The 56,713-nt window shown below is 63.8% G+C and carries 55 protein-coding genes and 1 other RNA gene (2 of these 56 cut by a window edge); 35 read left to right on the top strand and 21 right to left on the bottom strand.

Annotated features, from left to right (window positions below):
• On the top strand, window positions 1-23 hold the 3' end of the coding sequence (locus SB751_RS04015) for an amino acid ABC transporter permease (RefSeq protein WP_144197420.1). It extends 637 nt beyond the left edge of the window; only the last 23 of its 660 coding nucleotides appear in the window; the start codon falls outside the window, past its left edge; it ends in the stop codon at window positions 21-23.
• A gap of 12 nt (window positions 24-35) precedes the next feature.
• Here the strand turns inward: SB751_RS04015 and SB751_RS04010 are convergent, their stop codons facing one another.
• The 3 genes from SB751_RS04010 to cphA (SB751_RS04000) all read right to left on the bottom strand — a co-directional run bounded on the left by SB751_RS04010 (window position 36) and on the right by cphA (SB751_RS04000) (window position 5,945).
• Entirely contained in the window at window positions 36-515 is a 480-nt protein-coding gene (locus SB751_RS04010) for an SRPBCC family protein (RefSeq protein WP_144197421.1), read from the bottom strand.
• A gap of 183 nt (window positions 516-698) precedes the next feature.
• On the bottom strand, window positions 699-3,269 hold the full coding sequence (gene cphA, locus SB751_RS04005; protein WP_144197422.1) for a cyanophycin synthetase: 2,571 nt from the start codon (window positions 3,267-3,269) through the stop codon (window positions 699-701).
• 30 nt (window positions 3,270-3,299) lie between these two features.
• A complete protein-coding gene (gene cphA, locus SB751_RS04000; RefSeq protein ID WP_144197423.1) occupies window positions 3,300-5,945 on the bottom strand; it encodes a cyanophycin synthetase in 2,646 nt (881 codons plus the stop codon).
• A gap of 254 nt (window positions 5,946-6,199) precedes the next feature.
• Between cphA (SB751_RS04000) and SB751_RS03995 the strand changes: the two genes are divergently transcribed.
• A complete protein-coding gene (locus SB751_RS03995; protein WP_144197424.1) occupies window positions 6,200-8,500 on the top strand; it encodes an ABC transporter ATP-binding protein in 2,301 nt (766 codons plus the stop codon).
• A 34-nt stretch (window positions 8,501-8,534) separates the two neighbouring features.
• Complete coding sequence (locus SB751_RS03990) at window positions 8,535-9,005, top strand: DUF1854 domain-containing protein (RefSeq protein WP_144197528.1); 471 nt, start codon at window positions 8,535-8,537, stop codon at window positions 9,003-9,005.
• A 70-nt stretch (window positions 9,006-9,075) separates the two neighbouring features.
• Here the strand turns inward: SB751_RS03990 and SB751_RS03985 are convergent, their stop codons facing one another.
• Window positions 9,076-9,480, bottom strand: coding sequence for a hypothetical protein (locus tag SB751_RS03985; RefSeq protein WP_144197529.1), 405 nt, complete (start codon window positions 9,478-9,480; stop codon window positions 9,076-9,078).
• Between the two features lie 141 nt (window positions 9,481-9,621).
• On the opposite strand from SB751_RS03985, the gene SB751_RS03980 reads away from it, so the two are divergent.
• Window positions 9,622-9,990, top strand: coding sequence for a hypothetical protein (locus SB751_RS03980; protein ID WP_144197425.1), 369 nt, complete (start codon window positions 9,622-9,624; stop codon window positions 9,988-9,990).
• A 256-nt stretch (window positions 9,991-10,246) separates the two neighbouring features.
• Here SB751_RS03980 and SB751_RS03975 read toward each other — a convergent pair whose 3' ends face one another.
• From SB751_RS03975 to SB751_RS03940, 8 genes are read right to left on the bottom strand one after another with little or no spacing between them, the layout of a single operon-like run.
• Window positions 10,247-10,672 carry a hypothetical protein gene (locus tag SB751_RS03975; RefSeq protein WP_410747814.1) on the bottom strand — a complete coding sequence of 142 codons (426 nt, stop codon included), beginning with the start codon at window positions 10,670-10,672 and terminating at the stop codon, window positions 10,247-10,249.
• On the bottom strand, window positions 10,669-11,376 hold the full coding sequence (locus SB751_RS03970) for a M48 family metallopeptidase (protein ID WP_410747813.1): 708 nt from the start codon (window positions 11,374-11,376) through the stop codon (window positions 10,669-10,671). The genes SB751_RS03975 and SB751_RS03970 overlap by 4 nt, the downstream gene beginning before the upstream one ends.
• Window positions 11,376-14,639, bottom strand: a complete 3,264-nt coding sequence (locus SB751_RS03965; protein ID WP_410747812.1) for a type I restriction endonuclease subunit R — start codon at window positions 14,637-14,639, stop codon at window positions 11,376-11,378. The genes SB751_RS03970 and SB751_RS03965 overlap by 1 nt, the downstream gene beginning before the upstream one ends.
• 9 nt (window positions 14,640-14,648) lie before the next feature.
• Complete coding sequence (locus SB751_RS03960) at window positions 14,649-15,725, bottom strand: macro domain-containing protein (RefSeq protein ID WP_410747811.1); 1,077 nt, start codon at window positions 15,723-15,725, stop codon at window positions 14,649-14,651.
• A complete protein-coding gene (locus tag SB751_RS03955) occupies window positions 15,725-16,375 on the bottom strand; it encodes a DUF4433 domain-containing protein (RefSeq protein ID WP_410747810.1) in 651 nt (216 codons plus the stop codon). Before SB751_RS03955 ends, SB751_RS03960 begins: the two co-directional genes overlap by 1 nt.
• Window positions 16,368-17,639 (bottom strand): restriction endonuclease subunit S, encoded by a 1,272-nt coding sequence (locus SB751_RS03950; protein ID WP_410747809.1) that lies wholly within the window; start codon window positions 17,637-17,639, stop codon window positions 16,368-16,370. Before SB751_RS03950 ends, SB751_RS03955 begins: the two co-directional genes overlap by 8 nt.
• A complete protein-coding gene (locus tag SB751_RS03945; protein WP_410747808.1) occupies window positions 17,632-20,403 on the bottom strand; it encodes an N-6 DNA methylase in 2,772 nt (923 codons plus the stop codon). Before SB751_RS03945 ends, SB751_RS03950 begins: the two co-directional genes overlap by 8 nt.
• Window positions 20,404-20,441: 38 nt before the next feature.
• Complete coding sequence (locus tag SB751_RS03940) at window positions 20,442-20,675, bottom strand: MarR family transcriptional regulator (RefSeq protein ID WP_162524625.1); 234 nt, start codon at window positions 20,673-20,675, stop codon at window positions 20,442-20,444.
• Between the two features lie 249 nt (window positions 20,676-20,924).
• On the opposite strand from SB751_RS03940, the gene SB751_RS03935 reads away from it, so the two are divergent.
• From SB751_RS03935 to SB751_RS03880, 12 genes are all read left to right on the top strand, one after another.
• On the top strand, window positions 20,925-21,128 hold the full coding sequence (locus SB751_RS03935; RefSeq protein WP_410747807.1) for a hypothetical protein: 204 nt from the start codon (window positions 20,925-20,927) through the stop codon (window positions 21,126-21,128).
• Window positions 21,129-21,136: 8 nt separating this feature from the next.
• Window positions 21,137-21,625: a DUF3489 domain-containing protein gene (locus SB751_RS03930; RefSeq protein WP_410747806.1), complete on the top strand. Its 489-nt coding sequence runs from the start codon at window positions 21,137-21,139 to the stop codon at window positions 21,623-21,625.
• Between the two features lie 635 nt (window positions 21,626-22,260).
• The gene (locus tag SB751_RS03925) at window positions 22,261-22,998 is read left to right on the top strand and encodes a hypothetical protein (RefSeq protein ID WP_410747805.1); all 738 of its coding nucleotides are present in this window, start codon (window positions 22,261-22,263) and stop codon (window positions 22,996-22,998) included.
• Between the two features lie 119 nt (window positions 22,999-23,117).
• Complete coding sequence (locus SB751_RS03920; RefSeq protein ID WP_410747804.1) at window positions 23,118-23,315, top strand: helix-turn-helix transcriptional regulator; 198 nt, start codon at window positions 23,118-23,120, stop codon at window positions 23,313-23,315.
• Between the two features lie 14 nt (window positions 23,316-23,329).
• A complete protein-coding gene (locus tag SB751_RS03915; RefSeq protein ID WP_410747803.1) occupies window positions 23,330-25,141 on the top strand; it encodes a hypothetical protein in 1,812 nt (603 codons plus the stop codon).
• The gene (locus SB751_RS03910) at window positions 25,134-25,409 is read left to right on the top strand and encodes a hypothetical protein (RefSeq protein ID WP_410747802.1); all 276 of its coding nucleotides are present in this window, start codon (window positions 25,134-25,136) and stop codon (window positions 25,407-25,409) included. The genes SB751_RS03915 and SB751_RS03910 overlap by 8 nt, the downstream gene beginning before the upstream one ends.
• 21 nt (window positions 25,410-25,430) lie before the next feature.
• Entirely contained in the window at window positions 25,431-26,276 is an 846-nt protein-coding gene (locus SB751_RS03905) for a hypothetical protein (RefSeq protein WP_410747801.1), read from the top strand.
• Window positions 26,277-26,443: 167 nt separating this feature from the next.
• A complete protein-coding gene (locus SB751_RS03900; protein WP_410747800.1) occupies window positions 26,444-26,887 on the top strand; it encodes a hypothetical protein in 444 nt (147 codons plus the stop codon).
• Between the two features lie 67 nt (window positions 26,888-26,954).
• Entirely contained in the window at window positions 26,955-27,200 is a 246-nt protein-coding gene (locus SB751_RS03895) for a hypothetical protein (protein WP_410747799.1), read from the top strand.
• Window positions 27,201-27,202: 2 nt separating this feature from the next.
• Complete coding sequence (locus tag SB751_RS03890) at window positions 27,203-27,664, top strand: DUF2924 domain-containing protein (RefSeq protein ID WP_410747798.1); 462 nt, start codon at window positions 27,203-27,205, stop codon at window positions 27,662-27,664.
• A complete protein-coding gene (locus tag SB751_RS03885) occupies window positions 27,661-29,010 on the top strand; it encodes a recombinase family protein (protein ID WP_410747821.1) in 1,350 nt (449 codons plus the stop codon). Before SB751_RS03890 ends, SB751_RS03885 begins: the two co-directional genes overlap by 4 nt.
• Complete coding sequence (locus tag SB751_RS03880; RefSeq protein ID WP_410747797.1) at window positions 29,007-29,459, top strand: hypothetical protein; 453 nt, start codon at window positions 29,007-29,009, stop codon at window positions 29,457-29,459. Before SB751_RS03885 ends, SB751_RS03880 begins: the two co-directional genes overlap by 4 nt.
• Before the next feature lie 26 nt (window positions 29,460-29,485).
• Here the strand turns inward: SB751_RS03880 and SB751_RS03875 are convergent, their stop codons facing one another.
• From SB751_RS03875 to ompA, 5 genes are all read right to left on the bottom strand, one after another.
• Window positions 29,486-29,860, bottom strand: a complete 375-nt coding sequence (locus SB751_RS03875; RefSeq protein WP_410747796.1) for a hypothetical protein — start codon at window positions 29,858-29,860, stop codon at window positions 29,486-29,488.
• A 310-nt stretch (window positions 29,861-30,170) separates the two neighbouring features.
• Window positions 30,171-30,531: a transfer-messenger RNA gene (ssrA, locus tag SB751_RS03870) on the bottom strand.
• 54 nt (window positions 30,532-30,585) lie between these two features.
• Window positions 30,586-31,245, bottom strand: a complete 660-nt coding sequence (gph, locus tag SB751_RS03865; RefSeq protein WP_144197426.1) for a phosphoglycolate phosphatase — start codon at window positions 31,243-31,245, stop codon at window positions 30,586-30,588.
• 3 nt (window positions 31,246-31,248) lie between these two features.
• Window positions 31,249-32,004: a bifunctional 2-polyprenyl-6-hydroxyphenol methylase/3-demethylubiquinol 3-O-methyltransferase UbiG gene (gene ubiG / locus SB751_RS03860; RefSeq protein ID WP_144197427.1), complete on the bottom strand. Its 756-nt coding sequence runs from the start codon at window positions 32,002-32,004 to the stop codon at window positions 31,249-31,251.
• A 135-nt stretch (window positions 32,005-32,139) separates the two neighbouring features.
• Window positions 32,140-32,796: an outer membrane protein OmpA gene (ompA, locus tag SB751_RS03855; protein ID WP_144197428.1), complete on the bottom strand. Its 657-nt coding sequence runs from the start codon at window positions 32,794-32,796 to the stop codon at window positions 32,140-32,142.
• A 447-nt stretch (window positions 32,797-33,243) separates the two neighbouring features.
• Between ompA and gyrA the strand changes: the two genes are divergently transcribed.
• From gyrA to aroA, 7 genes are all read left to right on the top strand, one after another.
• Complete coding sequence (gyrA, locus tag SB751_RS03850) at window positions 33,244-35,994, top strand: DNA gyrase subunit A (RefSeq protein WP_144197429.1); 2,751 nt, start codon at window positions 33,244-33,246, stop codon at window positions 35,992-35,994.
• Window positions 35,995-36,075: 81 nt separating this feature from the next.
• Window positions 36,076-36,645, top strand: a complete 570-nt coding sequence (locus SB751_RS03845; RefSeq protein WP_144197430.1) for a DUF2059 domain-containing protein — start codon at window positions 36,076-36,078, stop codon at window positions 36,643-36,645.
• A gap of 116 nt (window positions 36,646-36,761) precedes the next feature.
• Complete coding sequence (gene serC, locus SB751_RS03840; RefSeq protein ID WP_144197431.1) at window positions 36,762-37,925, top strand: 3-phosphoserine/phosphohydroxythreonine transaminase; 1,164 nt, start codon at window positions 36,762-36,764, stop codon at window positions 37,923-37,925.
• A gap of 57 nt (window positions 37,926-37,982) precedes the next feature.
• Window positions 37,983-39,131: a prephenate dehydratase gene (gene pheA, locus SB751_RS03835; RefSeq protein WP_144197432.1), complete on the top strand. Its 1,149-nt coding sequence runs from the start codon at window positions 37,983-37,985 to the stop codon at window positions 39,129-39,131.
• 16 nt (window positions 39,132-39,147) lie between these two features.
• Window positions 39,148-40,293: a histidinol-phosphate transaminase gene (gene hisC / locus SB751_RS03830; RefSeq protein ID WP_144197433.1), complete on the top strand. Its 1,146-nt coding sequence runs from the start codon at window positions 39,148-39,150 to the stop codon at window positions 40,291-40,293.
• Window positions 40,294-40,341: 48 nt separating this feature from the next.
• Entirely contained in the window at window positions 40,342-41,238 is an 897-nt protein-coding gene (locus tag SB751_RS03825) for a prephenate dehydrogenase (RefSeq protein WP_144197434.1), read from the top strand.
• Window positions 41,239-41,259: 21 nt separating this feature from the next.
• Window positions 41,260-42,573, top strand: a complete 1,314-nt coding sequence (aroA, locus tag SB751_RS03820; RefSeq protein ID WP_410747795.1) for a 3-phosphoshikimate 1-carboxyvinyltransferase — start codon at window positions 41,260-41,262, stop codon at window positions 42,571-42,573.
• A 13-nt stretch (window positions 42,574-42,586) separates the two neighbouring features.
• Here aroA and SB751_RS03815 read toward each other — a convergent pair whose 3' ends face one another.
• On the bottom strand, window positions 42,587-42,817 hold the full coding sequence (locus SB751_RS03815) for a DUF2061 domain-containing protein (protein WP_250025098.1): 231 nt from the start codon (window positions 42,815-42,817) through the stop codon (window positions 42,587-42,589).
• Between the two features lie 168 nt (window positions 42,818-42,985).
• Between SB751_RS03815 and cmk the strand changes: the two genes are divergently transcribed.
• The 11 genes from cmk (at window position 42,986) to cysM (ending at window position 54,141) form a co-directional block, all read left to right on the top strand.
• Window positions 42,986-43,648: a (d)CMP kinase gene (gene cmk / locus SB751_RS03810; RefSeq protein WP_092298419.1), complete on the top strand. Its 663-nt coding sequence runs from the start codon at window positions 42,986-42,988 to the stop codon at window positions 43,646-43,648.
• A gap of 40 nt (window positions 43,649-43,688) precedes the next feature.
• The gene (gene rpsA / locus SB751_RS03805) at window positions 43,689-45,476 is read left to right on the top strand and encodes a 30S ribosomal protein S1 (RefSeq protein ID WP_410747794.1); all 1,788 of its coding nucleotides are present in this window, start codon (window positions 43,689-43,691) and stop codon (window positions 45,474-45,476) included.
• A 30-nt stretch (window positions 45,477-45,506) separates the two neighbouring features.
• Complete coding sequence (locus tag SB751_RS03800; protein WP_144197439.1) at window positions 45,507-45,914, top strand: integration host factor subunit beta; 408 nt, start codon at window positions 45,507-45,509, stop codon at window positions 45,912-45,914.
• A gap of 211 nt (window positions 45,915-46,125) precedes the next feature.
• Window positions 46,126-46,449 carry a lipopolysaccharide assembly protein LapA domain-containing protein gene (locus tag SB751_RS03795; RefSeq protein ID WP_092298428.1) on the top strand — a complete coding sequence of 108 codons (324 nt, stop codon included), beginning with the start codon at window positions 46,126-46,128 and terminating at the stop codon, window positions 46,447-46,449.
• Between the two features lie 3 nt (window positions 46,450-46,452).
• Window positions 46,453-47,682, top strand: a complete 1,230-nt coding sequence (lapB, locus tag SB751_RS03790; protein WP_144197440.1) for a lipopolysaccharide assembly protein LapB — start codon at window positions 46,453-46,455, stop codon at window positions 47,680-47,682.
• Between the two features lie 44 nt (window positions 47,683-47,726).
• Window positions 47,727-49,100 carry a UDP-glucose dehydrogenase family protein gene (locus tag SB751_RS03785; protein WP_144197441.1) on the top strand — a complete coding sequence of 458 codons (1,374 nt, stop codon included), beginning with the start codon at window positions 47,727-47,729 and terminating at the stop codon, window positions 49,098-49,100.
• 6 nt (window positions 49,101-49,106) lie between these two features.
• Window positions 49,107-50,048: a D-glycero-beta-D-manno-heptose-7-phosphate kinase gene (rfaE1, locus tag SB751_RS03780; RefSeq protein ID WP_144197442.1), complete on the top strand. Its 942-nt coding sequence runs from the start codon at window positions 49,107-49,109 to the stop codon at window positions 50,046-50,048.
• Window positions 50,049-50,090: 42 nt separating this feature from the next.
• A complete protein-coding gene (rfaD, locus tag SB751_RS03775) occupies window positions 50,091-51,086 on the top strand; it encodes an ADP-glyceromanno-heptose 6-epimerase (protein WP_144197443.1) in 996 nt (331 codons plus the stop codon).
• Window positions 51,087-51,269: 183 nt separating this feature from the next.
• Entirely contained in the window at window positions 51,270-51,644 is a 375-nt protein-coding gene (locus SB751_RS03770; RefSeq protein ID WP_410747793.1) for a ComEA family DNA-binding protein, read from the top strand.
• Window positions 51,645-51,791: 147 nt separating this feature from the next.
• On the top strand, window positions 51,792-53,105 hold the full coding sequence (locus SB751_RS03765; protein WP_144197445.1) for a solute carrier family 23 protein: 1,314 nt from the start codon (window positions 51,792-51,794) through the stop codon (window positions 53,103-53,105).
• Between the two features lie 133 nt (window positions 53,106-53,238).
• The gene (gene cysM, locus SB751_RS03760; protein WP_144197446.1) at window positions 53,239-54,141 is read left to right on the top strand and encodes a cysteine synthase CysM; all 903 of its coding nucleotides are present in this window, start codon (window positions 53,239-53,241) and stop codon (window positions 54,139-54,141) included.
• 70 nt (window positions 54,142-54,211) lie between these two features.
• Here the strand turns inward: cysM and SB751_RS03755 are convergent, their stop codons facing one another.
• The 3 genes from SB751_RS03755 to mltB all read right to left on the bottom strand — a co-directional run bounded on the left by SB751_RS03755 (window position 54,212) and on the right by mltB (window position 56,232).
• A complete protein-coding gene (locus SB751_RS03755; protein WP_144197447.1) occupies window positions 54,212-54,697 on the bottom strand; it encodes an SRPBCC family protein in 486 nt (161 codons plus the stop codon).
• Entirely contained in the window at window positions 54,669-55,037 is a 369-nt protein-coding gene (locus SB751_RS03750) for an ArsR/SmtB family transcription factor (RefSeq protein ID WP_144197448.1), read from the bottom strand. The genes SB751_RS03755 and SB751_RS03750 overlap by 29 nt, the downstream gene beginning before the upstream one ends.
• Before the next feature lie 88 nt (window positions 55,038-55,125).
• Complete coding sequence (gene mltB / locus SB751_RS03745; protein ID WP_144197449.1) at window positions 55,126-56,232, bottom strand: lytic murein transglycosylase B; 1,107 nt, start codon at window positions 56,230-56,232, stop codon at window positions 55,126-55,128.
• Window positions 56,233-56,362: 130 nt separating this feature from the next.
• Between mltB and SB751_RS03740 the strand changes: the two genes are divergently transcribed.
• Window positions 56,363-56,713: the 5' portion of a histone deacetylase family protein gene (locus SB751_RS03740; RefSeq protein WP_410747792.1), read on the top strand. Its footprint extends 573 nt past the window's final position; the window shows 351 of its 924 coding nt (coding positions 1-351); it begins with the start codon at window positions 56,363-56,365; its stop codon lies off the right edge, out of view.

The raw sequence follows: 56,713 nt of genomic DNA, 5'->3' as shown, positions 1-56,713 counted from the left end.
TCTCGCTGCCGGGGCGGCACTGAAGGCGAGAGGGGCTAGGCGCCGGAAGAGGGCGCCGGCGGTGGCTTGGGGGCCTCGACATTGAGGGGCTTTCCGGTTTCCAGCAGCGTCTTGAGTCCGGCCAGGATCATCGGCCAGCCGTTGCGGCCGCCTTGCAGCATCTGTTCGTCCACCGGCTCGCGATGGGTCTCGCTCACGGTCAGCCGCACCGCCTGCCCCAGCGCGTCCACCTGCCACGTGACTACCACCTCGGGCAGTTCGCGGAACGCCTCGAGCCATTCCACGCGCCACGTCACCGAGAGCCGGTAGGGCGGCTCGGCCAGCAGCACCACGCCCTGGGAATCCACGCGCCCGTCGTCCATGCGCAGCACGAACGGGCTGCCGACCTGCCAGTCAGACTCCACGCGCCGCCCGAAGAAATACTGTTCGCTCTGCACGGGGTCGGTCAGCGCGGACCAGACCTGCTCGGGTGTGGCAGCGATGTAGGTGACCACTACGGTCTGCGGCGATTGCATGGCGAGCCTCCTCTGGCTGAGACCGGCGGGGCAGGGGCGGTCACATCGGATCGATGGTGACAGTAATGTGGCACCTGCAACCGTTTCGATGCAAGGGGGCGGACAAGAAAAAAGGCCGGCTCCTGGGAGCCGGCCTTCATACGGATGCAGCTGCGGTGCAACGACGGATGCAGCGGGTGCCTGTTACTGTTCCGCGATGCGCTGGGCGATGTGCCCAAGTGCCTCTTCCACCTGATCGACCAGAATCAGACACAGGTCGCCCGGCTTCAGGTGCCCCAGCGCGGTGTCGATCGCCAGGAACTCGCCGCGGATTTCCTCCACGTGCTGCGTGCGCTGTGCGCCTTCCAGCCCTTCGCGCAGCAGCGCCAGCACCTCGCCGTCCTCACGGCCGCGCTGGCACTGGTCCTGATACAGCACCACCTCATCGAACACGCCGCCCAGAATCTGGGTTTGCCGGCGGATGTCCACGTCGCGACGGTCGCCCGCGCCGCTGATCACCACCACGCGGCGATCGCCCTTCATGGTTTCCACCGCATTGCACAATGCCTGGATGGCGTCCGGATTGTGGCCGTAGTCCGCGATCAGGGTGGCGCCCCGGTAGTCGAACACGTTGAAGCGGCCCGGCGCGGTGGCGGCGTCGTTGACGAAGGTGGCCAGCCCGCGACGGATCACGGCCCAGTCCACGCCCAGCGCCCACGCAGCCGCGACCGACGACATCGCGTTCTCCACCTGGAAGCCGATGCTGCCGTTGCGCGTCAGCGGGATGTCCGCCAGCGCAATGCGCACCTGGGTTTCGCCCTCGCACGCCACGATCTCGCCGCCTTCCGCGAACACCACGCGCTTGCCCTGCGCGCGATGCAGCGCCATGGTCGGCAGCCCGGCATCGTGCGCGAAGAACGTCACCGTGCCGGGGCAGGCGTCGGCCATGCGCGCGACCATCGGGTCCGCGGCGTTCAGCACGGCCATGCCGTGCGGCGCCACGTTCTGGACGATCACGCTCTTGAGCACGGCCAGGTCTTCCACGGTGCTGATGTAGGACAGCCCCAGGTGGTCGCCTTCGCCCACGTTGGTCACCACGGCCACGTCGCAGCGGTCGAAGGCCAGGCCCTCGCGCAGCAGGCCGCCGCGCGCGGTTTCGAACACGGCCGCGTCGACGTCGGGGTGCAGCAGCACGTTGCGCGCGCTGCGCGGGCCGCTGCAGTCGCCGGTGTCGATGCGCTCGCCCTGGATATACACGCCATCGGTGCCGGTCATGCCCATGCGCAGGCCGCTCGTGGCCAGCAGGTGGGTGATCAGGCGCACGGTGGTGGTCTTGCCGTTGGTGCCGGACACCGCCACCACGGGAATACGGCCATCGTCGCCATCGGCGAACATGGTCGAGACGATGGCCTCGCCCACGGCCCGGCCCTTGCCGAACGACGGCTGCAGGTGCATGCGCAGGCCCGGCGCGGCGTTGACTTCCACGATGCCGCCCGCCTGTTCCTCGAACGGCTTGAGCATGGTCTCGCACACGGCGTCCACGCCGCAGATGTCGAGGCCCACCATCTGGGCCGCGGCCACGGCGCGCGCGGCGATGTCCGGGTGGACGTCGTCGGTCACGTCGGTGGCGCTGCCGCCGGTCGACAGATTGGCGTTATTACGAAGCACCACGCGCGTACCGTTGGCCGGCACCGAGTCGGCGGTCAGGTGCTGCTTGGCCAGCGTGGCCAGCGCGATGTCGTCGAAGCGGATCTTGGTCAGCGACGTGGCATGGCCCTCGCCCCGGCGCGGGTCGCGGTTCACTTCCTCCACGAGCTGGCGCACGGTGTGCACGCCATCGCCAATCACCTGCGGCGGATCGCGGCGCGCGGCCGCCACCAGGTGCTTGCCCACCACCAGCAGGCGGAAATCGTGACCGGGGATGTAACGTTCCACGAGCACGTCCGAGGAGATATCGGCCGCCACTTCGTAGGCCGTCATCACTTCCTCGCGCGTGCGGATGCGTACCGCCACGCCCTTGCCCTGGTTGCCGTCGCGCGGCTTGACCACCACCGGCCCGTTGATGGCCTGCGCGGCGGCCCAGGCTTCTTCGGCGCTGCGCACCGAGCGGCCCAGCGGCACCGGCACGCCGGCGGCGTGCAGCAGGCTCTTGGTCAGGTCCTTGTCCTGCGCAATGGACTCCGCCACGGCGCTGGTCATATCGGTCTCGGCGGCCTGGATGCGGCGCTGCTTGCTGCCCCAGCCGAACTGCACCATCGAGCCCTGCGTGAGGCGGCGGTACGGAATGCCACGCGCCACGGCGGCGTAGACGATGGAGCCGGTACTCGGCCCCAGGCGCACGTCCTCGTCAAGTTCGCGCAGGCGGTGCAGCCCGTCGTCGAGGTCGAAGGGCTTGTCGTCCCGGGCAGCCAGGCATAGCTGTTCGGCGAGTTCGAAGGCGAGCCGGCCGACTTCTTCCTCGCTGTACTGCACCACCACCTGATACGTGCCGGGCTCCACGGTGGGCGCGGTGTGGCTGAAGGTGACCGGGCAGCCGGCAGAGGCCTGCAGGCCCAGCGCGGCGGCTTCCAGCGCGTGGGCCATCGACGGCGTACCAGCCTCGTCGTCAGGGCGCAGCGGGCCGATGGCCGGGAAGCGCGCACGCAGGCGGTCTTCGAAGCCTGGCAGGTCGGCCAGCAGGTGCGACTTGTCCGAGCAGGCCACGATGGCCTCGATGGCCGTGTGGCGGCACCAGAGATTCGGGCCGCGCAGGGCCCGGATACGGGAGACTTCCATAGTATTTCCGTTATTTTTCTGGCCGAGCCATCAGGCGCGGCGGCCGCTGCGGCCGACCCACTGGTGTACCTGCTCGACAGTGCCCTCGGGCGAGCCCTCGTCGCACTGGATGACCAGCAGGTCGCCGGCCACCAGTTGCGAGAGCGCGGTCTCGATGGCGGTGCGGCGGGCGCCTTCGTCGATGATCTTGGTCACGCGGCGGCCTTCGTACAGCCCCTTCCTGACCAGCGCGCGGGCCTCGGCATCGGGCAGGTCGCGCTTCACGCTCTGGTCCTCGCAGAGGAACACGCGGTCGAACGCGGCGCCGATGATCTTGCCGTGGTGGACGAGGTCTTCGTCCCGACGCTGCACGCCGGCGCCGAATACCAGCATGCGGCGCTCGGCGGGGAAGCGGTCCAGCGCGGCGGCCAGCGCGGCGAGCGCGGGCGCGTTGTGCGCGTCATCGACGATCACCGTGGCGCCCTGGCGCTCGAACAGCGTGAAGCGGCCCGGCACGTCCACCTGGCCCACGTCGAAGGTCACCACGCCGGCGCGGATCAGGTCGTTGGAGATGCCCAGCGCCCAGCCCGTGGCCACGGCCGCCAGCACGTTCTCGATCTGGAACGCCACGCGGCCCGCGTAGGTCAGCGGAATGGCCGACACATCGGTCAGCGGCAGCTCGCTCTGGCCGGTGGCCATCACGACCTTGCCGTCGCGCACGAACACCGCGCGCTTGCCCGCCGCCCGGTGCGCGGCAATCGCCGGCAGGTCGGCGGTGAGGCCGAAGAAGACCACGTCGCCATCGCACAGCTCGGCCATTTCCACCAGCCGCGCGTCGCCGGCGTTGAGCACGGCCACGCCGTTGTCGAGCACCACGTCCACCTGGGTGCGCAGCACGTTGTACATGCGGTCCTCGTCCTCGACGTAGTAGTCGCCGAGGTGGTCTGGCTGGGCGAAGTTGGTCACCACGCCAACCTGGCAACGGTCGTACGGCAGGCCCTGCGACAGGATCATGCCGCTGTCGTTCTCGAACACGGCCGCTTCCACGGCGCGGTTCATCAGGATGCGGTGGCCGGCTTCCCAGTTGGCCTGGTCGCCGGTTTCCACCTGGCGGCGGTCGAGGAACAGGCCGTCGCTGCACGCCAGCCCGGTGTGCTTGCCCGAGAGTTGCAGCAGACGCGCCACCAGCTTGGCCACCACGGTCTTGCCGTTGTTGCCGGTGATGCCGACCACGGGAATGCGGCCGTCATCGGCGCTGCCATCCTTCGCGGCGGGGAACAGATGGTCGACGATCGCGGGGCCCACCGGGCGCGGCGTGCCGTCGGCCGGCTTGATATGCATCAGCAGGCCCGGCCCGGCGTTTACCTCGACGATGGCGCCGCGCTGGTCGGCCAGCGGGCGCGAGATGTCCTCGGCCACGAGATCCACCCCGGCGATATCCAGCCCCACCACGCGCGCGGCCAGCGCCGCATGCGCGGCCACGCTCGGGTGCACGCGGTCGGTCACGTCGAAGGCGACGTTGCCGTTGCGCTGGATCAGGATGGTCTTGCCGGCGGGTGCCACGGAATCGCCATCCTCCAGCCCCTGGCGCTTCAGTTCCAGCCGTGCGGCGGAATCGAGCCGCACGCGGTTCAGCGGATGGTCCTCGGTGCTGCCCCGGCGCGGATCGGAGTTGATCTGCGACTCGATCAGGTCGTCGATGGTCGAGGTACCGTCGCCCACGACGCTGGCCGTCTCGCCCATCGCCGCCGCCACGAGCCGGCCGCCCACCACCAGCAGGCGGTGTTCGTTGCCCGGCACGAAGCGCTCGACGATCACGCCGTTGCCTTCGTCGATGGCTACGGAGTAGGCAGTTTCCACTTCCTCGCGCGTCATCAGGTTGGTGAATACGCCGCGGCCGTGGTTGCCGTCGTACGGCTTGACCACCACCGGCACGCCGATCCGCTCGGCGGCGTCCCAGGCATCCTCGGGGCTCTCCACCATGCGGCCTTCCGGCACCGGCACGCCGCAGGATTCCAGCAGCGTCTTGGTCAGGTCCTTGTCGCGCGAGATCGATTCGCCGATGGCGCTGGTCCGGTCGGTCTCGGCGGTCCAGATGCGGCGCTGGCGCGCCCCGTAGCCGAGTTGAACCAGATTGCCGTCGGAGAGTCGGATGGAGGGGATGTCGCGGTCATCGGCAGCATCGACGATGCAGGCCGTGCTCGGGCCGAGGCAGTGTTCGTCGACCAGGCGGCGCAGGTTGTCCACGGCCTCGGGTACGTCGAACGGGCGGTCCTCGATCGCGGCCATGACCAGGTCGCGGGCGGTGAACAGCGCGGCGCGCGTCACCTCCTCGTGCCAGGCCCGGACGATCACCTTGTAGACGCCCCGTACGGGGGTCTCGCGGGCCTTGCCGAAGCCGCCCGGCATGCCGGCCAGGTTCTGCAGCTCAAGCGTCACGTGCTCGAGGATGTGGCCGGGCCACGTACCTTCCTTGAGCCGCTGCAGGAAGCCGCCGCGCTCGCCAATGCTGCAGCGATGCTCGATCAGCGACGGGAGCCAGGCCGACAGGCGTTCGTAGAACCCCGGGATCTTGTTGGAGGGGAAATCCTCCAGTTCGCCGATATCAACCCATGCCTCCAGCACCGGCCGATATGTCCACATATTCGGGCCGCGCAGCGACATGACATCGAAAATCTCAATGTCCTTCTTTTTCATTGATTTAGCTTGAGGCAGTGGGCGAATGCCCGAGAAATGGGAGCCTAACCTTTCAGTAACGTTTCAACGGCATCGGGGTTGACCCCTGAAGTCCGGAAGACGTTGTGCAGCGCACCAGGCGCCCCGTTTGTTTGCGTTATGTATACTTGCGGGCAAAATCGCGGGCCGCCAGCCGGCTTCCCGCCTAAATTGTTTCAAGTTATGTCCGTGTCTACCCTGTTGTGGACGCATTGCGGACGCATTTCGCGCCAATAATGACCCAATCCTCCCCGTCCGTCCCAATCCCCTCCGGCCCGCAAGGTCGTTGGGGCGCCGAGATCGGCACGAGCCTGCAGCCCGGTGAAACCGTGCTGGCCGGCCTTGACCTGGACCTGGACGCAAGGCTGCATTTTACCCAAGGGTGGCTGGTTGTGACCGATCGCCGGCTCATTGCCCGGGCGCCCGGTGAAAAAAACACCGTCGACTGGGAGATCACACCGGCGCTGACGCTGGCCCATAGCGACCATGCCGGGGTCGGCTCGCTGGAGCTGGCCGACGGCCGCGCCCGGCTGGGAAGCTGGCGCTACACGCTTGGTTACAATCCCGATGCCTTGCGGCTGGCCGACCAGTTCGAGGCGCGTCGCGCGCTGCTGGCAACCGGCCAGGCCGCGGAGCCGGCCGATGACGACGTCTGCCCCACCTGCAAGGCCCCACTGCCCCCCGGCGAGGACGTCTGCCCCCAGTGCAGCCGCGATCTTGAGACGCCGCCGTCCACCTGGGCGCTGCTGCGCCTGTGGCGCTTCGCGCGGCCCTACCAGTGGGAACTGCTGGCCGGCTTCCTGCTGACCCTGCTCGGCACCGCTGCCACGCTGGTGCCGCCGTACCTGACCATGCCATTGATGGACAAGGTGCTGATTCCGTACCAGAACGGCGTGCCGATCGATTATGACCGGGTCAAGATGTACCTGGCAGGGCTGCTCGGTGCCGCGCTGGTGGCGTGGAGCCTGGGCTGGGCGCGGACGTATCTGCTGGCGCGCGTATCCGAGCGCATCGGCGCCGATCTGCGAACAACCACATACGAACACCTGTTAAAACTGTCGCTCGAATACTTCGGCGGCAAGCGTACGGGCGACCTGATGGCCCGCATCGGCTCGGAAAGCGATCGGATCTGCGTCTTCCTGTCGCTCCACCTGCTCGATTTCGCGACCGATGTGCTGATGATTGCCATGACGGCCATCATCCTGATCTCGATCAATCCGTGGCTGGCGCTGGTGACGCTGGTGCCGCTGCCGTTCATCGCGTGGATGATCCACCTGGTGCGGGACCGCCTGCGCCACGGATTCGAGAAGATCGACCGTATCTGGTCCGAGATCACCAACGTGCTGGCGGATACCATTCCCGGCATCCGCGTGGTCAAGGCCTTCGCCCAGGAAAAGCGCGAGGTCGAGCGCTTCCGTGAGGCGAACAAGCACAATCTGGCCGTCAACGACCGCGTCAATGCCGTCTGGTCGCTGTTCACGCCCACGGTGACGCTGCTGACCGAAGTGGGCCTGCTGGTGGTCTGGATCTTTGGCATCTGGCAGGTCAGCCACGATGCCATCACGGTGGGTGTGCTGGTCGCCTTCCTGACCTATATCAGCCGCTTCTACACGCGTCTGGATTCGATGAGCCGGATTGTGTCGGTCACGCAGAAGGCCGCCGCCGGCGCCAAGCGGATCTTCGACATCCTCGACCATGTGTCGAGCGTGCCGGAGCCGCAGCGCCCGGTGCACCTCGAGAAGGTGGAGGGCGCCATCGAACTGCGCGACCTCGGCTTCCGCTACGGCAACCGTGCTGTGATCCGTGGCCTGAACCTGTCGATCCGGCCGGGCGAGATGATCGGGCTGGTCGGCCACAGCGGCTCGGGCAAGAGCACGCTGGTCAACCTGATCTGCCGTTTCTACGATGTGTCCGAGGGCGCGATTCGCGTGGACGGCATCGACATCCGCTCGCTGCCGGTATCCGAATTCCGCCGCCATATCGGACTGGTACTACAGGAGCCGTTCCTGTTCTTCGGCACGATTGCCGACAACATCGCCTACGGCAAGCCCAGCGCCACGCGCGAGGAAATCGTCGCCGCAGCGCGCGCCGCGCATGCGCACGAGTTCATCCTGCGCCTGCCGCACGGCTATGACTCGCTGGTGGGCGAGCGGGGGCAGGCGCTCTCGGGTGGCGAGCGCCAGCGCATCTCCATCGCGCGTGCGCTGCTGATCAATCCGCGCATCCTGATCATGGATGAGGCCACGTCGTCGGTGGACACCACCACGGAGAAGGAAATCCAGAAGGCGCTGGACAACCTCGTGCAGGGCCGTACGACGATTGCCATCGCGCACCGGCTTTCCACGCTGCGCAAGGCCGATCGGCTGGTGGTGATGGATCGCGGGCAGATCGTCGAAGTCGGCAATCACGACGAACTGCTCGCACGCGAAGGGGCCTACTACAAGCTCTACCAGGCGCAGGCGCGCAACGTCGATACCGAAGCGGAGTTGCCCAGCGCGGGCGAACGCCTCGATACGGAGGCCGTCAATGCGCAGTGATACCCCTGGTGATTCGATTTCTCGGCAAACGGCTATGCAGACGCCCGACTACACGTTGTCCCGCAACCCGTTCGGCAAGCTCGTCCTGACGATGGCGGACGGCATGGCGCACGAGGGCGTGGTGCCCGTGCGCGCCTTCCCGATTGCCGCGCCGGACGACGGTGTCGGCATGATCAGCACCGATGGCCGCGAGTTGGCGTGGATTCCGCGCCTCGATGTCCTGCCGCCGCCAATGCGCGCCCTGATCGAGGCCGAGCTGGCCGCGCGCGAATTCATGCCGGAAATTCGTAGCATTGTGGGAGTGTCCACCTATGCCACGCCGAGCGTGTGGACGGTGCGGACCGATCGCGGGCAGACCGATCTCGTCCTGCGTGGCGAAGAGGACATCCGGCGACTGACCGGCAGCACGCTGCTGATCTCCGACAGCCACGGCATTCATTACCTGATTCGCGACCTGTTCGCGCTCGACAAGCCGAGCCGCAAAATACTCGATCGCTTTCTTTGATTTATAGTCTTGTTCGCGCAAGCAAAACGGCACGCCCCAGGGCGTGCCGTTTCAATTTCCGGTGGTGGATTTAGTGCAGCATGGACGGCATATCGTCGTCTTCGTCATCCCAGTCTTCATGCGTGATGGGAGACTCCGGCGCCATATCCCACACCATGGAATGGAAACGCGGCGTGAACCATTCGCGGAACATGGCCAGGGACATATTCTCGGGCCACATGGAATCATCAAACCATTCGCCCAACATGAATTCGAAGAACGCCTGCCAGCGCTTTTCCACCCAGCGCATAGCAGTCTCCGGGGAATCCGCCACTTCCGACGGCAACAGGAAGACGCTGGCGTCGTCGCGGACGTCCTCGAGCGACAGGCCTGGCACGGGCTCCGGGTCGACGGCCTTGATCCAGTCCAGGAACGGCTGCTCGGGCAGCAGCATGACCATGGAGCGGTTGAGGGTGAAGCGGGGATGGTCGGTCATGGGGTTGGGCAGGAAGAGGCGGGCGTCCATTGTAGCCCCGCGCGGCCAAGGGACCCATGCGTTATCTCGTGTCTTTGCGGAAGGGTTCAGGAAAATGGCAAATCTGCCGATATCCATGGGATCTGGCATTGGAGATTGGCAATGAGCCTGACATTCCAAGCGCCCGGAGAAGCGGTCGCCCAGACGGCGACGGAGCGCTTTGCCGAGGCGGAGAAACACGAAGACCGGCAAGTGCGCTGGGCTGCCCAAGCGGCCATTGCGCTGGATTCCGGCGATATGTACCTGGTGGGCCTGGTGCTGTTCAAGGCCATCCAGGAGCACGGCATGGAAGCGTTTGCCGAACTCAGCGGGCAGACCCCCGGCCGCCTGCAGCGGCTGTGGATGCCGGGTGTGCTGGTATCGGTGAACGAGGCTGCACATCTCTTCGGCCTGCTCGGCGTGCACGTGGTGCTGGACCGATTCTATGCCGCACGCCTGGCAGCGAGCCAGCCGGCGGAATCGGTGCATTGAGGGTGCACTGAGCGGCACACGGATTTTGGGTCGGCAGAAAAGAAAAAACCCCGTCATCGATTGACGGGGTTTTCGCTTGTCCGGCGTTTCCTGAAGAAAAAGGAATGTCGGACGGTAATACTGGTGGCGGACGGTTGACCCGGTGCCGACTGGCCTCCCGAGATTATGAGCACATGTGCGGGTTGCTGCGGGCTTGCTTGCAGTTATTCGAAATTTTCGAATAACTGCTGATTGATGTTCGCCGAGTGGCTGCACGTTACGTTCGTTGGGGCCGCCGCTCAACAACCTCAACGATCGGCGTGACCTTGCCTTCGGCGACCTGTTCTTCACCTTTCAGGATCAGCGCGCCCAGTGCTTCAATTTCAGACGCCACGACGTCGGCACCGCATCGCGGGCAAGAGAAACGCCCGTCTTGCCTCTCGGTGAAGCGCTGCCCGCTGTCACTGACGTCAAGAGATTCGAAGTCGTGCGTGATCAACACCCCCTCAATCGTAACGTCCTCCTGCAATCCGCAGCTTAGGCAGACCAAGAGCTCGCGGTCATCCGTAAAAAGGCCGAGAGTGGTGGCGTGTGCGCGTAGTTCGTGTAGCTTTGCAAACACTTCCGCCAGATCTGCATCTACCGCTCCCTCGGCATCTGAACCATTCGAGTTTGCAGGCCCTATTCCCGGCTGACGCGTCACAGGTCCAACTCCGCGCCCCGAATCCTGAGCCATTCTTTTCTTTCCCGGTAATCCGGCAGCACCTTGTCTACCTCGTTCCAGAACGCGTCTGAGTGGTCGCGATGGTGCATATGGCAAAGCTCGTGGACGATGATGTAGTCGATGATGGTCAGCGGGGCCATGAGGCATTTCCAGTGGAAATGCAGGTCACCGCGCTTGGTGCAGGACGCCCATCGGTAGCCAAGATCCTTGATCTGGATGACGCCTGCCGTCACGCCCACCTTGGCCGCGAAGTACGCCACGCGCTTCTGAATCCGGGGCATGCCTTTGGTCTTGTAGAAAGCCTCGAACGCTTGATGGGCGGCGTCCTGGCCGCCGCACTCGACAATGTCGCGCAGCAGGCAGAACCGGCCATCTTTCAGCTTGAGCGGTTCGTCTTGCTCGGCCACCAGTTGCAATCGGTAGCAACTGCCCAAATAAAGGAAGGTTTCGCCGCTGACCCACTCGCGCGTGACGCGAGTGGCATTGAGGTCACGCCATTCCGCCACATTGCGGTAGATCCACATCCGCTTGGCTAAAACGGTTTCATCTACTTGCTCGGGCGTCATCAGTTTTGGCGGACGAACGGTGATGATGCCATCGCGCTCGATCACGATATCTGTCGTCTGGCGGTCTGAGCCAGGCAGCAGCTGGTATTCAATATCACGCACTTGACGGAGCTGCATTAGACGCTCCCTGCTCGTGCCATGTTGACCAGTTCATCGTGCCGGTTCTTGGCAAGCTTCATGATTTCCACGGCCACGCGCTCACGATTGAGCTTTAGTTCCTCGATGCCCGTCTTGGCGATTTCGGTTTTGATCAAACCGCGCACGCGCTTCTGTTTATCGGGGTTCTGCCAGAAATCGATGCTGGCAATGGTTTCTTGCAGTATTTCCACGGTGGTCTCCATCAATGCCTTGAATGCAGGCTTGTCTGCATCATTGACAGAACCACTCGCGAAGCCAAGCTGCACGATGTATTCGTAGAAGGTCGTCACCTCCTTGCTCATGCCGTCCTCACCCCGCTGACGGCCCGAAATGGCTTCCTTGCGCAGCTCGGCCAATTTTTCGGCAAGCAGATCCCATTCGTCGTGGTGTTTCTCGATCAGCGCATCGACCTTTTCCGACAGGCTCTTGTAGAAGGCCGGATCTTCATCGTGGTGAACCGTGCAGTGCTTGCGGATGGCGTGCTCCATCTCGCTGGCCTTGGCCTCGTTGTTCTGACCCGCGTGCGCGGCCAGTTTGTCGAGGAAGTCTTCTGCCAGCAACTCGACCGGTGGCACCTTGGGGTTGATGCCCAGACTGATCAGGTGCTCGTTGATCAGCGCCTTCACCTTTTCGCCAGCGCTGCCGAGGTCCAGGCTAGTGTCCTTGTAACGCTCCTTGGTCACCTGCAGGATGTAGCCGAAGCGCTTCGCGGGTACGCGGTAGGGCTGCGCAGATGCGTTGGGCAGGATGATGTCCAGGCTCATCAAAAACTTCTTGAAGTACACCTCAAAATCAGCGCGCTTCTTGTCATCCTTGAGCGCCTTCACTGCTTCGTGCACCACGGCAGCCTCGGCATCCAAATTGGGCAACTCGCCATTAACGAAGGCTTTGATCTGTTTGATGCCCAACGCTGTGAAGTGCTGAAGCAGTCGCTGGTAACGCTCTTCCAATACAGGCAGTTCCGACGCGATATTCTTCATCCCGTCGTGCAGTTCCTGCAACTCGTCGCTGGCCGCGTACAGGGTCAGGGCATCGGTCAGGTGGTTGGCCAGGCCGATGTAATCGACGATGTAACCGCGCTGTTTGCCCTTCTTCACGCGGTTGGTTCGGGCAATGGCTTGCAGCAGAGTGTGCTCGCGCAGCTTTTTGTCGATGTACATCACCTGCTCGATGGGCGCATCAAAGCCCGTGAGCAGCATGTCGCACACGATCAGAAAAGCGATGCCGGTGTATTCCTTATCCGGGTCTTCAAAATCTAAGTTGCGGCAGAAGTTCTCTACCGCGTTCATGCGCTGGGCTTCCTTGCGCGCTTGGGTGATGTAAGCCGCCTCATTGGTGCCATCCGACGACACCACCACGGCCGTTTTCAGAAAGCGCAAGCGCTTGATCAGATCGCTATCCGGCGAGGCCTTGGCCTCCTCACGGGCCAAGCGCTCGGCCAATGCTGCTTTGATGCCGTTCTGGTAACGAATACACGCCAGCTTCGAATGGCACACCACCTGAGCTTTGAAGCCGTTGGGCAGGATGTTGTCGACGTAGTGCGCCACCATGTCACGCGCAATCGCGTTGATGCGGTTTTCGGCCTCCAAGATGTCGCCGGTCGCGCCGTACTTCTTCTTGATCGCCAGCAGTTCTTCTTCGCTGCGGTCGCGGAACAGGTCTTCAAAGGCTTCGTCAAAAGCGTGCTTTTCGTTCAGCGCGCTGTCGGCGGTTTTGCCTTCGTAGAGGATCTGCAGCGTGGCCCCGTCGTTCACCGCGTCCATCAGACGGTAGGTGTCGATGTACTCGCCAAAGCGCTTGTGGGTTTTCTTTTCGCCGTGGCGCTCCGTGATCAACGGTGTGCCGGTGAAGGCAATGCGCGTGGCGTTGGGGAATGCCTCGAACAGGTTGTCGCCCAGGTCTGAGCTTTGTGTGCGGTGCGCCTCGTCGATCATCAGGATGATGCGGTCCGACGTGTTGACCACGCCGAAAGTCCTGCCCGCTGGCATAGCCAAGTAAGTGCCCAACGCTTCCGCCACGGTGTTAGTTAGCGTCTGCTTGTGCTCCTGGAACTTGTGGATCATCACCATGCTGATGTCCGAACTGTCTGTCGACAGATGCTGGCGCAGGCCCGCCCGGGTTTCGATCACATTCACCCGCCCGCCAATCAGCGTGGCGGTGTCGCCCAGTTGTTCTTCCAGGTCTTGCCGGTCATTGACAAGCACGATCTTGTAGTCGGACAGATAGCGGCTGGCGCGCATCATTCGCGCCAGAAACACCATGGTCAGTGATTTGCCCGAGCCTTGCGTGTGCCACACCACGCCGCTGCGCTCGGTGGCAGTTTCGCCGGTGCGCAGGCGTTCGATGATCTTGTTGGCGGCACGGAATTGCTGATAGCGGCACACCACCTTCACCCGTGGCCCGCCGTCGGTATCCATGAAAACCGAACTGGTGCGCAGGATCTGCAGCAGATTGGCCTTGTTCAGCATCCCGGTGATCAACTGCTGTTGTGCATTCATTCCGGTTAGCGCGGAATCGTCGGCGGGGTGGAGTGTCTTCCAGGCATAGAAATGCTCTTCGCCCGAGGTGATGGTGCCGTAGTCGGCCTCCAGCCCGCAACTGCGCACCAGCATCAGGCTGCTATAGAACAGTCGGGGCTCGCCTTCTTTCAGGCCAGAGGCTTCCGTCTCCTTGCGGCGGCGCATGTAGCGCTGCAGTTGCACAAAAGCTTCCTGCATCGGATTGGCACAGGTTTCCGAGCCTTTCTTGCACTCCACGACCACCAGCGGAATGCCGTTCACGAACAGCACGATGTCCGGGATGATGAAGGCCTTCACGCAGCCCGGCGTGTCGATGCGGAACTGGTTGATGGCGTGGAACTGGTTATTCGCCGGGTTGTGGAAGTCGATCAGCCGTACTACCGGGTCAGCTTCGCCCGTCAGCTCATTCAAATCGGCCTGCGCCTTGAACAGCATCGCCTGCACGGCCTCATTGGCCTCCAGCAAGGTTCGGTTCGGGTGGCGCAGCAATTGGCTGCGCAAGTCTTCCAACTGACGGTCGGTCAGCCATTCACGCCCATCGTCGGTGCGGTTGATGGCACGCACGGCACGGTCGAACACCTCCGGCAACAAGCATTGGCGGAAGTTGGCGCGCAGGCTGGGGGTTGCATCCTGGGGTACGCCCGTGCCCTGGTCGATGATCGTCCAGCCCAGCTCTGCCAGTTGTTGTAGGAATGGGCGTTCGACCTCCGTGTATTCGCTCACGCCGCCCCCTCAAGCCAGCGCGGTGGCGGGCTGTGTCAGGCGCTCCAGGGCAATGCCCAGCGCCCGGTCGTCAAACAGGCGATCCTTGCGGGCAGCGGCATCCGGGCCGCCACGCCAGTGGCGCAGCCCTTCACGCAAGGCGGGCACATTGGGCGCAACACCTTCACGAGCCAACAGCCAATCCACGGTTGCCAGCAGTTCCATGCCGAAGGGCGATTCAAAGCCATCAATGAGCGCGGCGGTGGACTCCAACGCTTGCGTGTAGGCCTTGGCCTCGCTCTTGAGATAAGTCTGGACGAAAGCCTTACGCTCGTCGTCGAACCAGATCACATCCAGTGGGTCCGCGTCGCTGATGCGCTTTTCGGAGTGCAGGTAGCTGCCATCCAGATTGTTCAGCAGATGATCGAGCCGGTTGGCGTATGGGCCGTACTTATGCGGCGCAAACTGCAGATTCAACGGGTTGTCGCCCGGGTTGCAGCGCTCGATGGCCCGCTCCAGAAACCACGCCAGCTTCTGGATCTCCAGCAGACTGCACTCCATGCCCAACACCCAGTAGCGGCGCACCAGTTCGGCAATCAGCGCACGGGCGGGTGTCAGCTTCTCGACACCAGCGCGCTTGGCCACGTTCTGGTACTGCTTGGTGGGCTCGAACACCAGAATATCGACATCCAGATCACCCAGCGCCCGCTCAATCTGTTCGCGCACCTCGGCCCATTCCAGCCCCCCATTGCCCGCGCCCAGCGGCGGGATGGCGATCGACTTGACCTGCTGCTCGATCAGGAAGCGCCGCAAGTCCTGCAGGCCCTCGACCACCCATTCCATGCGCGACGGCGCACGCCAGTGCTGCTTGGTGGGGAAGTTGATGATCCAGCGCGGGCCGTCGAGTTCGTGCACCGGCGTGACGAACATCTTGCCGGTCTGAACTTCCTTGGCCTTGCAGGCGGTGGCGTAACGTCGGAAGTTCTCGTCGAAACGCTCCTTGAACATCAACGCGATGCCCTTGCCCATCACCCCGACGGTGTTAACGGTGTTGACCAGCGCCTCGGCTCGGGCCTCCAGCAAATTGCCTTGAGTGAATGTAATCATCAGAAGTACCACTGTGGCATAACCCGAACATCCATTTTCAAGCCTCTGGCCTGAATGTGTTGGTCGAGTGTGTTTTTAACTGCATCCGTGTAGCAAATGATGCCAACCAGCCCGGCCACCGGTAAATGGTTGTGAACCAAGGCTTCCGCTTGGTAACGTTCAATCTGCTCCGGATCATCCGGATTCCGCTTGAAATTGCGGGCCTGCAACAACGGCCAATCAATCTCATTCAAACTATCGACACTATTGAAGTACCTTGCAAGCGGCGGGTATGCGTGCCGATCTGTAAACACAAAAGGCAAACCCATCTGGTGCACCTTGTGGAGCGTGGAGACGAGGATGCAGATTTCCTCATTGCGCCGCTTTGTCACTTCCCCGCGCCCGGTATAGATGTTGTACATCATGGGCGAAAACGGCGTGAAGTAAAACGGCACGTAATTCGAAAGCACCCCACCAGGTGCTACCGGCACCACCCGATGAGTACGCCGATCAATCAAATCTGCATTGCCGATGGGCACGAAGTTCGGGTCCTGCACGGCCGCGCTTTTGCAATGCACGCCGTTATCGAGAATCCACGGTAGATTGTCGCGATGGACAATGCGCCAGATCAGCGCCTTTTCCGGGTTGAGGTTGGGATAGTGGTTAACCATCGACCACCTCGGGTTCTTCGATCTTGACGGGCACTTTGCTGGTTAGCAGATCGTGCATCAATCCTTGCTTCTGCTGCTTCAATTTTGAAAGCTCATCCTGCAATGAAAATATGCGGGTATCAGAAGCTTTAATCTTGGCGGCAATATTCCTCTGCTCCTCCATCTCAATTGGGCACGCGATCTTCATCTTTTTGAAGTATGGCAACCCAATCGTAAGAATGGTGCTGCCCATCGCGATATTTTCAAATGTCCGTTTATTAAATTGAAGCCAGTAATACAGGAAGTGGTTATCCATTTTTTGGTCGCACTTCCAGCACATGAAGTGCTGGCTGACGGCCATAGGCTCCGTGGTGATCGCGCTTTTGCCGACACCAGCATCACGAGACAAGACAACGATGCCCGCCGGATGCAAAACAGCGGAGGAATTCTGGATTCCTTTATGGCTGATCTGAAGTTCAGTGTCCGAGATGTAAAGCTGATCAAGGCGATGGGAGTCAGCCAGAGAAACCCATTTAATTCCGCCGTTCCAATACTCGGGGAAATTCTTGTTAGGCGTGTGTCCGCTGCCACGAAGCGCAAGCTTATCGAGCAGCTCGTACTGCCACTCTTTGGGAATCCACCCAATCGCCGTTTCCTGATAAAGCTCCGGGGCCTGTTCGCGCGGCGGGCGCAGTTGGCCGTTGGGCAGCACGCCACGGGTGAACAGGTCGCGCATCAGGCCAGCCTTGATCTGCTGGCATTTGGCGATCAGGGCTTCGGTTTTTTCGATGGCGGTGTCGATGCTGGAGAGGATGGTGGCAATTTTTCGCTGTACGGGCAAAGCCGGAGCGTAGACCTTATAGCGACTAAAGAAGTCTGATTGAACACGCTGCTGGCCCGCTGAGCCGGACATGAATATTTCGGCTGTCTGCCGTGTCTGCTTCCATTGCATCAACTGGTACAGATATCCGGGAACACTGGCTTGCGTGGCCCTTAGTACATGAAACTCAGTGCTGCCGCAGCCAACCCCACCTGTTAGACTTTCCGCCAAAGCGCCCTTACCGTTCTCCATGCACGGGGTGATCTTGGCGAATAGGACATCGCCGTTCTGGAAACGGGTGAAGCCAGAGTTGACGGTGTCGAAGGGCAATTCGCTTGACTCAGTTATGCCACCACCTTCACTGACCCCACTCATTGAAACAAAACTGACCAACTCACCAAGCTTTGGCGTTCTCGTCAGCGGTGGATTGATGGTCGCAATGTCGGTGAGGGTACGTTCACTCATACCCCAACTCCACCAGGAATTCCTGCAGCGCCTTGACCGCTTCATCCCGCTCGGACTCGATCTGCTTCGCCGTGACGGCGTACTTGCTCCACAGGTTTTCGACCGCCGCGATGCAGGCGCGTTGATCCGCCCGCAGGTATTGCCGGTAGCTTTCGAACAGCAGCTTGCCCAGACGTTCAACGATGACCTGCCGTGCCTCGTCCTTGCTGATCTTCAGGCGCGCCTGCTCCACCAGTTCGTCCTTCTTGGCCTCGGTGGACTTGATGGCGGCCTTCAGGGATTTGGCTTCGTCTTCCAGTGCCTTATGCGTGGTCAGCTTGGCTTCGATGCGTCCGGCAGTGGCCTTGGCCTGCTGGCCAGCAGCCATGGCGGCTTGGATCACTGACGTGAAAGTGGAGGCGTGGCCCACGGAGGCGGCGAGATCGAGCACGCGCTGGCCGTTGGCGAACTGCACTTCCTTGGCGGTGAAGCCATCGCTGCAATGGTGACCTTTGTCCGTGCCCTTGGGCAAACGCCCGGCCACCTTGATTTCGGTGAACAGATCGCCCACGGCGCCCTTGAGCGTCTTGAGCTGGGCTTTCCACTCGGCGTTGGCTTCCTTGAGTTCATCCTTGAGGGTTTTCACCTCATCGGCAGGCAGCACCCCGGTGTCTTCAGTATCTTCAAAATCCTCTTCACTGGCAGCGGCAAACAGGGCTTGCAACTCGGCGAGGCGGGCGTGCTGTTGTTCCAGTTCTGCCAATACCTCGGGGAACTGGCTTTGCAGGATGTCTTCATCCGGAATCAGCTCCGGCCCCCAGCCGCTGGCGGCGATGGATTTGAAATCGGACACCAGCCCTTTGTAGTAGTTGGCAAAAGCGCCGCGTACCTGATAGCGGTTGAGCAGGTGCTGCCCTGCAAAGGTGCGCTCAATGCTGTCGAGCAGCGTGGCGCGCACGGCGTAGACGTTGCGCCCGGTGGCGTGCTGGTTGTCCGCATCCGGGGCCAGCGCCTCGATGACGGGCAGGTGCTGTTGCCACCAGTCGGCCAGATCGGTCATGAACTGGGCATGGCGCTGGGTGACGCTGGCGTGGCTGTTGATGTGCGGGGCGATGTCGCGCTTGTCGGCCAGGGGGGCGGCAAAGTCGGCATACCAGATGCCATGGGTTGCCGTGGCACGGGGCACAAAGATGCTTTCGCGCAGGCCCGCGTAGTTCTGCCAAAAGTGGCCCAGGGCATCGACTTCGCTGACTGGCACGCCGCCGTGCAGATGGGCGCGCACGTCGTGCGGCTCTGGTGGCGGGGCGTTGTCCACATAGCGGCGGATGTTGCAGTTGTAGTCTTCCGCCTTGATATCGGCCACCGGGACGCGCTTGGCGTAGCCGTCAATGTTCTGCCCAGCGCGGTAGGCGTGAACAATTTTGTCGATGTCTTCCGGACGCAGGTGGTTTTGCGCCTTGCCCTCGCGGTATTCGCGGTCGGCATTGATGAAGAGCACGTGATCGCGCTGCTGCGCACCTTCCTTGTTCAGCACCAGGATGCAGGCCGGGATGCCGGTGCCGTAGAACAGGTTGCTGGGCAGGCCAATGACGGCCTCGAGATAACCCCGGTCGATGAAGTACTGGCGCGCCTCGCGCTCCTCACCGCCACGGAACAGCACGCCGTGCGGCATGACAGTGGCCATGCGGCCATTGCTCTTGAGTACCGCCAGCATGTGCTGCACGAACATCAGGTCGGCTTTTTTCCCCTTTTCCGGCATCCAGACGTGAAAGCGGCCGGGGTAGGCGATGGGTTCTTTTTTCTTGGCACCGCTGCCGTCGTCCTTGGATTTGGTCTTGGCGTAGTTCTGGCTGAAGGGCGGATTGGCAAGCACACGGTCAAAGCGGCGCAGCTCGTTGTTTTCGTCTTTGTGCTGCGGGTCAGCCAAGGTATCGGCATTACGGATGTCCGCGTGCGAGATGCCGTGCAGCAGCATGTTCATCTTGCAGATGGACCAGGTGGTGCCCATCTTTTCCTGCCCGTTGAGCGACAACTCGGCGGCATCAGCCCCACATTCGCGCAGGTAGTCACGTGCCTGGATCAACATGCCTCCCGAGCCAACGGTTGGGTCGTACACGCTCATGTTTTCTTTGGGGTCGCAGATTTCGACGCAGATGCGCACTACCTCGGCCGGGGTGTAGAACTCGCCTGCTTTCTTACCTGCCGAATCGGCAAAGTGCTTGATCAGCCATTCATAGGCGGCACCGAGCAGATCGGGGAATTCGAAATCATCATCCCGCAGCGGGATCTTTTCGAAGTTCTGGATGAAGTCGACCAGGGTGTCGTCATCCAGCGTGTTCTGGCCGATCTTGCGGTTGAAGTTGATGGTGCCCTTGAGCACATCCTGCAAGGCATCGGCGTTTTCTTCCTCAAGCGCTTCCAGTGCTTTGTTGAGCGTGGAGCCGACGTTTTCCTTGACGTGCTTGAGCGCAGGCTGCTGGTTGCCTGCATCGTCTACCCACGGATCGTTCCAGCGGGCTCGTGGCGGCACGTAGAAGTATTTGCCCGAGTATTGATCCGGGTCTTCGAGGTTGAGGGCGATGTCGGCCTCAGACAGACCCGCCGCCTTGCCTTCCCTCTTGATCTCTTCCCGACGCTGATCGAACAGATCGCTGGCGCGCTTGAGGAACAGCATGCCAAAAATGTATTCCTTGTACTCGCTGGCATCCATGTTGCCGCGCAGATCATCGCATGCCGTGAGCAGCAAACTTTCCAGGCGGGCGAGTGTGAGTTTGGCGGATGGCATCGTTCAGTCTGTTCCTCGGTTCTTGTTGTCTCTGCAACTCAATCCAGCACCACCAGGAATTCGGTGGCCAGCGCAGTGGGACGGGTTTGGCGGGCATTTTTGGTCAAAGCCACCAGTCCGTACCCTTCCATCATCCGCAGCGTGCGCGACAGGTTGGGGACCTGCCGCCCCGACAGTGCCGCCAGCTCGGTCATGGTCTTGGGCTTGGCCTGCCGGATCAGCCGCAGCAAGGCGCGGTTGTCCTCCGACAAGACCGCCGCCAGCGTGGCCATCGACGGAAACCAGACCGTAGGCATCTGCTTGCCTGAAACCGTGGCCTCAGGCGCATCAGTGGGTCGAATTCCGACTACACAACGTTTCATGGCGAATGGTTCTGGATCAACAGAAAATTACCCTCCATTGTATCAGTCCGACACAACTATTACGAGGGGCTGGAGAGCCAGGTTTCTAATCATCTTTGCTTGGCTTCTTGATCGTTCAGCGCGTGAATGGTGGTGTTATCCATCAACCCGGAGCCAGCCATGACCACCCAGTCCACCGCCCTCGACACCTACCTTCAACGCCTGCCGATGATCCTCGCCAAGATCGAAGCCCTGCGCCAACTGGCCGATAACCACTTCGGCCACGACCCGGACGCCATCCACTGGGGCCACGTCGGTGACCTCGGGCGGGTGGATCAGGCGCTGGATAACCTGCTGGCGATCTTCGACGGCCAGGTCAAGTGACGGAGGCCATGATGGAGACCCTGCTCAAACTCTCCCCAGCGCAAAGCCTGCTACTGCGCACTGCCGCCCGCCGTCCTGATGGGCGAGTCATCCCGCCTGACACACTGCGCGGCGGCGCACGGGTCAAGGTGCTGACCTCACTGCTGCAGCGCGGGTGGATCGATCCTACCGACGACGGCCACGTTATGACCGACGCGGGCTATGCGGCCATCGGCCAGAAACGACCCATGCTGCCGGATGACGTCCAGCCGATGGACACCATCGGCGATCTCCAGCTTCTGGAGGGCATCCCGATCCGCCCCGGCACCAAGCTCGCCTCGCTGGTGATGGCACTGCGCCGCCCGCAGGGAGCAACCAGCCTGCAATTAATGCTGGCCACCGGCTGGCAGCCGCACACGGTGCGCGGCGCGATCTCCGGGATGCTGCGCAAGAAGCTGGGCTTGAACGTGGTGCTGGCGCACAACGAATCCGGCGAGCGGGTGTATCGGGTGGTCTGATCATCACGGACAGGGAGTGAATTCAGCTCACGCCCTTGTCGTAAGGGGCTCCAAATCCTGGACACCCTCGGTGGCCGATTTCGCAACATTCGACATAAAACCACCAGCAAACCCGCACCAGCATTGAGTTTTCGTCCCAGGCCGTTTTCCGCGCGGCCGGTGTGCAAACCTGCGAACTCGGTACGCACCCTGGTTCGCACCTTCCGTATTCCCCTCCATCCTGCGAACGCCAGTGCTGACGTGGGATCTGGCCCGCTGGCCAACGCCGCCGGGTGCGAACCGCAAACCCTGCAAACCTTGTTTTCTGGTCTGACGGTGGCGCAATGCTGCGCTGTCGCCCCCCGTATTGGAATATCGCCAGGAAGGACCCCTTTTGCCTGGGGCATGTATGCGTGCGCGGGCCATAACAATAGACGCTGACCATCACCATCGTCACCACCATCACAGGCGCTGGCCCGATGTGACAGTGGTGATGGTCGTGACGGTCGCCGCTTATTGTTTACACCGGCGAAAGCACAGATACGCCCTCGGCACGATCATCACGCAGGGAGCGTGGCGGTGGATCGTACTGGGCGATGTCCCCAGCATGGATGAACGTGGACGGTGCTGGACCACCCTCGGTAGACTGATGGGCAATGAATCCCCATCTGCTCACCCTGGCCCTGACCACACCGCTCGAACAACTTCTGGAGTTGCCGAACGCGGTGCGGATTGCTGCCTGCGCCCGAGAAGATTTGCAGCGCTTTAGCACAGAGCAGTTGGCGCAGATGTTGGCCAGCATGGATGCCGCCATCACCGATACCGTGACATTGGCGCAAATCAAGCACGGCGGCGAGCTGGTCAACCGACGCGAGCAGCGCGACTTGGACTGGTTCATCGAGGTCACCAATCAAGCCGAGTGGCCGCGCCTGAGGTCAGCACCGGCAACGGATCGGGATTACCTCCGGCTCTTGGCGCTCTACAAGTTGGGCGCGGTGATTGAGGCCACAACAGATACCCCGCCCGGGATCATCATCAGGCCGGCGGTTGAAGCGTTGATGGAGTCGCTGGAATCCTTGGTGCTGGCCGATCTATTGCCGGAGTCACCGTCAGCTGAGCAGATCATCGAAGAGGCGTGGAAGGCAGGGCTCACACCAGAGCCCGTTGCCGCCGACGAAGTGCGCAAGGCGCAAAGCCAGGCTGTCAGACGGGCGGCCGATGCTCGACACGCCAGCAACCGGGCCGCAAGGCAAAAGGCCCTGCAACTGTTCGCATCGAATACGTACCGCACCAAGGAAGAGGCCTACCGCATCATCGGCGCGCAGGTCTGCAAGGCACCGGGCACGATCAAGAATTGGATCGCGGGGATTCCAAAGGACTCGCCGCCCAAGTAATTTCACTGCGAACCTTCACGCTGCGCGCAGCGTGATCATCGTGCGCGCACCGTGTCTATGAATGCCGATTCTTGTGGCATTCAATACAGAGCATCCCCAAACGACCACGGATGCTCGCCATGTACCAACCCCGTCCTGCACTGCCCGAAACCGGCTTCGTTCGGTTGCCGCAGATTCTGTCCCTGATCCCCATCAGCCGTTCGGCCTGGTGGGCTGGTATCCGGGAAGGCAAATTCCCCCAAGGCATCAAACTCGGCAGCAAGACCACGGTCTGGCGCGCTGAGGACATTCGCCATCTCATCGAACGCTCGCGCTGATTCGGGCGGTGATGATGAGCGCGCCCATCCCTTCGCCGGACGGAGTAGTAGAGAACGACCGTCACCACCATCACGACCATCACACGGTCGAGATGGATGCTGTGGCCACTCCAGGGCCAACACCTGACACCGATCCCGTTGATGTGATCGAGGCGGCACTGGTCCGTCTGGTGGATGACGTGGGCGTGCTGGCCGAGGAAGACGTGGTGCGCGCCTTCTCGATCCTCAAGGCCACGGACCTGCCCAGCTACTTGCGCCTGCGCCACGCCGCCAAGAAGGCGAACCGTGATTGCTCGGTGACGGTCCTCGACAAGCTGGTGCGCGATGAACTGCCCGGCAGCGATGACGACGCGAGCGCGCTCGATGAACTGGTGGCGCTGGCCCGGGCGCAGTGCCAGTTGCACCACGACGCGGATCGCAATGCGGTCGCCGTGATTCCCATGCCCAGTCGGCGCGAAGTGTGGCGGGTGTATTCGTCAGGCTTCGAGGACTGGCTGCGGGCGGCGTACTGGCGTGCCAAGGAAATGGGCGTGTCGGAGACCACGATGAAGTCGGCGCTGGCCACGCTCGCCGCTGCGGGCATCAACGATGGCGACGAGATCGAAGTCCACGTCCGCGCCGCCCGGAGTGACGATGGCTACCTGATCGATCTGGCCGATGAGCAGTGGCAGGCCATTCACGTCACCCCCCAGGGCTGGCGGGTGGTGAACGAGTCGCCGGTGTATTTCACCCGCACGCCCTCCATGCGCCCGCTGCCGATGCCGGTCGCGCAGGGTGATGTCGGATTGCTCTGGCAGCACACCAACATTCCGGCGTACAGCCGCGTGATGGTGCTGGCGTGGCTGCTGGACTGCTTTCGCCCGGACACGCCTTTCCCAGTGCTGGAACTGGTGGGCGAACAAGGCTCGGCGAAATCCACCACGCAATCCGTGCTGCGCAGTCTGGTCGATCCCAACAAGGTGATGCTGCGCGGGCGGCCCAAGACGGTGGAGGACGTGTTCGTCGCCGCAGCCAACAACTGGCTGGTCAGCTACGAGAACCTCTCCGGCCTCACGCCCGAGCAACAGGATGCCTTTTGCACCCTGGCCACCGGCGGCGGCTTTGCCTCGCGCCAGCTCTACACCAATGGCGAAGAGCACGTGATGGAGACCAAGCGGCCGGTGGTGCTCAACGGCATCGCCGTGGTTGCCACGCGACCGGACCTGATCGACCGGGTGATTCACGTCGATCTGCCGACCATCCCCGCAGATGCCCGGCGTGACGATGCCGACACCCAAGCAGGCTGGGAACGTGATCAACCCAAGGTGTTCGCTGGCTTGCTCGATCTGTTCTCGGCGGCGCTGGCCATTCTGCCGACGGTCAAGCTCACCCAGAAGCAGCGCATGGCTGATTACGAGCGCCTGGGCGAGGCAGTAGCCCGCGCCCTGGGCTTCGCCGCTGGTGAATTCCAGCAGCAGTACGCCGAACTCGTGCGCGCGGGCATCGACCGGGCCTTGGAAAGCAACGCCGTCGCGCAGGCACTGGACAAGTACCTCGCGGACCGTGTGCTTCCCTTGAACTGGCAGGGCACCGCCGGCCAGCTCTACGACCTGCTGAACACCCACAGCATCCCCGACCGCAGCAGTTGGCCGCGATCACCCAAAGGTCTGTCGGATCAGTTGCGCCGCATCGCCCCGGCCTACCGCGCCAAGGGCATCGACATCACGCATCTCGGCCACAGCCGTGAGGGCGCGCGCTGGCGCATTGCCCAGACCCGTTCCCAAACCAATCCTGCCACGCCACCCGGCATCGAGGGTGGCACTCGATATGGAGCTCACCGTGAGTAATCCCAACTTGCATCCCATCTGGGCCAAGGTTCTCGGCATCACGCCGCAGACCACCAGCCCATCCACCTCTGCCGAAACGCAGCTGTCCCCGCTGGCTGCCGCGATTGCGGCGATAACCGGGCAAACCAACTCCCACCGGGGTTGGCTGGCCACCAGCCATCCCCGCCGCCCCGGTGCGCCGGTCGGCATCAAGAAGCAGGTGGGCCCCGGCCTGTGGGTCAGCACCGTCGCGCGGCCCGGCGATACCCACTACCCCATCCATCCCTGATCAAACCTGGAGACCATCACCATGAAACTGAACCCGTTCGGCAAGAAGTCCAACCCCTACCTCGACAAAGTCAAGGCTGAGCGCGACGCGCTCAACCTGGAACTCGCGCCCCTCAAGGCCGAATTGGCAGAGGCTGAAGCCGAGCACGCTGCGGCACGCGAGAAGCAAACCCGGCTGCGTGATGCCGCCGGCTCTCTGTCGATGAACACGCCACCGGCCGCCAAAGCCCACTGGCCCATCCTGTGCGAGGCAAATCAGCGGATGGAAAGGCTCAAGTCGAAGGTGTCCAACCTGGAGGGCCAACTGCGACCGCTGCAGCAGGCCCTGGCCACGCCCGAGCGCTTCGCACTGGCCCGCAAGCAGCTTGACGATCTGATGGCACAACGCAAGGCGCTCAGCGCTGAGGTGCAGACGGTCGATGGCCAACTGACCAAGATTGCCAAGCGGCTGGCGGACCTCGAAACGCGCATTGCTGTCGAGACGAAGTCGGCATCCCGGACGCTGCTGGACACCGAAGCCGAATTCGTCGTGCCTGAAACCTTGACCAAGCTGGAGGTGGAGCTGCGCATCACCCGGGCATCGCAGGCTGAACTTGAGCGTCAGCGTGATGCGATTCAAGGTCAACTGGCTGGCATGCCCGATGCCGTGCGCAAGGCGAGGGACCACTTCATCCACTGCCGTGCGGCAATGGCCGAAATCGAGCTGCACGAGCAGTTGATGCCGGTCATGAACGCACTGGCTCGCGCCTCGGCGGCCCGGCGCCAGATCAACTACCACCACGAGGAAAGTCGCTTCCCGGTTGAGATTCCTCGAGCGTTGATCGAGGCCGCTGGCGATGCACTGGCGGCAGAAATGCCAGCGGCCTGATCGTCACGCAACCGGCCCACAGGCGAATTGGGTCCTTCCTCGCCAAAACGCCATACGGGGGGCGCGAGCGCGCTGCCCCGCTACCGACAGACCCCGAAACGGGGTTACCAGTTACCACCCCGGTTACCGCCCGGCGCCGTGCCGGGTTACCACTCAAGGAGCTTTTGATGAACCGCACGACAGAACCCCAAGCCAGCGATGGCGCCCGCCACGTGCCCGTTGAACGGCTGCAGCACTACAACCCAGAAGTCGAACACCGCGTGCAAGGCTGGTTTGCCAGTGGAGCGCCGCTGGTCTGGATTCCCATCCTCAGCCAGGAGAACTTCCCGGACGTGCCTCAGCAACTGCTGGAGTTTGCCGACCATTACCAGGAGGCGATGCGCTGGCCCATCCAGCAGATGGATGAACTGCTGCAGTTGCCCAATGGCATCACCGGCTGGTTGATGCCGGCCACGGCCAGTGACACCGACGTGGCCTGCGGGGTGTGGAACGGCGAGGTCTACATCCTGGGCATCAAGGACCGGCGCACCGGCAAACCGCAGACGCTGCTGGGCGAGCGTGTCGATGTGGCGACAGGGCAAGCCGACGCCCCCGAACAGAGCGCGGTTTGACTTGGCTTCTGGTCGCCACAGCGCGTTCATGGAGGTCCGAAAACCACTCTCGATAAAGGACACCGAAATGACCATCACAACCGTCACCGCAGTGGTGACCGACACCAACAAGCGCCTGCGCGGAAGCATGCCAGTGCAGGTCGAGTTTGACGCCTATGGCCCGGTGCGTGTGCAGCACGCTGGGCAAATCTACCGTTACACCGGCAAAGAGGGGCGGAGCCTTGACCGGGACCTTGCTACGCGCGAGATGGCCACCATCGATGATGCCCGCCTGTGGATGACGCTGGACGCATTGCAGATCTGGGAGGATTGAGAATGACGGGTACTCCCAACGGCAGCATTTCAGCCCGACTGGCCGCGCTGCCCTCCTTGCCGATGACAGACCTATGGGCGCTGTGGGATCAGCACTTCCCCCGGCGGCCCAGCCACCGCAACCGCAATTACGTGGAATCGCGTCTGGCCTACCGCATCCAGGAGCAGACCTACGGCGCGCTTCCCACCAACATCCGCAAGATGCTGGTCGAGGCCGGTGCCAAGCATTCCAAGATCAAGACCAGTGTCGGCCGCAGCGCGCAGACCCTGTTGATGCCCGGCACCACGCTGATCCGCGAATGGGATGAACGTCAGCATCGTGTGACCGTCACGCCCGATGGCCTGTACGAACTAAACGGACAGGTGTTCAAAAGCCTGTCGGCGGCGGCGCGCCACATCACGGGCACGCGATGGAACGGGCCGAAGTTTTTTGGGCTGCGCGATGGCAGGGGGAACGGTCAATGAACGCGCCCCTGCTTGCGCCACCGAAACGCTGCGCGGTGTATTGCCGTGTCTCCAGCGACGAACGGCTGGATCAGTCCTTCAATTCCATCGATGCCCAGAAGGAAGCTGGGCACGCCTTCATCAAGAGCCAGAGCCACGAGGGCTGGATCACGGTGGCCGATGATTACGACGATGGCGGTTTCTCTGGCGGCAACATGGAGCGGCCCGCCCTGCGCCGCCTGATGGCGGACATCCAGATGGGCAAGGTCGACATCGTGGTCGTCTACAAGATCGACCGGCTATCACGCTCGCTGGCGGATTTTGCGCGGATGGTCGATGTGTTCGACCGCCACCGGGTCAGCTTCAGCGCGGTCACGCAGCAGATCAACTCGGCCACGTCGATGGGCAGGCTGATGTTGAACGTCCTGCTGTCCTTCGCGCAGTTCGAACGGGAAGTGACCGGGGAACGCATCCGCGACAAGATCGCCGCCAGCAAGGCCAAGGGCATGTGGATGGGCGGGCCGGTGCCGCTGGGCTACGACGTGCGCGACCGGCTGCTGGTGGTCAACGACGCCGAGGCCAAGCTGGTACGGCGCATCTTCGACGACTTCGTGTCGATGCGATCGGCCACGCTGATGGTGAAGGCCTACGGCGCGGAAGGTGTAGTCACCAAGGGTGGCAAGTCTTTCACGAAGCAGACCATCTACAAGATGCTGCACAACCGGATGTACCTGGGCGAGATCGTCCACAAGGGGCAGAGCTTCCCCGGACAGCACCAGGCCATCATCACTGAGGTGCAGTGGGATGCAGTCCACGCACTGATCGCCACCGATGGCATCGAGCGGCGGCGCGAGACCAACGACCGCCAGCGTGAGCCGGTGTTGTTGCGCAGCCTGCTGTTCACGCCAGACGGTGAACGTCTGGTGCCCAGTTACACCGTCAAGAAGGGCAAGACCTACCGCTACTACACGCCGATCAAGCACCGGCGCTTCGGCGCGTGGGCCAGCCAGCACGGGCCACTACCGGCAGCGCCCATTGAGGAATTGGTGACCCAGCAGATCGTAGCGGCGCTGTCAGCGCCGCACGTCGTGCAGTCGGTGTGGGATCGGATTCGGACAGCCCGCCCAGACCTGTCGGAGCCTGAGGTCGTGCTTCCGATGCGAAATCTGGCGGGTCTGTGGCAACAGCTGTTCCCCGTCGAACAGTGTCGACTGGCACAGCTACTGATCGACCGCGTGGTGATTGCCGACGGCGGGCTGGAAATCATCTGGCGCGATCAGGGCTGGCAGGAACTGGCCGGGGAACTGATGCCCGGTACCATCGGCGCGGAATTGCAGGAATGGGAACAGCAGGAGGTGGAGGCATGAAGCCGAAAGTGCAGCCATTGGGGGCAGCAATCGCCCGCGAACGCCGGGATGGCAGCCAAGTCAAGCTGTCCACCTTCATCCCGCTGAAGATCAGGAAGCGCGGCGCCAGCAAGGTGGTGGTGCGGCCAGATGGGGCGGTCGAGTCGCCGGGCAAGGTCACCAGCCAGATCGACCAGCCCTTGCTGGTGGCCCTGACGCGGGCCTACTACTGGCAGCAACTGCTCGACGATGGTGTGGTCGGCAGTGGGAGCGAGATCGCCCAGCGCGAGGGACTGCACCATTCAACGGTCAACGAGCTGCTCCGATTGACGCTCCTGGAGCCTGCCATCATCCAGAGCATTCTGGCCGGGCAGCAGCCCCGATGCATGAGCCTTCTGTGGTTCCAGCGGAATCCGCTACCGACCGACTGGGTGGCGCAGCAGGAGGTGGTGACCGCCTTCGATTCGTAAACAGGACCGCCGTTCGTCAGACCGCTTCAATCGATGGATGCGGGCAGCCACTTGATGCCTGCCACTCCCAGGTTTTTCTGGCTGATGTGGTCACTGAGGATGGGCACGAGGGTCTGCACATTGATCTCAAAGCTGTTCCGCCACATGGCCTGCAGCTTTTTTAACGCGTTTTCATTCCGGTAGATGCTGCCGTCCCAGTCGATGACCATCATCGCCACGTCACCGTCGTCGGCCAGCATACACAGCAAGGCGTCATCGGCGTCCTTGTCGAGCGAGGCCTTGAGCTCGTCCTCGAAGTCGGCCAGAACTTCCACGTACAGATCGATGCTCAGAGGGCTTTGCCCAGACAGCGCAGACTGCAGATCGGCGGCGATTTTCTTCTGGTTGGTCATCGTCGACATTTTCGCTGCAAGGGCCCTGCTTGCCCGTAGCCGACCGAATGGGCCAGTGGGAGGTCGTGACGGGGTTTGAAGCTTGACCGGTGGTCTTGGTTGACGGTGAACCCGCGCGCGTAAGTCTTTGATTTTGCTAGACCGCCATCTGCGCCTACCCGCAGGCCAAACGGAGAACAGAGACGGCTCTGACCGAGAAAGTGGCCGATTTCGGGCGTTTCGGGTGATGGTCACCCGCAGCACAGTTGGCCGGAACCCCGCGTGGTGCGGGGATTTAGGGCAAGAAAAAGGGCCCGGAGACTATCCGAGCCCTTCAATTTGGTGGAGCCGGCGGGAATCGAACCCGCGTCCGCAAGCCCTCCACAGAGAGTTCTACATACTTAGTTCTGTCATTTGATTTAACCGCCGCATCGCGGACGAACACGCTCTACGACGGCGAGTCACTAGGTTTTCGTCCTCGGGCCCGTGACACTCCCGAAGCTTATCTGACGTAAATGACCTCGCCAGTTCTTGCGAACCCTAGCCCGTCAGCGAGCCAGTGCGAGGACGGCTAGCCCTTAGGCTGCCAGTGCGTAACGTTCGTCGTTAGCAGTTATTGCATTCCCATTGATTAACGAGGTGACGGGTCCTCGGTATGCCCTCCACTGCTTCGCAACCCACGTCGAAACCAGGTCGGCCCCAGTGTGAAGATGTAGGAGTCGGATTGTACTCGCTTTGGCCGCTGGCCGGGGGCTTCAGTTCCCGAACAGCGCCAGCAGCTCGGCCGGGTGACGGATCAGGTAGTCTGCGCCCCAGGCTTCGGGCGGCTCGCCGTCGCCGCAGTAGCCGTACGCGGCGGTCACCGTGGCCATGCCGGCCGCCTTGCCGGCCTGGATGTCGCGCAGGTCGTCGCCCACGTACAGGCAGCGTGCCGGCGCCACGCCGCTGACCTCGGCCGCGTGCAGCAGCGGGGCGGGGTGGGGCTTGGCATGTGCCGTGGTGTCGCCGCTGACCACGGCCGAGGCGCGGGGCGCGAGGCCGATCGCGGCCACCAGCGGTACCGTGAAGCGGGTGATCTTGTTGGTCACGATGCCCCAGCGGATGCCGGCGGCTTCCAACCGGGCCAGCACGTCGTCCATGCCGTCGAACAGGCGGGTGTGCACCGCGATGTCGGCCTCGTAGTAGTCGAGGAACGTATCGCGCAGGGCGGGGAACTCGGGGTCGTCGGGCGACTTGCCGAACGCCGCGCCGATCAGGCCGCGTGCCCCGTGCGAAGCCACCGGCCGCAGCTTCTCATAGGCCACGGGCGGCAGGCCGTGTTCCACCACGAGCCGGTTGGCGGCTGCGGCCAGGTCGGGGGCCGTGTCGGCGAGCGTGCCGTCGAGATCGAAAAATACCGCGTCGAAAGTGCGCATGGGTCAGCCCGCCGCCTTCGCCGCCGTCTTGCGGAAGGCCATCATGTAATTGACGCCCGTGTCATGGCCGAGCGAGTACGTTTGCGACAACGGGTTGTAGGTCATGCCGCGCATCTCGATCAGGTCCAGCCCGGCCTGGCGCGCGAAGCGGGCCATCTCGGATGGCGTGATGAACTTCTCGTAGTCGTGGGTACCGCGCGGCAGCATGTTCAGCACGTACTCGGCGCCGACGATAGCCAGCAGGTAGGCCTTGAGATTGCGGTTGATCGTCGAGAAGAACACGTAGCCGCCCGGGCGGACCAGCGTGGTGCAGGCGTGCACGATGGAGGCGGGGTCGGGCACGTGCTCGAGCATTTCCATGCAGGTCACCACGTCCACGCTGCCGGGAATGCGCGCGGCGAGGTCTTCGACGGCAATTTCCTCATAAGTGACGGGCACGCCCGACTCCAGGCTGTGCAGGTCTGCCACCTTGAGGGCCTTGGTCGACAGATCGATGCCGCGTACGGTGGCGCCAAGCCGCGCCATGCTTTCGGACAGGATGCCGCCGCCGCAGCCCACGTCGATCACCTGCTTGCCGGGCAGGTGCGCGATGCCGTCGATCCAGCCCAGGCGCAGCGGGTTCAGGTCGTGGAGCGGCTTGAACTCGCTGTTGGGGTCCCACCAGCGGTGGGCCAGCTCGCTGAACTTGTCGATCTCTTTCGGATCGGCGTTGCGGCCGGGGGGGCTGCCAGCAGGGGAGAGGGTGGAGGTTTGCGACATCGTCAAAGGAGTGGGGTCCCCGGCGCACGGCCCGGAACCTGAGTGCGGAGAGAAGCGTCCGGCAACTGTACCAAAAATAGCGGGCAAAAAAAAAGCCCAGCTTGCGCTGGGCTTTCTTCATCGGAGAGGATCCGATTAACGTGCGCTGCGGGTGCCGACCACTTCGACTTCCACGCGGCGGTTCGGCTGCTGGCAGGCGATCTGTGCCGTGCGGTTGCCCTTGCACGACTTCGGATCCACCTTCAGCTGGCGCTTGCCCTTGCCTTCGGTGTACACGCGGTTGGCTTCCACGCCCTTGCTCACCAGGTAAGCCTTGACGGATTCAGCACGACGGATCGACAGGCGATCGTTGTACTTGTCCGAACCGAACGCGTCGGTGTGGCCCACGGCGATGATCACTTCGAGGGTGATGCCTTGCAGCTTCGAGACCAGGTCGTCCAGCTTGGCCTTGCCTTCGGGCTTCAGAACAGCCTTGTCGAAGTCGAACAGGGTGTCAGCTGCGAAAGTGACCTTCTCGCTCGACACAACCGGAGGAGCCACCGGGGTCGGTGCCGGAGCCGGAGCAGCAGCCGGAGCCAGTGCGCCATCGCACAGGGCATTGGCCGTTGCCGGGGTCCAGGAACTGTCGCGCCAGCAGAGCTCGTTCGTGCCATTCTTCCACACGTACTCGCTCGTACCGTTGCCCCAGTTGTCGTTCACAGCCTTCTTTTCATAGGGGACGGACTGGGCTTGAGCGGATGCAGCCATTACTGCGGTAGCTGCAACGAGCGCGAGCTTGGCAAATTTTTTCATATTTCTCCTCTCAGGATGAGATCACCGCAGGGTTACTGCGAGCAAATGGACGAAAACAAGTCATACATTCTTCGGAGTATAACATTCTCGATGTGGTGGATGCTCCACTTCGAACAATGTCTGGCTCTTCGCTGGGGAATTGTGCCACAAGGCTCGTTTCCTAAGAAGTAAATATATTCGATTCAACCCTGGGGTTTTGGGCCTGTGGTGTTTGTGCAACATCACGCTTGCGGTGCCCGCAAACCCTTGTCCCGTATGGCTTGCGGGCGGTAGGCGCCGCGCCGCGGAGGGCGCCGGCGGGCCCGTTTCCGGGCCGTCCGGTGGGCGTCGGGAAGGGGTGGCGCGCGTGGTAGAATGCCATGTTGCCCGTCCCAGACAGGCGCCCCCGCCGGCGCTCCTGGGGCCAGGGTCTCATTCGCTAAAACCCGCCGCATAAACCAAGCCGCAATGGATCAATTCGCCAAAGAAACGCTTCCGGTTTCCCTGGAAGAGGAAATGCGCCGCTCATACCTGGATTACGCGATGAGCGTTATCGTCGGGCGTGCGCTTCCCGACGTCCGGGATGGCCTGAAACCAGTACATCGGCGCGTGCTCTTTGCGATGCATGAGCTGAATAACGACTGGAACCGAGCCTATAAGAAATCGGCCCGTATTGTCGGTGATGTGATCGGTAAGTATCACCCGCACGGCGACACCGCCGTTTATGACACGATCGTCCGCATGGCGCAGAATTTCTCGCTGCGCTACATGCTGGTAGACGGGCAGGGCAACTTCGGCTCGGTCGATGGGGATAACGCGGCAGCCATGCGTTATACGGAAATCCGCCTGTCGAAGATCGCGCATGAAATGCTCCACGATATCGACAAGGAAACTGTCGATTTCGAGCCGAACTACGACGGTTCTGAAAAAGAACCGAGTATTTTGCCGGCGCGTATTCCGAATTTGCTGATCAATGGCTCGTCGGGTATTGCGGTGGGTATGGCCACCAATATCCCCCCGCATAACCTCAATGAGGTGGTGGACGCCTGCCTGCATCTGCTGCGCAATCCCGACGCCACGGTGGATGACCTGATCGAACTGGTGCCGGCGCCCGATTTTCCGACGGCCGGCATTATTTATGGCATCCAGGGCGTGCGAGAAGGCTATCGCACCGGCCGGGGCCGCATCGTCATGCGTGCCCGGACGCACTTCGAGGACATCGACCGCGGCCAGCGCCAGGCGATCATCGTCGACGAACTGCCGTACCAGGTGAACAAGCGGACACTTCTCGAGCGCATCGCCGAGCTGGTGACCGAGAAGAAGGTCGAGGGCATTTCAGACATCCGTGACGAGTCCGACAAGTCGGGCATGCGCGTGGTGATCGAGCTGAAGCGCAACGAGGTGCCCGAGGTCGTTCTCAACAACCTATATAAGAACACCCAGCTGCAGGACACCTTCGGCATGAACATGGTGGCGCTGGTCGACGGCCAGCCGCGCCTGCTGAACCTGCGTCAGATGCTGGACGCGTTCCTGTCGCACCGGCGCGAGGTGGTCACCCGCCGCACCGTGTTCGAGCTGCGCAAGGCGCGCGAGCGCGGCCATGTGCTGGAAGGCCTGGCGGTGGCGCTGGCGAACATCGACGAGTTCATCGCGATCATCAAGGCCGCGCCGACGCCGCCGGTCGCCAAGCAGGAGCTGATGGCCAAGTCGTGGGACTCGGCCCTCGTGCGCGACATGCTTGCGCGTGCCGAAAGCGACACTGCCGGCGGCCGTGCCTCGTATCGCCCGGATGGCCTGCCCGCCGTGTTCGGCATGCAACCGGATGGCCTGTATCGCCTCTCCGACGGCCAGGCGCAGGAAATCCTGCAAATGCGCCTGCAACGCCTCACGGGCCTGGAGCAGGACAAGATCGTCCAGGAATACCGCGAAGTGATGGCGGTGATCGCAGACCTGCTGGACATCCTGGCGCGTCCGGAGCGTATTACGACCATCATCTCCGACGAACTCGGCGCCATCCGCGCCGAATTCGGCGACGAGCGCCGCTCCACCATCGAACTGAACGCGACCGAACTCGACACCGAGGATCTGATTACGCCGCAGGACATGGTGGTCACGCTCTCGCACAGCGGCTATATGAAGAGTCAGCCGATCTCCGAGTACCGCGCGCAGAAGCGTGGCGGGCGCGGCAAGCTGGCTACGGCCACCAAGGAAGACGACTGGATCGACACGCTGTTCGTGGCCAACACGCACGACTACATCCTGTGCTTCTCCAACCGTGGCCGGCTGTACTGGCTCAAAGTGTACGAAGTGCCGCAGGGGTCGCGCAACTCGCGTGGCCGTCCGATCGTTAACATGTTCCCGCTCGCCGATGGCGAGAAGATCAATGTGATCCTGCCGGTGCGCCAGTTCGACGCCGAGCACTTCATCTTCATGGCCACCGCGCGCGGCACGGTCAAGAAGACCGCGCTGACCGAGTTCTCGAACCCGCGCAAGGCCGGCATCATCGCCGTGGACCTGGACGAGGGCGATTTCCTGATCGGTGCCGCCGTGACCGATGGCCAGCATGACGTGATGCTGTTCTCCGACGCCGGCAAGGCCGTGCGCTTCGACGAGAACGACGTGCGTCCGATGGGCCGTCAGGCTCGTGGCGTACGCGGCATGAATCTCGAGGAAAGCCAGTCGGTCATCGCCATGCTGGTAGCGCCGGCAGAAACTGCGGTGGCGGAATCGGCCGAATCGGCAGCGTCGACCGAAGGCGACGCAGGGTCCGAGGGCGCCGTCGCGGCGGTGGGCAGCGTGCTGACCGCCACCGAGAACGGCTACGGCAAGCGCACGCCGATCTCGGAATACACTCGACATGGCCGCGGCACCAAGGGCATGATTGCGATCCAGACCAGCGAGCGCAATGGCCGCGTGGTGGCCGCCGCGCTGGTATCTCCCGAAGACGAGATCATGCTGATCACGACCGGCGGCGTGCTGATCCGCACCCGTGTGGCCGAGATCCGCGAGATGGGCCGCGCCACGCAGGGCGTGACGCTGATCAACGTGGACGAGGGCACCAAGCTGTCGGGCCTGCAACGGATTGTCGAGACCGATGCCGATAATGGCGCCGGGATCGAGGGTGCCGAGGATGCGGACGCCGATGTGGTGGAAGGTGCCGCTGGCACCGCCGGTGCAGAAGGTGCCGACGGCGCAACCGACGCGGACGCGAATTCGTAATTTGTTGCAACAACAGGACGACGGCCGGAACTCGCCAGACGGCCGTGCGGACTAATCGGACATATTTTCCAGGGAGTCATAATGCTCAAAACCTATCGACGTATTGCTGTTCTGGCTGCTTTTGTCCCGACGATGATGGTGGCCCAGGCCGCCCACGCTCAGGCGCAGGATGCCGACAAGACCGCCGCTATCAAGGAACTGCTCTCCGTCATGCAGGCCGACCAGGCCGTGAAGGGCCAGGCCGAAAACTGGCAGAACGGCGCCAAGCAGGAAGCGCCGCTGGTCCTCGAGCAGGTCCTCGTGGAAAACAAGACGCTGAACGACAAGCAGAAGCAGGCCGCTGTCGACAAGCTGAAGAAGAACGGCGCAGTGCAGCGCATGGTGGATGGCGCCGGCACGGCGTTCAACACCGACGGTTTCCGTCAGGACGCCATCAAGGCCCACTACGACGCGTTCGGCAAGTACTACAGCACCCAGGAAATCAAGGACCTGACCACGTTCCTGAAGTCGCCGACGGGCCAGAAGTTCATGGCCAACCAGGGCAAGGCGACCCAGGAAATCTGGGGTTCGATGATGCAGAAGTACGGCCCGCAGGTTGGCAAGTCGATGCGTGACTCGGCCGAGAAGGAAATCGCCGCCGCTGCGAAGTAAGTGATCCGCAAGGAATCGACGGCCGATCCGGCCGCCGAGCCGCTGCCCTGGCGGCGCGCGTTTGAGGGATAATGGCTGCCTGGTTCAAACCGGCAGCCATTTTTCCTTCTTCCTCCATGAACGATCCCCAGAATCCCGCCCTCGCTGGCCTGCAACGCAACGTGGCCGAGCGCGTGTTCAATTTCTCGCCCGGTCCGGCCGCGCTGCCGACCGAAGTCCTGCAGCAGGCGGCCGAGGAAATGCTGTCGTGGCGTGGCACCGGCGTGTCGGTCATGGAGATGAGCCACCGCAGCCGCGAGTTCGAGGGCATCCACAATGAAGCCCTCGCCGATCTGCGCGAACTGCTCCATGTGCCGAAGAACTTCCGCATCCTGTTCCTGCAGGGCGGGGCGATTGGCGAGAATGGCATCGTGCCGCTGAACCTGGCCAGCCGCGTCAATGCGGCCAAGCCGAAGACCGATTTCGTCGTGACCGGCACGTGGTCGGTCAAGACCGAGCAGGAAGCACGCCGCTATGGCGAGGTCAATATCGCGGCCTCGAGCGCGGATCGTAAATTTACGAAAATTCCGGATGTCGCCAGCTGGAAGCTGTCGGACGACGCGGCCTATGTGCACCTGTGCACGAACGAGACCATCGTCGGCGTGGAATTCCAGGAGATTCCCGACATCGGTCAGACCGGCACGCACGACAAGGGCCGCATCGTGGTGGCCGACGCGTCCAGCCATATCCTGTCGCGCCCGATCGACTGGTCGCGCGTGCAGGTGGTCTACGGCGGCGCGCAGAAGAACATCGGCCCGGCCGGCGTGACCATCGTCATCGTGCGTGAGGACCTGATCGGCTTCGCGCATCCGCTGTGCCCGTCGGCGTTCAACTGGCGCCAGGTGGCCGAGCATGATTCGATGTACAACACGCCGCCCACCTATGCGATCTATATCGCCGGCCTCGTGTTCAAGTGGCTCAAGGCCCAGGGTGGCGTGCCCGGCATCGAGCAGCGCAATATCGCCAAGGCGCGCGCGCTGTACGACTTCCTGGACCAGAGTGACTACTACCGTAACGAGATTGACCCCAGCTGCCGCTCGCGCATGAACGTACCGTTCTTCCTGCGCGATGAATCGCGCAACGAAGCGTTCCTGACCCAGGCGCGCGCGAACGGCCTGGTACAGCTCAAGGGCCACAAGTCCGTGGGCGGCATGCGCGCCAGCATCTATAACGCGATGCCACTGGAAGGCGTGACCGCGCTGATCGACTTCATGCGCGAATTCGAGCGTACTGCCGCCTGATGGCGGGTTTGCACCGATTCTTCCCGGCCGCCCCGGCGCGGCCCACCAGGCTTTGACATGACTAGCGAAGACAAGCGCGCGAACAACGACGCGCCGCCCACAGGGAACCCCGGTCCCAGCGCCCAGGAGCAGGCGCTGTCCGCCGACCTCGCGCCGCTGCGCGGCCAGATCGACGCGGTGGACCGCGAACTGCTGGCGCTGCTGAACCGCCGCGCCCAGCTCGCCCTCGATGTGGGCGAGGTCAAGAAGAAGTACGGCGCGCCCGTGTTTCGCCCCGAACGTGAACTGCAGGTCATCCGCAAGGTGCAGGCCGCCAATCCGGGCCCGCTGCTGGGCGAGAGCGTGGCGTCGATCTGGCGCGAGGTGATGTCCGCCTGCCGTGGGCTGGAAAAGCCGCTCGAGATTGCGTTCCTCGGCCCGGCCGGCACGTTCTCCGAGCAGGCGCTGTACGCCCATTTCGGCCATGAAGTGAGCGGCGTGCCGTGCCCGAGCATCGACGAGGTGTTCCGTGCCGTGGAAGCCGGCACCGTCGAATATGGCGTGGTGCCCGTGGAGAACTCGACCGAGGGCGCGGTGTCGCGCACGCTCGACCTGTTCCTGCAGACCTCGCTGAAGATCAGCGGTGAGATTGCGCTCAAGGTCCATCACAACCTGATGGCTTCCACGCCGGACATGAAGGGCGTGACCGTGGTCCGCGCGCACGCCCAGGCGCTGGCGCAGTGCCAGCACTGGCTCACGGCCAACTATCCGCACCTGGAGCGCCAGGCCGTCTCCAGCAACGCCGAGGCCGCGCGCATGGCGAGCGAAGACCCCACCGTGGCGGCCATCGCCGGCGAGTCGGCGGCCAACCGCTACCACCTGCATCTGGTGCGCACGCATATCCAGGACGATCCGCATAACCGCACGCGGTTTGCCGTGATCGGCCGCTATGAGACCGAGCCGTCGGGCAGCGACCAGACGTCTCTTATCCTGTCGGTACCGAACAAGGCCGGCGCGGTGTACCAACTGCTGGCGCCGCTGGCCGAGAACGGCGTGTCGATGTGCCGGTTCGAATCGCGCCCCGCGCGCAGCGGCGCGTGGGAGTACTACTTCTATGTGGACGTGGAAGGCCACCAGCACGAGCCCGCCGTGGCGCGCGCCCTGGCGGAACTGAAGCGCAACGCCGCGTACTTCAAGGTGCTCGGCTCGTACCCGTCCAGCAAGTAAGGTTCAAGGAGCGAACATGGCAGAACCCGGCCGCGCCACCGACGACGCGCAGAATGCCGCCCACTATTTCGGGCCGTCCTATGTGAGAAAGATCTCGCCGTACATCGCTGGCAAGCCGATTGCCGAGGTGGCGCGTGAGTTCGGGCTCGACGAGGCGCGTATCGTCAAGCTGGCCTCGAATGAGAACCCGCTCGGCATGCCGGCCTCCGCCAGGTCCGCGATTACGGCGGCGATGGATGAGCTGGGCCGCTATCCGGACAGTAACGGTTTCGAGCTGAAGGCGAAGCTTTCGGCGAAGTACGATGTCCCGGCCGAATGGCTGACGCTCGGCAACGGCAGCAACGACATCCTGGAGTTGGCCGCCCATGCGCTGGTGCGGCCGGGCGAGTCGATCGTCTATGCCGAATACTCGTTTGCCGTCTATGCGCTCGCCACGCAGGAAGTCGGCGCGCGCGCCATCGAGGTGAAGGCACGCGATTACGGCCATGATCTCGACGCGATGGCAGCGGCGATTGCGCCCGACACGCGCCTGGTCTTCATCGCCAATCCGAACAACCCCACCGGTACGTTCATTCCGGCGGCCGAGATCGAGGCGTTTCTGGCGAAAGTACCATCCAACGTGGTGGTCGTGCTGGACGAGGCCTATAACGAATATCTCGATGCGGACCAGCAGTACGAGTCCGTGGCGTGGGTGCGCAAGTATCCGAACCTGATGGTCTCGCGCACGTTCTCGAAGGCCTACGGCCTGGCCGGGCTGCGCGTGGGCTACGGCGTGGCCCAGCCGCAATTGACCGATCTGCTGAACCGCGTGCGCCAGCCGTTCAACGTGAACAGCCTGGCCCAGGCTGCCGCCGTGGCGGCGCTTGGCGATGCCGGTTTCCTCGCCCGCAGCGCCACGCTGAACCGCGAAGGCAAGGCGCAGCTGGTGGCCGCGTTCGACCGGCTTGGTCTCCAGCATGTGAAGTCATCCGGCAATTTCGTCATGGTCCGCGTGGGCACCGACGACGGTGCCGGCGCGCGCGTGAACCTGGCGCTGCTGAAGCAGGGCGTGATCGTGCGGCCGGTGGCGAACTACGGCCTGCCGCAGTGGTTGCGCGTGACGATTGGCCTGTCTGAGGAGAACGCCGCGTTCATCGCGGCGCTCGAGCAGGCATTGCAGTGATGAAGATGTCCGATTTTAAGTTTTCTGCCACGCTGGTGGCCTGATACCGTGAGCGCTCTGCATTTTTCCCGGGTTGTGATTGTCGGCGTGGGCCTGATTGGCGGCTCGCTGGCGTTGTCGCTGAAGCGCGCAGGCGTGGTGGGCACCGTGGTGGGCGTGGGACGTTCGGCGGCTTCGCTCGAGAAGGCCAAGTCGCTGGGCGTGATCGACGAGATTGCCTCGCTCGAAGACGCCGCGCGCGGCGCCAGCCTGATCGTGCTGTGCGCGCCGGTCGCCCAGAACTTTGCGCTGTTGCACGCGCTGGAGCCGCACCTGGAGCCGGGCACGATCGTGACGGACGCAGGCAGCACCAAGTCCGACGTGATCATGGCCGCCAAGACCGCCCTGGGCGACAAGGTGGCCCAGTTCGTCCCCGCCCACCCGATTGCCGGCCGCGAGCTGAGCGGCGTGGAGGCGGCGCTGAACGACCTCTACCTCGGCAAGAAGGTAGTGCTGTGCCCGCTGCAGGAGAACGCGCGGACCGACGTGGCCGCCGTGCGCGCGATGTGGGAATCCACGGGCGCCGACTGCCATGTGATGTCCGCGGTACAGCACGACGCCGTGTTCGCGGCGGTGAGCCACCTGCCGCACCTGCTGGCCTTCGCGCTGGTCGCCCAACTGGTCAATGCCGAGGATGCCGCGCTGAAGCTCGATTTTGCCGGCGGCGGGTTCCGCGATTTCACGCGCATTGCGGGCTCCTCGCCCGAGATGTGGCGTGACATCTGCATCGCCAACAAGGAGGCGCTGCTGCGCGAGATCGACACCTATGAAAAGGTGCTCGCGCACCTGAAGACCCAGATCAAGGAAGGCGATGCCGAGGGCCTGGAGCGCGTGTTCACGCGGGCCAGCGGCGCCCGCCAGAAGTGGGGCACCGCGCGTGCGGCTGTCACCAACGTCGAACCCTGAAGCGCTGAATCTGCCCACATCATGGAACATCTGACCCTCGCCCCCCTGACGCGTGCTTCCGGCACGGTGCGGCTGCCCGGCTCGAAGAGCATCTCCAACCGCGTGCTGCTGCTGGCGGCGCTTGCCACCGGCCAGACGCGCGTGCGCGATCTGCTGGACTCGGACGACACCCGCGTCATGCTCGACGCCCTGAAGGTGCTCGGCGTGAGCTGGCAGCGCGATGGCGTCGACTGCATCGTCACCGGCGCGGGTGGCAATTTTGCGAATAAATCGGCCGATCTGTTCATGGGCAACGCCGGCACGGCGATCCGTCCGCTGACCGCGGCGCTGGCCCTGCAGGGTGGCACGTACCGGCTCTCCGGGGTGCCGCGCATGCACGAGCGGCCCATCGGCGATCTGGTCGACGGTCTGCGCCAGGTGGGTGCGTCCGTGGATTACCTCGGCACGGAAGGTTACCCGCCGCTCCAGATCAACCCGGCGCAGATCCGCATCGACGCGCCGATCCGCGTGCGCGGCGATGTATCGAGCCAGTTCCTGACCGCGCTGCTGATGACGCTGCCGATGGCCAGCGCGCCGTCCGGCCGCATCGAGATCGAGGTGGTTGGCGAGCTGATTTCGAAGCCGTATATCGAGATCACCCTGAACCTGCTGGCGCGCTTCGGTATCGACGTGGAGCGGCAGGGCTGGGAGCGCTTCATCCTGCCGGCCGGCGCGCAGTACCGCTCGCCGGGTGAGATCTACGTGGAAGGCGATGCCTCCACGGCATCGTATTTTCTTGCGGCCGGCGCGATTGGCGGCGGACCGGTGCGCGTGGAAGGTGTGGGCTTGTCCAGTATCCAGGGCGACGTGCGCTTTGCCGATGCACTGAACCGGATGGGCGCCAACGTGATGGCTGGCGACAACTGGATCGAGGTACGAGGCACCGAGCGCGACGACGGCCGGCTGAACGGCATCGAGCTCGACTGCAACCACATTCCCGACGCCGCGATGACGCTGGCCGTGGCTGCGCTGTTCGCGGAAGGCACCACCACGCTGACCAATATCGCCAGCTGGCGGGTCAAGGAAACGGACCGGATTGCGGCGATGGCGACCGAGTTGCGCAAGCTCGGCGCCACGGTGGAAGAGGGCGCCGACTACCTGCGTGTGACGCCGCCGGCATCTGTAGCCGACTGGCGCACGCCAGCCGAAGGCATCGGCACCTATGATGATCACCGCATGGCGATGTGCTTCTCGCTGGCGGCATTCGGCCCGCTGCCGGTGCGTATCAACGAACCCGGCTGCGTGGCCAAGACATTCCCGGAATACTTCTCGGTGTTTGCCGGGGTGGCGCGGTAAGGGGTCACTCCGGTCAAATAGTGGCCGTGGCGGGCACCCCGTGTCCGGCGTGCGCGCTGGCGGCGCCGGATGCACTGCGTTCGCGCCGTTCCCAGTATTTATCGAAGAAGTAGTGGGCCACGGTATTCACGGCCGGCTCGATGAAGGTGATGGCACCGCTGATGGCCAGATTGCCAGTCAGCGCATAGGTCACGCTGAAGGCGATGCCCAGGTGCATGATGCCGAAAGTCAGGGTCTTGGCCATGATAGATTGCCTCGCATTCTTGGAGTTGGCTCGGGGATTCGGGGTGGCTCGCCCGGGCTGTTCTGTGGGGATGGGTGGCGGGGAGGCCGCCCGTGCGAGCCATGGAACAAATAATAATGATTCTTAATTGATTTTCAAAATCAATAGTTTTTAGCGCACCAATAACCAATGACTATGATCGACGTCATCACCATTGATGGCCCCACGGCGTCCGGCAAGGGCACTGTGGCGCACAAGGTGGCCGACGCCCTTGGCTTTCACCTGCTCGACAGCGGCGCCCTCTACCGGCTTGTGGCGCTGGCGAGCGACCGCGCGGACGTGGACCTGCAGGACGTGTCCACCCTTGCAAAGATGGCGGCCCGCCTCGATGTGAAGTTCGGCCCGGACCGGGTCTGGCTGTCCGGCGAGGAGGTGAGCCAGGCCATCCGCGCCGAAGCTATCGGCAACCGGGCCTCGGCCATCGCCGTGCACCAGCCGGTGCGGGATGCGTTGACAGCACTCCAGCGCGGCTTCCGCAAGCTGCCCGGGCTGGTGGCCGACGGCCGCGACATGGGCACGGTGATCTTTCCCGAGGCCCGCCTCAAGGTCTTCCTGACCGCAAGTGTCGAGGCCCGCGCCCGCAGGCGCTATAAACAATTGATTGATAAGGGAATTTCTGCTAATATCGAAGACCTTTTGCGTGACCTCGAGGCGCGCGACGCGCGGGACCGTTCCCGTGCCGCCGCCCCGCTGCGTCCCGCCGAAGACGCGCAACGGCTCGATACCTCCGACATGTCGGTGGATGAGGCCGTGGCGCAGGTGCTGGAGTGGTACACCGCCGTACGGCGTTGAACCGGTCTGGCGCCAACTGGAGCCTTGCCCCGGATGACCGGTGCAAGGCGTTCATCAACTAACCCCGCTGCGATGGCAGACTGAGCGCGATTGTCGCGCCGGCCAGCGTACTGCGGACTGCTCACACACGTTTATGTCCGACCTGCAAACTAACGAATCCTTTGCCGCACTGTTCGAGGAATCCGTCGCCCGCTCCAATATGAAGGCTGGCGAAGTGATCTCCGCTGAAGTCGTGCGCATCGACCACAACTTCGTGGTCGTCAACGCCGGCCTCAAGTCCGAGGCATTCGTGCCGGTGGAGGAGTTCCTGAACGACCAGGGCGAACTCGAAGTGCAGGCCGGCGACTATGTCTCCGTGGCCATCGATGCGCTCGAGAACGGCTATGGCGACACGATTCTGTCCCGCGACAAGGCCAAGCGCCTGGCATCGTGGCTGAACCTCGAGAAGGCGCTGGAAGACGGCGAAATCATCTCGGGTACCGTGACCGGCAAGGTCAAGGGCGGCCTGACCGTGATGGTCAATGGCATCCGTGCCTTCCTGCCCGGTTCGCTCGTCGACGTGCGTCCGATCAAGGACACCACGCCGTACGAAGGCAAGACCCTCGAATTCAAGGTTATCAAGCTCGACCGCAAGCGTAACAACGTTGTGCTGTCGCGCCGTGCCGTGGTGGAAGCCACGCTGGGCGAAGAGCGCCAGAAGCTGATGGAAACGCTGAAGGAAGGCGCCATCGTCAACGGTATCGTCAAGAACATCACCGACTACGGCGCGTTCGTGGACCTGGGTGGCATCGACGGCCTGCTGCACATCACCGACCTGGCATGGCGTCGCGTGCGTCATCCGAGCGAAGTGCTGTCGGTTGGCCAGGAAATCACCGCCAAGATCCTCAAGTTCGACCAGGAAAAGAACCGCGTCTCGCTGGGCGTGAAGCAACTGGGCGAAGATCCGTGGGTGGGCATCTCGCGCCGCTACCCGCAAGGCACCCGCCTGTTCGGCAAGGTGACCAACCTGACCGACTACGGCGCGTTCGTCGAGATCGAAGCCGGTATCGAAGGCCTGGTCCACGTGTCCGAAATGGACTGGACCAACAAGAACGTGGCTCCGTCGAAGGTTGTCCAGCTGGGCGACGAAGTGGAAGTCATGGTTCTGGATATCGACGAAGACAAGCGTCGTATCAGCCTGGGCATGAAGCAGTGCAAGGCCAATCCGTGGGACGATTTCAGCCGCAACCACAAGAAGGGCGACAAGCTGACGGGCCAGATCAAGTCGATCACCGACTTCGGCGTGTTCATCGGCCTGCCCGGTGGCATCGATGGCCTGGTGCACCTGTCCGACCTGTCCTGGCAAGAAACCGGCGAAGAGGCCGTGCGCAAGTACAAGAAGGGCGACGAAGTGGAAGCCGTGGTACTGGGCATCGACGTCGACAAGGAACGCATCTCGCTGGGTATCAAGCAACTGTCGGGCGACCCGTTCAACAACTTCATCTCGGCCAACGACAAGGGTTCGCTGGTCAACGGCGTGATCAAGGCCGTTGATGCCAAGGGCGCCGTGGTGCAGCTGGCTGACGACGTGGAAGGCTACCTGCGCGCCTCGGAAATCTCCGCGGACCGCGTGGAAGATGCCCGCAACGTGCTGAAGGAAGGCGAGCAGATCACGGCCCTGGTGGTGAACGTGGACCGCAAGTCGCGCAACATCAACCTGTCGATCAAGGCCAAGGACAACGTGGAACAGCAGGAAGCCATGCAAAAGTTCGCGGCTGACACCGGCACGGCTGGCACGACCAACCTCGGCGCACTGCTGAAGGCCAAGCTCGGCCAGGACAACCAGTAATCGTCAGCGCCCGCGCCCGCGAGACCGCCCATGACCAAGTCCGAGCTCGTCGAAAAACTGGCTGCCCGTTTCCCGCAGTTGTTGCTGCGGGATGCGGACATCTCGGTGAAAACGATTCTCGACGCGATGTCCGAAGCCCTGGCCGATGGCCATCGCATCGAGATTCGCGGCTTCGGCAGCTTTGGTTTGAATCGGCGGCCTCCGCGTGTGGGCCGCAACCCCAAGTCCGGCGAACGCGTGCTGGTGCCCGAAAAGCGGGTGCCGCACTTCAAGGCGGGCAAGGAGTTGCGCGAACGCGTGGACCGCAGCCCGGGGCCGTCGCATCACGGCCAGACCGTGCATCACGGCAATGGCTCGCACGGCGACCACGCCGCGCAGGTATCGGCTCCGGCCGGTACGCTGCACGAGGATGGCCAGCTCAACCTGGTTCGGTCCTGACGCGAACGCGGTGATAATCTGGAAGTCTGTTGGAAAGCGCTCCCTCGGGAGCGCTTTTTTGTTTGGGGTGCCACGGTGCGCCGCGCGACCAAACGTTACCGTTTGCCTGAAGTGATTCCGCTACAATGCCGGGAACCCGTCGCCGGGAGCCATGGCGCACATTACGCGCGTCCATGCTTTCGCTGTCCTGAGTCCCGATGGCCGTCACCGCATGAAACTCATCGCCTGGATTTTCCGCATCGTCCTGTTCGCCCTGCTGTTCGTCCTGGCATTGCGCAACACCGAGGATGCGTCCCTGCAGCTGTTCCTTGGCGCCGTGTGGCATGCGCCGCTGATCCTGATTCTGCTGGCCGCGTTCGGGCTGGGTATCGTCGCGGCGCTGGCCGCGGTGGCGCCGGCACTGATGCGTCAGCGGATGGAGGCCACGCGCCTGCGCCGCGCGCTGGCCCAGGCGCGCGTGCCGATGCCGGCGGACACCGTGCCGCCCGAGGCCAAGCCCGGCGTTCCCTATAACGTAGTCGGCCCGAAAGTCTGATCCATGATGTTTGAAACCTGGTGGCTGCTGGTATTGCCGCTTGTCTTTGGCCTTGGCTGGATGGCGGCGCGGCTCGACCTGCGCCAGCTGATCAGCGAGCAAGGCGCACTGCCGCGCTCGTATTTCAAGGGCCTCAATTTCCTGCTCAACGAGCAGCCGGACCAAGCCATCGACGCCTTCGTCGAGGTGGCCCGGCTCGACCCGGAAACCACCGAACTCCACTTTGCGCTGGGCGCGCTGTTCCGCCGCCGGGGCGAGACCGAGCGCGCGATCCGCGTCCATCAGAACCTGGCCACGCGCCCGGACCTGCCCGAGCCCGAGCGCGAGCACGCGCTCTATGAACTGGGCCAGGACTTCCTGCGCGCCGGACTGCTCGACCGCGCCGAGGAGTCGCTGCGCCGGCTGATGTCGGGCCCGTACGCGGCGTCGGCCAAGCGCGTGCTGCTGGAGCTGTACGAAGTCGAGAAGGAATGGCAGAAGGCCATTGATGCCGCGCGCGAGCTGCAGACACTCGAGCAGAAGGACTACCGCGTGCAGATCGCCCAGTTCTGCTGCGAACTGGCGCAGGACGCGCTCCAGAAAAAGCGTCCCGAGGACGCCGTGGCGTGGCTGCGGCGCGCGAGCGAGGAGAACCCGGCCAATGTGCGCGCGCCGATCCTGCTCGGCGACGTGGCGATGGCCAGTGGCGACGCCCGCGCCGCGCTGGGCCACTGGCTCGGCATTGAGACGCAGGATGCAGCTTACCTGCCGCTGGTGGCCGACCGCGTGGTCAAAGCCTACGGCACGCTGGGCGAGCAGGGCCAGGCCATCGACTGGCTGCGCGGGCTGCTCAAGGGCAACCTCGCGCCGGAACTGCTCGATACCGCCTATCGCACCGAACTGGACGTGAACGGTCCGGAGGCGGCTGCCGCGTTGATGCGCGAGCAGCTGCGCCGCCAACCCACGCTGCTGGCGCTGACCCGCTATTTCGAGGCGCAGGCCGCCGAGATGCAGGCCGCGGAAGCTGCTGTTGCCGAAGGCGCCGCCGTGGCCACGGCTGGCGGCGAAGCGGTCGCGCCGGACCAGACGTCGGAAGTGGCCGCCATCCGCGACCTGCTCCAGGTGCGCACGCGCAACCTCGCCCGCTACACCTGCCGCGAATGCGGCTTCCGCGCCCGGCTGTTCTACTGGCAGTGCCCCGGCTGCAATCGCTGGGAAACCTATGCCCCACGCCGCTCCGAAGCGCTTGGCTGATCGCTGTCTCTTGTTGAGCCCCTCCCTGTTCTGGAGCTTCTGCTATGAAAGTCACAATTATCGGTAGCGGCTATGTCGGCCTGGTCACCGGCGCCTGCCTGGCGGAACTCGGCAATTCGGTGTTCTGTCTCGATGTGGACGAACGCAAGATCGCCATGCTCAATGCTGGCGGCGTGCCGATCTATGAGCCGGGCCTCAAGGAGCTGATCGAGCGTAATCGCGCTGCCGGCCGCCTGACGTTTTCGACCGACGTGGCGGCCAGCGTGGAGCACGCCGACGTGCAGTTCATTGCCGTGGGCACGCCCCCGGACGAGGACGGCTCGGCGGACCTGCAATACGTGCTGGCCGCCGCGCGCAACATCGGCCGCCACATGACCGGCTTCAAGGTGGTGGTGGACAAGTCCACCGTGCCAGTGGGCACCGGCGACCGCGTGGCCGCCGCCATCCGTGAGGAACTGGCCGCGCGCGGGCTGGAAGACCTGCAGTACTCGGTGGTCTCGAACCCAGAGTTCCTGAAGGAAGGCGCGGCTGTGGAGGATTTCATGCGCCCGGACCGCATCGTGCTCGGCTGCTCGCCCGACGTCGCCGGCCGCCACGCCAAGGCCATCATGCGCGAGCTGTACTCGCCGTTCAACCGCAACCACGAGCGCACCTTCTATATGGATGTGCGCTCGGCCGAGTTCACCAAGTATGCGGCCAACTCGATGCTGGCGACTCGCATTTCCTTTATGAACGAGCTGGCCAACCTGGCTGACGAGGTGGGCGCGGACATCGAACTGGTGCGACTGGGCATCGGCTCCGACCCGCGCATCGGTTACAGCTTCCTGTACGCCGGCGCCGGCTACGGCGGCTCGTGTTTCCCGAAGGACGTGCAGGCGCTGATGCGCACGGCCACCTCGTACGGCAAGCCGATGCGGGTGCTGGAGGCCGTGGAGGCCGTCAACGACGCCCAGAAGCAGGTGCTGGCCAACAAGGTCATCAAGCGCTTTGGCGAAGACCTGACGGGCAAGACCTTCGCGGTCTGGGGCCTCGCATTCAAGCCAAATACCGATGACATGCGTGAAGCGCCGTCGCGGGTGCTGGTGCGCGAACTGGTGTCGCGCGGCGCCGTGCTACGCGTGCACGACCCGGTGGCGATGGCTGAGGCCCGCCGTGTGATCGAGGCGGATCTTGCCGACATCGAAGGCGGCGCGGGGCGAGTACACTTCTGCGAGGCGCAGATGGATGTCCTCGAGGACGCCGACGCGCTTGTGATCGTGACCGAGTGGAAGGTATTCCGCAGCCCGGATTTCAGCGAGATCCGCGCCAAGCTGAAGACCCCGGTCATCATCGACGGCCGCAATCTCTATGAACCCGATGCCATGGCGACTGCCGGCATCGAATACCACGCGATCGGGCGCTCTGCCTCGATGCGCTGAGACCCTATGAGCAAGAATCAGATTTCGCAGGACCAGATTCGACAATCGCAGGTGCTGGTGGTGGGCGACATGATGCTGGACCGTTACTGGTTTGGCGACGTGGAGCGCATTTCCCCGGAGGCGCCGGTGCCGGTGGTGCAGGTCAAGCGCAGTGACGAGCGCCTGGGCGGCGCCGCCAACGTGGCCCGCAATGCCGCAGCGCTGGGCGCACAGGTAGGCATGCTCGGTGTGGTGGGCGACGACGAGCCGGGCCGCACGCTTGAGGCGCTGCTGGCCGAGAGCCACGTGCAGCCCTACCTGCAACGCGATCCCACCCTCAACACGACGATCAAGCTGCGCGTGCTGGCCCATCAGCAGCAGCTGCTGCGCGTCGATTTCGAGAGCGCACCGGCCAACGAAGTGCTGGCTTCGGTACAGGACCGCTTCAACGCCCTGGTGGCCGACTACCAGGTGCTGGTCCTGTCCGACTATGGCAAGGGCGGCCTGGCGCACGTCGGGCGCATGGTGGAGGCGGGCCGCGCTGCCGGCCGCACCGTGCTGGTGGACCCCAAGGGCGACGATTATTCGCGCTACCGGGGCGCCACGCTGATCACGCCGAACCGCGCCGAGATGCGCGCCGTGGTGGGCGCCTGGAAGACCGAGGCGGACCTGACCATCCGTGCCCAGAACCTGCGCCGCTCGCTCCAGCTCGAGGCGCTGCTGCTGACGCGCTCGGAAGAGGGCATGACGCTCTACACCGAAGCCGAGGTGCTCCATGTCTCGGCCCAGGCGCGCGAAGTCTATGATGTATCGGGGGCCGGCGATACCGTGATTGCCACGCTCGCCACCATGCTCGGCGCCGGTGTGCCGCTCAAGGAAGCCGTGCAGCACGCCAACCGGGCCGGCGGCATCGTCGTCGGCAAGCTGGGTACCGCTGTTGTCACGTATCCCGAACTGTTCGGCGCCTGAGGCGCGTGTCGTAAAAGTCCGAAATTCGAGTCTGAAACTACCATGACCATCATCGTGACCGGCGCCGCCGGCTTTATCGGCAGCAACCTCGTCAAGGGCTTGAACGAGCGCGGCGAGACCAATATCGTCGCGGTCGACAACCTGACCCGGGCCGAGAAGTTCGGCAACCTCGTGGACTGCGAGATCGCCGACTACCTCGACAAGTCGGAATTCGTCCAGCGCTTTGCGCGGGGGGACTTCGGCAAGGTTCGCGCGGTGTTCCATGAGGGCGCGTGCTCCGACACCATGGAGACCGACGGCCGCTACATGATGGAGAACAACTACCGCTACACGCTGGCGCTGATGGAAGCCTGCCTGGAGCAGGGCACGCAGTTCCTCTACGCCTCGTCGGCGGCCACCTACGGCGCGTCGACGATGTTCCGCGAGGACCGCGAGTACGAGCGCCCGCTGAACGTGTACGGCTATTCGAAGTTCCTGTTCGACCAGGTGGTGCGGCGCCGGCTGCCGGCGACCCACTCGCAGATCGTCGGCTTCCGCTACTTCAACGTGTATGGCCCGCGCGAGTACCACAAGGGCCGCATGGCGTCGGTGGCGTTCCACCACTTCAACCAGTTCCGGGCCGAAGGCTCGGTGAAGCTGTTCGGCGAGTACAACGGCTACGCGCCGGGCACGCAGAGCCGCGATTTCGTGTCCGTGGAGGACGTGGTCAAGGTCAACCTGTACTTCCTCGATCATCCGGAAAAGTCCGGCATCTTCAACCTTGGCACCGGGCGCTCGCAGCCGTTCAACGACATCGCCGCCAGCGTGGTCAACACGCTGCGCGAGATCGACGACAAGCCGCCGCTCTCGCTCGAGGAGATGGTGCAGGAAGGGCTGGTCGAATACGTGAAGTTCCCCGACGCGCTGCGCGGCAAGTACCAGTGCTTCACCCAGTCCGACGTGTCGCGCCTGCGCGCGGCGGGCTATACCGCCCCGTTCCTCACGGTGCAGGAAGGCGTGTCGCGCTACTGCAAGTGGCTGCTCGAGCGTAACGGCTAACCGATTCGGACGTTTCCCACTGCCGATTGCAACCCCCTCGTTGCAGTTGGCCACACATCCGCGCGGATGTTGTGAACGATTGTGGCCGACTGCGCGTCTGGCCGTCACCCGCTCCTATCCTGACAAGGCTCCGTCGCCATCCCGGCGCGGAGCCTTGATTCCAATATGGAAAGGAGCTTTCTGATGCGCAATCCCTTCAATGTTTCCCTGATCCAGTGCATGCGCCGGATGCTGGCGGCGCTGCTGGTGTCACTCGCGTTCGGTGGTGCCGCCTATGCCAATGTGGACGTCAACGTGGCCGACGAGGCCGCGCTGACCAGCGTGAAGGGCATCGGGCCGGCCACCGCCAAGCGCATCCTCGACGAGCGCGATAAGCATGGCGCCTTCAAGGACGCCGGCGATCTCTCGGACCGGGTGCCCGGCGTGGGGCCGAAGTCGGTGGCCAACCTCGAGGCTGCCGGGCTGACGTTCGGCAAGGCAGCGCCGGCCAGGAAGGATGCCAAGGACGCCAGGACCAAGGCCAGCGTGGCGCCGTCGCCGCAGAAGGCGGCACGCTGAGCCATCCGGCAGGCCAGGCCCCGGGGCGTCAACAGCCTGGGGCTGGTATGCGTTGTGCTTCCTTGTCGGCCGGCGCCGGCCCGGTCGCTTCGCGGCCAGGGCGGCGCGGAGTATCATGCGCGACGTCGATAACAGGGAGAAAACAACATGGCGAATGGCGAGGACACGGGCTTCCTGCCGAAATGGCGGCTCAAGACATCGGGCGTGATCGGCCCGGACGAGCGGCTGCCCGCGGGGCAGACGATACTGGCGGGCATCCAGCACGTGGTGGCGATGTTCGGCTCCACGGCCATCGCGCCGATCCTGATGGGCTTCAACCCGAATATCGCCATCCTGTTCTCGGGCATCGGCACGCTGATCTTCTTCCTGTTCGTGCGCGGGCGCGTGCCGAGCTACCTGGGGTCGAGTTTCGCGTTCATCGCCGTGGTCATCGCGGCCACCGGCTATGCCGGCAGTGGCCCGAACCTGAACATCCCGGTGGCGCTTGGCGGCATCATTGCGGCGGGGGCGGTCTATACGGTGATCGGCCTGATCGTGCAGGCGGTGGGCTACGCCTGGGTGGAGAAGCTGATGCCGCCTGTGGTGACTGGCGCCATCGTCGCGGCAATTGGCCTGAACCTGGCGCCGGTGGCTGTCAAGGCTGTCAGCGCCGCACCGCTCGATACCTGGATCGGCCTGCTGACCGTGCTGGCCGTGGGCCTGATCGCCGTGCGCGCGCCGGGCATGCTGGGGCGCCTGCCGGTGCTGCTGGGTGGGCTGGGCGGCTACCTTGCCTATTACATTGCCACCAATGTGATGGGCATGGGCAAGGCCATCGACTTTTCGGGCGTGGTGTCGGCTGCCTGGTTTGGCCTGCCCGCGTTCACGGCGCCAGTGTTCGAGCCGAGCGCGATGCTGCTGATCGCCCCGGTGGCGATCGTGCTCGTGGCGGAAAACCTCGGCCACATCAAGGCCATCGGCGTGATGACGGGCCGCAACCTGGACCCGTATATCGGCCGGGCATTCATCGGCGACGGCGTGGCCACGATGCTGTCCGCCTCGGGCGGCGGCACGGGCGTGACCACATACGCGGAGAACATGGGCGTGATGGCGGTGACGCGCATCTATTCGACGCTGATTTTCGTGGTGGCGGCGGCGGTGGCCATCCTGCTCGGCTTCTCGCCGAAGTTCGGCGCGCTGATCCTGACGATTCCGGGCCCGGTCATCGGCGGCCTGACCATCGTCGTGTTTGGCCTGATCTCGGCCACAGCCGGGCGGATCTGGGTGCAGAACGGCGTGGATTTCTCCAGCTCACGCAACCTGATCACGGTGGGTGCCACGCTGACCGTGGCGGCCGGCGACCTGACGCTGAAGCTTGGCGGCATGACGCTCGGTGGCATCGGCACAGCCACCTTCGGCGCCATCCTGCTGTATCACCTGCTGGGCAAGGGCCGCGACGAAGAAACCGCGCTGCCGCACTGATCTGGCGGTAGGGCGGGGACGGCTGGGATGGCGGAATGCCCGCCCTGCCGGTGCGGGTAAGGTGGGTGCATTACAATGACCAGCGACAACAAAGACATTGGCGACACCCCCTCCCGCGACATTCCCCTGCACCATGGCCTACAAGACGATCGAAGACACCATCGGCAACACGCCGCTGGTCAGACTCCAGCGCATCCCGGGCGCCGCCATCGAGGCGCGCGGCAATGTGATTCTCGGCAAGCTCGAAGGCAATAACCCGGCCGGTTCCGTCAAGGACCGTCCCGCGCTGTCGATGATCCGTGGCGCCGAGGCGCGCGGCCGTATCAAGCCGGGCGATACGCTGATCGAGGCCACCTCGGGCAATACAGGCATCGCGCTGGCCATGGCTGCGGCCATCCGTGGCTACCGCATGGTGCTGATCATGCCGGAGGACCTGAGCCTCGAGCGCCGGCAGAGCATGTCGGCCTACGGCGCGGAGATCATCCTCACGCCGGTCAAAGGCGGCATGGAGTACGCCCGCGACCTTGCCGACGCCATGGAGCGCGAAGGCAAGGGCGTGATCCTCGACCAGTTCGCCAATCCGGACAATCCGCTGGCGCATTACGAGACTACCGGGCCGGAACTCTGGGCGGAAACCGAGGGTCGCATCACGCACTTTGTGTCGGCGATGGGCACCACGGGCACGATTACCGGCGTCTCGCGCTTCCTCAAGGAAAAGAATCCGGCGATTCAGATCGTCGGCGCGCAGCCGGCCGAGGGCTCGCGCATCCCCGGCATCCGCAAATGGCCGGAAGCCTACCTGCCGAAAATCTACGATCCGAAGTCCGTGGACCGCCAGGAACTGGTGTCGCAGGCCGACGCCGAGCACATGGCCCGTCGCATGGCGCGCGAGGAGGGCATCTTCTGCGGTATCTCCGCCGCCGGCGCACTGTGCGTGGCGCTGCGCGTGGCCGAGGAAGTGGAAAACGCGACGATCGTATTCGTGGTCTGCGACCGCGGTGACCGCTACCTGTCGACTGGCGTGTTCCCGGCCTGATCGGTCATCGGTTCCACGTTTCTCGTACTTGTAAGAAGGCCCCGCGCGATTTGCCGGGGCCTTCTTCTATTTAGCGCAGAGCCAGCGCGAAGTCGTCGAGCTGGGTGATGCAGGTGTTCCAGCCGTCGAAGAAGCCCAGCTTCTCGTGCTGGTCCCGCGTTTCGTCATCGGGGTGCATTACCGTAGCCGTGTAGCGGCTGCCCGTACCTTCGTCGGCCATCGTGATGATGGCCGTGAAGCCAAGCCACGGCTTGGCCGGACGCCAGCCGCCAGTCAGCATCGACGTCATCACCAGGCGCGCTTGCGGCACCACCTCGAGAAAGCTGCCGGGGTTGTCGCTGACGCCACCGTCGGGGCCGCGCATGATGGTATGGAAGGCGCCGCCCGGCCTGAGGTCGAAGGCCAGCACCTCGGTGGTCCAGGGCTTGGGGCACCACCATTCCTTGAGCAAGGCGGGGTCCGACCAGGCGCGCCACAATGCGGCGCGCGGCGCACGGAGCACGCGGGAGATGACGAGGTCGCGGGATTCAGCGTTGTCGGCTGGGCTGTTTGACATGGGCTTGCTCCTCCTGATGTAGACGTTCGACAAATTGGGCCATGCGGTCGGACCTGGCCTCCCAGACGGCGCGTTGCTCGGCCATCCACTGCTCGGCCTGCGACAGCCGCTCCGGCAACAACTCGCACGTGCGGGTGCGCCCGAGCTTGTGCGTGCGGATCAGGCCGCTGCGTTCGAGCACGGTCAGGTGCTTCATGAACGAGGGCAGCGCCATGTCGAACGGCGCCGCCAGCGTGGACACCGACTGCGCGCCGCCGCCCAGCGCGCTGACAATCGCACAGCGGGTGGGGTCGGCGAGCGCGTGGAACACCTCGCTGACCGACGCTCGATAGTTAGCCATATGGGTAACTATAGGCCAAAAGAAAATCCCCGGCAAGGCGGGGCCTCTGCTCGGGGATTTGGGACGGGCGAAGGCGCGAGCCGCGTGATCAGCCCATCGCCGCCTTCACCGCCTCGCCGAGCTGATACACCGCCAGCGCGTAGAAAAAGCTGCGGTTGTAGCGCGTGAGCACGTAGAAATTGCGCAGGCCGATCAGGTACTCGGTGGGCTGGTCCGGCGTGGGCAGGTCCACCACCAGCACGCCGGTCTCGCCTTCGCGCTGGAGGTCGATCGGCTCGTCCACGCGCAACCCGGCGCGGGTGAGCTGGTTCAGCGTGCGCGTAGGCCACGGCTCGCCGTCTGCGGCAGCCACGGCAATGCCCCGGCTGCCTTCGTCGCCGGCAATACGCCAGATCACGGGCCGGCCCTGCTCCCAGCCGTGCAGTTGCAGGAAGCGGCCCACGCTACCGATGGCATCGACGGTGCTGTTGCGCAGGTCGACGTGCCCGTCCTTGTCATAGTCGAGTGCGTACTCGCGCAGGCTGGTCGGCATGAACTGCGGAATGCCCACCGCGCCCGCGTACGAGCCGAGCACCGAATAGACATCGGTACGGGTCTCGCGGCACCAGAGCAGGTAGTCCGCCAACTGGTCGCGGAACAGCTTGGTGCGCGCGTCGCGGTTCGGGGTGTCCGGGTAGTCGAAGGCCAGCGTGGAGAGCGAATCCAGCACGCGGAACGTGCCCATATCGCGCCCGTAGATGGTTTCCACGCCGATGATGCCGACGATGACCGACGCCGGCACGCCGAATTCGGCCTCGGCGCGGCGCAGCGTGTCGCGGTTTTCCTGCCAGAAGCGCACGCCCGCGTTGATGCGGATCGGCTCGATGAAGCGCGAGCGGTACGTCCGCCAGCTCTTCCGCCCCGGCGTGCTCGGCGGCATGATCAGCCGCGACACCGTGGCCGAATACACGGCCTGGCTGAAATACGTGTCCAGCTCGGCGCGCGGGAAGCCGTGGCGCGCCACCATGTCGTCGATGAACGCGCGGGTTTGCGGATGATTTCGATAGCGGCCCGGTTCGATTTCTTCTTCCCGGACGCTCACACGACGCTTGCCGGCAGCCATCAGTCGAGGAGAAACGCCGCACAGGCCCAATGCGGCAGCGGTGAGTGCGGCGCCCAGCAGCGGGCGGCGCAAGGAGCGCTGTTTGTCGGTCATGTTGTCCTTTGCAAGTCGCACCGAGTATAGCGGATGCCTCCCGGTGCCAGCGCCTCCGCCGGCTCACGGATGATGTGGCACGTCATGTGCTAACGTATCGATTGGAGACAAACTTGACCCGGAAACGACAATGCCAACGGGCTATTACACACATCCCGCATTCCAGTTGCACGAGATGGGACATTTCCATCCGGAATGCCCGGAACGGCTGCAGGCGATCGAGGATCACCTGATCTCGCACGGGCTGGACGGGCTGCTGGACCGCCGCGACGCGCCCGCCGCCACCGAAGAGCAGATCGAGCGCGTGCACCGGCCCGACTATGTCTCCCAGCTGGCGTCCGTGAGCCCCGCGAGCGGCTACCACGCGATCGATCCGGATACCACCATGAATTGCCACACGCTGACCGCTGCCTCGCACGCGGCCGGCGCCGCCGTGGCCGCCACCGACGCCGTGATGGCCGGCGAACTGGAAAACGCGTTC

Source organism: Cupriavidus sp. SIMBA_020 (assembly GCF_046535395.1).
Lineage (GTDB): Bacteria > Pseudomonadota > Gammaproteobacteria > Burkholderiales > Burkholderiaceae > Cupriavidus > Cupriavidus campinensis.
This window is presented reverse-complemented; position numbering and strand designations above follow the sequence as displayed.

Bases quoted from the DNA above. Each gene is read 5' to 3' on its own strand.
- SB751_RS03945 (WP_410747808.1), bottom strand. From the start codon at position 20,403: ATGCCATCCGCCAAACTCACACTCGCCCGCCTGGAAAGTTTGCTGCTC.
- ubiG (WP_144197427.1), bottom strand. From the start codon at position 32,004: ATGTCGCAAACCTCCACCCTCTCCCCTGCTGGCAGCCCCCCCGGCCGC.
- SB751_RS03900 (WP_410747800.1), top strand. From the start codon at position 26,444: ATGAACCGCACGACAGAACCCCAAGCCAGCGATGGCGCCCGCCACGTG.
- gph (WP_144197426.1), bottom strand. From the start codon at position 31,245: ATGCGCACTTTCGACGCGGTATTTTTCGATCTCGACGGCACGCTCGCC.
- SB751_RS03750 (WP_144197448.1), bottom strand. From the start codon at position 55,037: ATGGCTAACTATCGAGCGTCGGTCAGCGAGGTGTTCCACGCGCTCGCC.
- serC (WP_144197431.1), top strand. From the start codon at position 36,762: ATGAACGATCCCCAGAATCCCGCCCTCGCTGGCCTGCAACGCAACGTG.
- gyrA (WP_144197429.1), top strand. From the start codon at position 33,244: ATGGATCAATTCGCCAAAGAAACGCTTCCGGTTTCCCTGGAAGAGGAA.
- SB751_RS03930 (WP_410747806.1), top strand. From the start codon at position 21,137: ATGATGGAGACCCTGCTCAAACTCTCCCCAGCGCAAAGCCTGCTACTG.
- SB751_RS03755 (WP_144197447.1), bottom strand. From the start codon at position 54,697: ATGTCAAACAGCCCAGCCGACAACGCTGAATCCCGCGACCTCGTCATC.
- SB751_RS03800 (WP_144197439.1), top strand. From the start codon at position 45,507: ATGACCAAGTCCGAGCTCGTCGAAAAACTGGCTGCCCGTTTCCCGCAG.
- SB751_RS03795 (WP_092298428.1), top strand. From the start codon at position 46,126: ATGAAACTCATCGCCTGGATTTTCCGCATCGTCCTGTTCGCCCTGCTG.
- SB751_RS03915 (WP_410747803.1), top strand. From the start codon at position 23,330: ATGAGCGCGCCCATCCCTTCGCCGGACGGAGTAGTAGAGAACGACCGT.
- cphA (WP_144197423.1), bottom strand. From the start codon at position 5,945: ATGAAAAAGAAGGACATTGAGATTTTCGATGTCATGTCGCTGCGCGGC.
- SB751_RS03955 (WP_410747810.1), bottom strand. From the start codon at position 16,375: ATGGTTAACCACTATCCCAACCTCAACCCGGAAAAGGCGCTGATCTGG.
- mltB (WP_144197449.1), bottom strand. From the start codon at position 56,232: ATGACCGACAAACAGCGCTCCTTGCGCCGCCCGCTGCTGGGCGCCGCA.
- rfaD (WP_144197443.1), top strand. From the start codon at position 50,091: ATGACCATCATCGTGACCGGCGCCGCCGGCTTTATCGGCAGCAACCTC.
- SB751_RS03890 (WP_410747798.1), top strand. From the start codon at position 27,203: ATGACGGGTACTCCCAACGGCAGCATTTCAGCCCGACTGGCCGCGCTG.
- SB751_RS03990 (WP_144197528.1), top strand. From the start codon at position 8,535: ATGCAGACGCCCGACTACACGTTGTCCCGCAACCCGTTCGGCAAGCTC.
- SB751_RS03940 (WP_162524625.1), bottom strand. From the start codon at position 20,675: ATGGCCACGCTGGCGGCGGTCTTGTCGGAGGACAACCGCGCCTTGCTG.
- SB751_RS03950 (WP_410747809.1), bottom strand. From the start codon at position 17,639: ATGAGTGAACGTACCCTCACCGACATTGCGACCATCAATCCACCGCTG.
- aroA (WP_410747795.1), top strand. From the start codon at position 41,260: ATGGAACATCTGACCCTCGCCCCCCTGACGCGTGCTTCCGGCACGGTG.
- SB751_RS03880 (WP_410747797.1), top strand. From the start codon at position 29,007: ATGAAGCCGAAAGTGCAGCCATTGGGGGCAGCAATCGCCCGCGAACGC.
- SB751_RS03925 (WP_410747805.1), top strand. From the start codon at position 22,261: ATGAATCCCCATCTGCTCACCCTGGCCCTGACCACACCGCTCGAACAA.
- SB751_RS03815 (WP_250025098.1), bottom strand. From the start codon at position 42,817: ATGGCCAAGACCCTGACTTTCGGCATCATGCACCTGGGCATCGCCTTC.
- SB751_RS03980 (WP_144197425.1), top strand. From the start codon at position 9,622: ATGAGCCTGACATTCCAAGCGCCCGGAGAAGCGGTCGCCCAGACGGCG.
- pheA (WP_144197432.1), top strand. From the start codon at position 37,983: ATGACTAGCGAAGACAAGCGCGCGAACAACGACGCGCCGCCCACAGGG.
- SB751_RS03885 (WP_410747821.1), top strand. From the start codon at position 27,661: ATGAACGCGCCCCTGCTTGCGCCACCGAAACGCTGCGCGGTGTATTGC.
- SB751_RS03905 (WP_410747801.1), top strand. From the start codon at position 25,431: ATGAAACTGAACCCGTTCGGCAAGAAGTCCAACCCCTACCTCGACAAA.
- rfaE1 (WP_144197442.1), top strand. From the start codon at position 49,107: ATGAGCAAGAATCAGATTTCGCAGGACCAGATTCGACAATCGCAGGTG.
- ompA (WP_144197428.1), bottom strand. From the start codon at position 32,796: ATGAAAAAATTTGCCAAGCTCGCGCTCGTTGCAGCTACCGCAGTAATG.
- cysM (WP_144197446.1), top strand. From the start codon at position 53,239: ATGGCCTACAAGACGATCGAAGACACCATCGGCAACACGCCGCTGGTC.
- SB751_RS03785 (WP_144197441.1), top strand. From the start codon at position 47,727: ATGAAAGTCACAATTATCGGTAGCGGCTATGTCGGCCTGGTCACCGGC.
- cmk (WP_092298419.1), top strand. From the start codon at position 42,986: ATGACTATGATCGACGTCATCACCATTGATGGCCCCACGGCGTCCGGC.
- SB751_RS03845 (WP_144197430.1), top strand. From the start codon at position 36,076: ATGCTCAAAACCTATCGACGTATTGCTGTTCTGGCTGCTTTTGTCCCG.
- SB751_RS03985 (WP_144197529.1), bottom strand. From the start codon at position 9,480: ATGACCGACCATCCCCGCTTCACCCTCAACCGCTCCATGGTCATGCTG.
- SB751_RS03895 (WP_410747799.1), top strand. From the start codon at position 26,955: ATGACCATCACAACCGTCACCGCAGTGGTGACCGACACCAACAAGCGC.
- SB751_RS03920 (WP_410747804.1), top strand. From the start codon at position 23,118: ATGTACCAACCCCGTCCTGCACTGCCCGAAACCGGCTTCGTTCGGTTG.
- SB751_RS03960 (WP_410747811.1), bottom strand. From the start codon at position 15,725: ATGATTACATTCACTCAAGGCAATTTGCTGGAGGCCCGAGCCGAGGCG.
- SB751_RS03935 (WP_410747807.1), top strand. From the start codon at position 20,925: ATGACCACCCAGTCCACCGCCCTCGACACCTACCTTCAACGCCTGCCG.
- SB751_RS04010 (WP_144197421.1), bottom strand. From the start codon at position 515: ATGCAATCGCCGCAGACCGTAGTGGTCACCTACATCGCTGCCACACCC.
- SB751_RS03770 (WP_410747793.1), top strand. From the start codon at position 51,270: ATGCGCAATCCCTTCAATGTTTCCCTGATCCAGTGCATGCGCCGGATG.
- SB751_RS03875 (WP_410747796.1), bottom strand. From the start codon at position 29,860: ATGTCGACGATGACCAACCAGAAGAAAATCGCCGCCGATCTGCAGTCT.
- hisC (WP_144197433.1), top strand. From the start codon at position 39,148: ATGGCAGAACCCGGCCGCGCCACCGACGACGCGCAGAATGCCGCCCAC.
- cphA (WP_144197422.1), bottom strand. From the start codon at position 3,269: ATGGAAGTCTCCCGTATCCGGGCCCTGCGCGGCCCGAATCTCTGGTGC.
- SB751_RS03995 (WP_144197424.1), top strand. From the start codon at position 6,200: ATGACCCAATCCTCCCCGTCCGTCCCAATCCCCTCCGGCCCGCAAGGT.
- SB751_RS03765 (WP_144197445.1), top strand. From the start codon at position 51,792: ATGGCGAATGGCGAGGACACGGGCTTCCTGCCGAAATGGCGGCTCAAG.
- lapB (WP_144197440.1), top strand. From the start codon at position 46,453: ATGATGTTTGAAACCTGGTGGCTGCTGGTATTGCCGCTTGTCTTTGGC.
- SB751_RS03970 (WP_410747813.1), bottom strand. From the start codon at position 11,376: ATGCAGCTCCGTCAAGTGCGTGATATTGAATACCAGCTGCTGCCTGGC.